The 57,671-nt window shown below is 41.1% G+C and carries 54 protein-coding genes, 4 tRNA genes and 1 riboswitch (1 of these 59 running past the window's edge); of the genes, 37 read left to right on the top strand and 21 right to left on the bottom strand.

Features of this window, described 5'->3' with window-relative positions:
* Positions 1-775, bottom strand: partial view of an OprD family outer membrane porin gene (locus tag IAE20_RS14345; RefSeq protein ID WP_200461434.1) — the 5' portion only. Its footprint begins 521 nt before the window's first position; only the first 775 of its 1,296 coding nucleotides appear in the window; the start codon lies at positions 773-775; its stop codon lies off the left edge, out of view.
* A 642-nt stretch (positions 776-1,417) separates the two neighbouring features.
* Between IAE20_RS14345 and IAE20_RS14340 the strand changes: the two genes are divergently transcribed.
* Entirely contained in the window at positions 1,418-2,230 is an 813-nt protein-coding gene (locus IAE20_RS14340; protein WP_200482588.1) for a TorF family putative porin, read from the top strand.
* Between the two features lie 51 nt (positions 2,231-2,281).
* Here the strand turns inward: IAE20_RS14340 and IAE20_RS14335 are convergent, their stop codons facing one another.
* The gene (locus IAE20_RS14335; protein WP_200482589.1) at positions 2,282-3,766 is read right to left on the bottom strand and encodes a YifB family Mg chelatase-like AAA ATPase; all 1,485 of its coding nucleotides are present in this window, start codon (positions 3,764-3,766) and stop codon (positions 2,282-2,284) included.
* Positions 3,767-3,834: 68 nt separating this feature from the next.
* On the bottom strand, positions 3,835-4,062 hold the full coding sequence (locus tag IAE20_RS14330) for an accessory factor UbiK family protein (protein ID WP_200461437.1): 228 nt from the start codon (positions 4,060-4,062) through the stop codon (positions 3,835-3,837).
* Positions 4,063-4,339: 277 nt separating this feature from the next.
* Here IAE20_RS14330 and glnK point away from each other — a divergent pair, with 277 nt between their 5' ends.
* The 6 genes from glnK (at position 4,340) to IAE20_RS14300 (ending at position 9,804) form a co-directional block, all read left to right on the top strand.
* A complete protein-coding gene (gene glnK, locus IAE20_RS14325) occupies positions 4,340-4,678 on the top strand; it encodes a P-II family nitrogen regulator (RefSeq protein ID WP_004656379.1) in 339 nt (112 codons plus the stop codon).
* Between the two features lie 61 nt (positions 4,679-4,739).
* Positions 4,740-6,134, top strand: a complete 1,395-nt coding sequence (locus IAE20_RS14320; protein WP_200482590.1) for an ammonium transporter — start codon at positions 4,740-4,742, stop codon at positions 6,132-6,134.
* Between the two features lie 121 nt (positions 6,135-6,255).
* Positions 6,256-6,723 carry a transcriptional regulator NrdR gene (gene nrdR / locus IAE20_RS14315; RefSeq protein WP_200482591.1) on the top strand — a complete coding sequence of 156 codons (468 nt, stop codon included), beginning with the start codon at positions 6,256-6,258 and terminating at the stop codon, positions 6,721-6,723.
* A complete protein-coding gene (gene ribD, locus IAE20_RS14310) occupies positions 6,716-7,816 on the top strand; it encodes a bifunctional diaminohydroxyphosphoribosylaminopyrimidine deaminase/5-amino-6-(5-phosphoribosylamino)uracil reductase RibD (protein WP_200482592.1) in 1,101 nt (366 codons plus the stop codon). Before nrdR ends, ribD begins: the two co-directional genes overlap by 8 nt.
* Entirely contained in the window at positions 7,813-9,105 is a 1,293-nt protein-coding gene (locus IAE20_RS14305; RefSeq protein WP_200461441.1) for a DNA adenine methylase, read from the top strand. The genes ribD and IAE20_RS14305 overlap by 4 nt, the downstream gene beginning before the upstream one ends.
* A gap of 39 nt (positions 9,106-9,144) precedes the next feature.
* Positions 9,145-9,804, top strand: a complete 660-nt coding sequence (locus tag IAE20_RS14300; RefSeq protein WP_200482593.1) for a riboflavin synthase — start codon at positions 9,145-9,147, stop codon at positions 9,802-9,804.
* Between the two features lie 53 nt (positions 9,805-9,857).
* Here IAE20_RS14300 and IAE20_RS14295 read toward each other — a convergent pair whose 3' ends face one another.
* The 4 genes from IAE20_RS14295 to IAE20_RS14280 form a co-directional block, all read right to left on the bottom strand.
* Positions 9,858-10,076 (bottom strand): hypothetical protein, encoded by a 219-nt coding sequence (locus tag IAE20_RS14295; RefSeq protein ID WP_200482594.1) that lies wholly within the window; start codon positions 10,074-10,076, stop codon positions 9,858-9,860.
* 138 nt (positions 10,077-10,214) lie between these two features.
* Positions 10,215-10,826: a hypothetical protein gene (locus tag IAE20_RS14290; protein ID WP_200482595.1), complete on the bottom strand. Its 612-nt coding sequence runs from the start codon at positions 10,824-10,826 to the stop codon at positions 10,215-10,217.
* Positions 10,827-10,855: 29 nt separating this feature from the next.
* Entirely contained in the window at positions 10,856-11,263 is a 408-nt protein-coding gene (locus IAE20_RS14285; protein ID WP_200482596.1) for a DNA polymerase III subunit chi, read from the bottom strand.
* Entirely contained in the window at positions 11,256-12,704 is a 1,449-nt protein-coding gene (locus tag IAE20_RS14280) for a leucyl aminopeptidase (protein ID WP_200482597.1), read from the bottom strand. Before IAE20_RS14280 ends, IAE20_RS14285 begins: the two co-directional genes overlap by 8 nt.
* A 159-nt stretch (positions 12,705-12,863) precedes the next feature.
* Between IAE20_RS14280 and lptF the strand changes: the two genes are divergently transcribed.
* The 4 genes from lptF to IAE20_RS14260 all read left to right on the top strand — a co-directional run bounded on the left by lptF (position 12,864) and on the right by IAE20_RS14260 (position 17,914).
* The gene (gene lptF, locus IAE20_RS14275) at positions 12,864-13,967 is read left to right on the top strand and encodes an LPS export ABC transporter permease LptF (RefSeq protein WP_200461483.1); all 1,104 of its coding nucleotides are present in this window, start codon (positions 12,864-12,866) and stop codon (positions 13,965-13,967) included.
* The gene (lptG, locus tag IAE20_RS14270) at positions 13,967-15,037 is read left to right on the top strand and encodes an LPS export ABC transporter permease LptG (RefSeq protein WP_200482598.1); all 1,071 of its coding nucleotides are present in this window, start codon (positions 13,967-13,969) and stop codon (positions 15,035-15,037) included. The genes lptF and lptG overlap by 1 nt, the downstream gene beginning before the upstream one ends.
* A 131-nt stretch (positions 15,038-15,168) precedes the next feature.
* Positions 15,169-16,716 (top strand): 2,3-bisphosphoglycerate-independent phosphoglycerate mutase, encoded by a 1,548-nt coding sequence (gene gpmI, locus IAE20_RS14265; protein WP_200482599.1) that lies wholly within the window; start codon positions 15,169-15,171, stop codon positions 16,714-16,716.
* 19 nt (positions 16,717-16,735) lie between these two features.
* The gene (locus IAE20_RS14260) at positions 16,736-17,914 is read left to right on the top strand and encodes a S41 family peptidase (RefSeq protein WP_200482600.1); all 1,179 of its coding nucleotides are present in this window, start codon (positions 16,736-16,738) and stop codon (positions 17,912-17,914) included.
* 19 nt (positions 17,915-17,933) lie between these two features.
* Here IAE20_RS14260 and IAE20_RS14255 read toward each other — a convergent pair whose 3' ends face one another.
* Genes IAE20_RS14255 through IAE20_RS14245 form a run of 3 tightly spaced genes read right to left on the bottom strand, consistent with a single transcriptional unit; the run spans position 17,934 to position 21,616 of the window.
* Complete coding sequence (locus tag IAE20_RS14255) at positions 17,934-19,364, bottom strand: sigma-54-dependent transcriptional regulator (RefSeq protein ID WP_200482621.1); 1,431 nt, start codon at positions 19,362-19,364, stop codon at positions 17,934-17,936.
* 19 nt (positions 19,365-19,383) lie between these two features.
* Complete coding sequence (locus tag IAE20_RS14250; RefSeq protein WP_200482601.1) at positions 19,384-20,952, bottom strand: ATP-binding protein; 1,569 nt, start codon at positions 20,950-20,952, stop codon at positions 19,384-19,386.
* Between the two features lie 28 nt (positions 20,953-20,980).
* On the bottom strand, positions 20,981-21,616 hold the full coding sequence (locus IAE20_RS14245; protein ID WP_200461451.1) for a response regulator: 636 nt from the start codon (positions 21,614-21,616) through the stop codon (positions 20,981-20,983).
* Positions 21,617-21,828: 212 nt separating this feature from the next.
* Here IAE20_RS14245 and pbpG point away from each other — a divergent pair, with 212 nt between their 5' ends.
* Complete coding sequence (gene pbpG / locus IAE20_RS14240; RefSeq protein ID WP_200461452.1) at positions 21,829-22,893, top strand: D-alanyl-D-alanine endopeptidase PBP7/8; 1,065 nt, start codon at positions 21,829-21,831, stop codon at positions 22,891-22,893.
* Between the two features lie 98 nt (positions 22,894-22,991).
* On the opposite strand, the gene thrC is transcribed toward pbpG, so the two are convergent.
* From thrC to xerD, 4 genes are all read right to left on the bottom strand, one after another.
* Positions 22,992-24,131: a threonine synthase gene (gene thrC, locus IAE20_RS14235; protein WP_200482602.1), complete on the bottom strand. Its 1,140-nt coding sequence runs from the start codon at positions 24,129-24,131 to the stop codon at positions 22,992-22,994.
* A gap of 60 nt (positions 24,132-24,191) precedes the next feature.
* Positions 24,192-25,493, bottom strand: a complete 1,302-nt coding sequence (locus IAE20_RS14230; protein WP_200461454.1) for a homoserine dehydrogenase — start codon at positions 25,491-25,493, stop codon at positions 24,192-24,194.
* Positions 25,494-25,629: 136 nt separating this feature from the next.
* Positions 25,630-26,445 carry a DsbC family protein gene (locus tag IAE20_RS14225; RefSeq protein WP_200482603.1) on the bottom strand — a complete coding sequence of 272 codons (816 nt, stop codon included), beginning with the start codon at positions 26,443-26,445 and terminating at the stop codon, positions 25,630-25,632.
* A 139-nt stretch (positions 26,446-26,584) separates the two neighbouring features.
* Positions 26,585-27,505 carry a site-specific tyrosine recombinase XerD gene (gene xerD / locus IAE20_RS14220; protein WP_200461485.1) on the bottom strand — a complete coding sequence of 307 codons (921 nt, stop codon included), beginning with the start codon at positions 27,503-27,505 and terminating at the stop codon, positions 26,585-26,587.
* 148 nt (positions 27,506-27,653) lie between these two features.
* On the opposite strand from xerD, the gene IAE20_RS14215 reads away from it, so the two are divergent.
* The 5 genes from IAE20_RS14215 to ftsW all read left to right on the top strand — a co-directional run bounded on the left by IAE20_RS14215 (position 27,654) and on the right by ftsW (position 32,780).
* Positions 27,654-27,920, top strand: coding sequence for a FeoA family protein (locus IAE20_RS14215; RefSeq protein WP_120370626.1), 267 nt, complete (start codon positions 27,654-27,656; stop codon positions 27,918-27,920).
* Positions 27,917-29,773: a ferrous iron transporter B gene (gene feoB, locus IAE20_RS14210; protein ID WP_200482604.1), complete on the top strand. Its 1,857-nt coding sequence runs from the start codon at positions 27,917-27,919 to the stop codon at positions 29,771-29,773. Before IAE20_RS14215 ends, feoB begins: the two co-directional genes overlap by 4 nt.
* 26 nt (positions 29,774-29,799) lie before the next feature.
* Complete coding sequence (locus IAE20_RS14205) at positions 29,800-30,051, top strand: DUF6587 family protein (RefSeq protein ID WP_200482605.1); 252 nt, start codon at positions 29,800-29,802, stop codon at positions 30,049-30,051.
* A gap of 159 nt (positions 30,052-30,210) precedes the next feature.
* A complete protein-coding gene (gene murD, locus IAE20_RS14200) occupies positions 30,211-31,557 on the top strand; it encodes a UDP-N-acetylmuramoyl-L-alanine--D-glutamate ligase (RefSeq protein WP_200461458.1) in 1,347 nt (448 codons plus the stop codon).
* A gap of 26 nt (positions 31,558-31,583) precedes the next feature.
* Positions 31,584-32,780, top strand: a complete 1,197-nt coding sequence (gene ftsW, locus IAE20_RS14195) for a putative lipid II flippase FtsW (RefSeq protein ID WP_200461459.1) — start codon at positions 31,584-31,586, stop codon at positions 32,778-32,780.
* 54 nt (positions 32,781-32,834) lie between these two features.
* Here the strand turns inward: ftsW and gluQRS are convergent, their stop codons facing one another.
* The 5 genes from gluQRS to thiC form a co-directional block, all read right to left on the bottom strand.
* Positions 32,835-33,767 carry a tRNA glutamyl-Q(34) synthetase GluQRS gene (gene gluQRS, locus IAE20_RS14190; protein ID WP_200482606.1) on the bottom strand — a complete coding sequence of 311 codons (933 nt, stop codon included), beginning with the start codon at positions 33,765-33,767 and terminating at the stop codon, positions 32,835-32,837.
* A gap of 2 nt (positions 33,768-33,769) precedes the next feature.
* Entirely contained in the window at positions 33,770-34,303 is a 534-nt protein-coding gene (gene dksA, locus IAE20_RS14185; protein WP_200461461.1) for an RNA polymerase-binding protein DksA, read from the bottom strand.
* Between the two features lie 211 nt (positions 34,304-34,514).
* Entirely contained in the window at positions 34,515-35,327 is an 813-nt protein-coding gene (gene cpdA, locus IAE20_RS14180) for a 3',5'-cyclic-AMP phosphodiesterase (protein WP_200461462.1), read from the bottom strand.
* A 3-nt stretch (positions 35,328-35,330) separates the two neighbouring features.
* Positions 35,331-35,957, bottom strand: coding sequence for an NUDIX domain-containing protein (locus IAE20_RS14175; RefSeq protein ID WP_200482607.1), 627 nt, complete (start codon positions 35,955-35,957; stop codon positions 35,331-35,333).
* Between the two features lie 78 nt (positions 35,958-36,035).
* A complete protein-coding gene (thiC, locus tag IAE20_RS14170; RefSeq protein WP_200461464.1) occupies positions 36,036-37,952 on the bottom strand; it encodes a phosphomethylpyrimidine synthase ThiC in 1,917 nt (638 codons plus the stop codon).
* A 94-nt stretch (positions 37,953-38,046) separates the two neighbouring features.
* Positions 38,047-38,181, bottom strand: a riboswitch (TPP riboswitch).
* Between the two features lie 132 nt (positions 38,182-38,313).
* On the opposite strand from thiC, the gene IAE20_RS14165 reads away from it, so the two are divergent.
* Positions 38,314-39,660, top strand: coding sequence for a TolC family outer membrane protein (locus IAE20_RS14165; RefSeq protein ID WP_413784502.1), 1,347 nt, complete (start codon positions 38,314-38,316; stop codon positions 39,658-39,660).
* Between the two features lie 100 nt (positions 39,661-39,760).
* Positions 39,761-40,483 (top strand): phosphate signaling complex protein PhoU, encoded by a 723-nt coding sequence (gene phoU / locus IAE20_RS14160; protein ID WP_200461466.1) that lies wholly within the window; start codon positions 39,761-39,763, stop codon positions 40,481-40,483.
* A gap of 471 nt (positions 40,484-40,954) precedes the next feature.
* On the opposite strand, the gene IAE20_RS14155 is transcribed toward phoU, so the two are convergent.
* Entirely contained in the window at positions 40,955-41,230 is a 276-nt protein-coding gene (locus IAE20_RS14155) for an oxidative damage protection protein (protein ID WP_200461467.1), read from the bottom strand.
* Between the two features lie 9 nt (positions 41,231-41,239).
* Positions 41,240-42,673 carry an argininosuccinate lyase gene (gene argH, locus IAE20_RS14150; RefSeq protein ID WP_200482608.1) on the bottom strand — a complete coding sequence of 478 codons (1,434 nt, stop codon included), beginning with the start codon at positions 42,671-42,673 and terminating at the stop codon, positions 41,240-41,242.
* On the opposite strand from argH, the gene IAE20_RS14145 reads away from it, so the two are divergent.
* The 18 genes from IAE20_RS14145 to IAE20_RS14060 all read left to right on the top strand — a co-directional run bounded on the left by IAE20_RS14145 (position 42,664) and on the right by IAE20_RS14060 (position 57,462).
* Positions 42,664-43,848, top strand: a complete 1,185-nt coding sequence (locus IAE20_RS14145) for a sensor histidine kinase (protein WP_200482609.1) — start codon at positions 42,664-42,666, stop codon at positions 43,846-43,848. The two genes, argH and IAE20_RS14145, sit on opposite strands and share 10 nt — an antisense overlap.
* A gap of 36 nt (positions 43,849-43,884) precedes the next feature.
* Positions 43,885-44,625 (top strand): LytR/AlgR family response regulator transcription factor, encoded by a 741-nt coding sequence (locus tag IAE20_RS14140; RefSeq protein ID WP_200461470.1) that lies wholly within the window; start codon positions 43,885-43,887, stop codon positions 44,623-44,625.
* 107 nt (positions 44,626-44,732) lie between these two features.
* The gene (gene hemC / locus IAE20_RS14135) at positions 44,733-45,650 is read left to right on the top strand and encodes a hydroxymethylbilane synthase (RefSeq protein ID WP_200482610.1); all 918 of its coding nucleotides are present in this window, start codon (positions 44,733-44,735) and stop codon (positions 45,648-45,650) included.
* A 15-nt stretch (positions 45,651-45,665) separates the two neighbouring features.
* Entirely contained in the window at positions 45,666-46,448 is a 783-nt protein-coding gene (locus IAE20_RS14130) for a uroporphyrinogen-III synthase (protein ID WP_200482611.1), read from the top strand.
* Entirely contained in the window at positions 46,445-47,284 is an 840-nt protein-coding gene (locus IAE20_RS14125) for a hypothetical protein (protein WP_200482612.1), read from the top strand. The genes IAE20_RS14130 and IAE20_RS14125 overlap by 4 nt, the downstream gene beginning before the upstream one ends.
* Before the next feature lie 9 nt (positions 47,285-47,293).
* Entirely contained in the window at positions 47,294-48,481 is a 1,188-nt protein-coding gene (locus IAE20_RS14120; protein WP_200482613.1) for a heme biosynthesis protein HemY, read from the top strand.
* An 8-nt stretch (positions 48,482-48,489) separates the two neighbouring features.
* A complete protein-coding gene (locus IAE20_RS14115; protein WP_200482614.1) occupies positions 48,490-48,924 on the top strand; it encodes an acyl-CoA thioesterase in 435 nt (144 codons plus the stop codon).
* 572 nt (positions 48,925-49,496) lie between these two features.
* A complete protein-coding gene (locus tag IAE20_RS14110; RefSeq protein ID WP_120370647.1) occupies positions 49,497-49,823 on the top strand; it encodes an H-NS family nucleoid-associated regulatory protein in 327 nt (108 codons plus the stop codon).
* Positions 49,824-49,986: 163 nt separating this feature from the next.
* The gene (gene gspN, locus IAE20_RS14105) at positions 49,987-50,730 is read left to right on the top strand and encodes a type II secretion system protein N (RefSeq protein WP_200482615.1); all 744 of its coding nucleotides are present in this window, start codon (positions 49,987-49,989) and stop codon (positions 50,728-50,730) included.
* Complete coding sequence (locus tag IAE20_RS14100; RefSeq protein WP_200482616.1) at positions 50,730-51,566, top strand: type II secretion system protein N; 837 nt, start codon at positions 50,730-50,732, stop codon at positions 51,564-51,566. Before gspN ends, IAE20_RS14100 begins: the two co-directional genes overlap by 1 nt.
* 42 nt (positions 51,567-51,608) lie before the next feature.
* On the top strand, positions 51,609-53,849 hold the full coding sequence (gene gspD, locus IAE20_RS14095; RefSeq protein ID WP_200482617.1) for a type II secretion system secretin GspD: 2,241 nt from the start codon (positions 51,609-51,611) through the stop codon (positions 53,847-53,849).
* Positions 53,850-53,918: 69 nt separating this feature from the next.
* A complete protein-coding gene (locus tag IAE20_RS14090; RefSeq protein WP_200461479.1) occupies positions 53,919-54,572 on the top strand; it encodes an FHA domain-containing protein in 654 nt (217 codons plus the stop codon).
* Between the two features lie 83 nt (positions 54,573-54,655).
* Positions 54,656-55,324 (top strand): phosphoglycolate phosphatase, encoded by a 669-nt coding sequence (locus IAE20_RS14085; protein ID WP_200482618.1) that lies wholly within the window; start codon positions 54,656-54,658, stop codon positions 55,322-55,324.
* A 127-nt stretch (positions 55,325-55,451) separates the two neighbouring features.
* A complete protein-coding gene (gene trpE / locus IAE20_RS14080) occupies positions 55,452-56,945 on the top strand; it encodes an anthranilate synthase component I (protein WP_200482619.1) in 1,494 nt (497 codons plus the stop codon).
* Positions 56,946-57,043: 98 nt separating this feature from the next.
* A tRNA-Thr gene (locus tag IAE20_RS14075) sits at positions 57,044-57,119 on the top strand.
* 58 nt (positions 57,120-57,177) lie between these two features.
* Positions 57,178-57,261 (top strand) — tRNA-Tyr (locus IAE20_RS14070).
* Between the two features lie 37 nt (positions 57,262-57,298).
* Positions 57,299-57,374: transfer RNA gene (locus IAE20_RS14065), tRNA-Gly, on the top strand.
* A gap of 13 nt (positions 57,375-57,387) precedes the next feature.
* A tRNA-Thr gene (locus IAE20_RS14060) sits at positions 57,388-57,462 on the top strand.
* Positions 57,463-57,671: the final 209 nt, after the last annotated feature.

Here is a 57,671-nt window from a genome sequence, read left to right as displayed (position 1 = left end):
CAAACTTGGTATGGTAGCCACTGAAGTCATACGTCAATGAGTCTTTATTGGCAAGCGTTTGCTTATAATTAACATTGGCATAATGACGTTCAAGTTTGTCTTTAAGATCAGCACCATAATAAGATGCTTTTAACTGGTCATTAAATTGGTATTTTGCGCCCCAAACATAAGCACGATCCAAATGGTTTTGGTCAGATGCGATGTGCTCAGGCAATTGGTTTTTGGTAAATTTACCCGCAACCACTTCCAGATTTTTAATTTCATGGCTTGTGATTAATGTTCCTTCAAAGTATTCAGGCACGTTACGTGTCGTCATACTCGCAAGTACAGGTAAATCAAGAATTTGTGTACCATAAGTTAAGGTTGTGTTGGATGCGCGAGCTTTGACATAGCCACCACCACGAGTCCATTGATCATATGGATCGACACGACCATTGGCATCTTTTTGACCATCATTTTTTAGGGCGATCATGCTGTTACCCGCATGATAGTTATCGCCTAATTTGAAAGAAAAATCACCAACAACACCCGCTGCAAAACCGACAGGACCCTGTGTAAAACCTGACTCAAGATTCAACATAACTGATTGAAGCCATGAGTTGGTATCATGCACACCATCTTTCTTATCACGTTGAATAAAACCATTGCGCAATAGAACCGATGCACTGGCACCTTCAACAAAACCTTTTGACTCGCTTTGTTCACTTGCATACGCTGAAGAAATAAGGGCAGCGTTAATCAAAACTGCTAAAGTAAGCTTATGTGCTTTTAGCATTGAATACCTCAAAACATAAATCTAAATGGGTTTCTGAGAAAGACTCAGAAAATGAGCAAATTGTATAGATAATCTATAGAAAAGATATCATTTTCATTAAATTATTTTACTAATGTATATATCCAATTTAGAAATAGCATGTTTTTAGTTAAATTTTTTTATAGATATTGATGTTTTATTTAGTGGTATTAAACAAAAAAATCTGCACTTAAACTATGCATAATAATTACACAGTTTTCTAAAAAGACCCAAAACAGCGCTATTCCATATTTTTTGTTACATGCCGCTGCAAGGCGATATGGCTTTCAAGTTCTGAACCGCATCCCTATTTACTTATCATTAGTTATCTTAGAAACCTTTATGCAAAAATGACGACGTTCACATCAACGTAAATAGAGATTTTACGCTCCTTTTTCCCATACTTATTTGTGCGTGCTGGCTCGTAGCTTGGGATTTGCTTTTTATCTACATGAAATCTATTGAATTTTACCATTATAAAAATGGAGTCATGATCTAAAGTTTAATGATGAATTCATAAAAAAGATGGGATGTACAAAAGTTGGCATAGCATTTGCTAAATCTACACCGATGCAATTTAAAACACATATCCGTCGGAGTGATCCGATTATGGGGGAGATCAGAATGAAAAAATTTGCATGTAAAGCCGTTGCTTTAAGTGTTATCGCTGTAGGTTCAACTGCTGCAATGGCTGAAGATAAACCATCGATCGCAGGTTTTTCTGTTGCTGGTAATGTTGCGGCCACTACAGATTATCGTTTCCGTGGTGTAACTCAAAGTTCAAACAATCCAGCAATTCAAGGTGGGTTCACGATTAACCACGAATCTGGTGCTTATCTTGCGCTTTTCGGTTCAAGCGTTGACTTTGGGATTGATGGTAACTCTACTGAAACTGATGCAAGTCTAGGCTATGCCAGCTCTTTCAACGCAACCCCAAATTACAGCATTGGTTATGATGTGGGTGTGACGTATTATGGTTATATTGGTGCAAAATCTAACTTTACCAATCCTTATAATGATAAAACAGGCTTAAACTTTACTGAATTTTATGCCAAATTAATTTTCGCCGATTCATTATTTAAAGGTGACAGCATTACCACCATGGTTACTTATTCACCTGATTATTGGGGCCGCACCGACGATTTCTGGTATTTCAATCTAGGTTATAGCGCACCAATTGCTGATACAGGTTTTACCGGAATTGCTTCTGTTGGTTATAACAAACTCAAAAATAAAGACTCTTTAAATGTGGTTGCAGGTGGTCCGGGTAAAGACGACAGCTATATCGATTATAAATTTGGGGTGCAATACAATATTTTGGGAGTTACTGCTGAACTCGCAGGTGTAGGTACTGACGTAAGTACATCAGGTATGACCGATGCAGGTAAAAAGCCATATGATTTAGGTGCAGTATTGACCTTATCTAAATCTTTCTAAGCTTTCTATCTTAAAAAATGCCTCAATTTTGAGGCATTTTTTTTATCCAACTTAAATGGTTTGTCGATAAGACAAGGCTTCAGATAAATGTACACTTTGAATATTGGAGCTTTGCGATAAATCTGCAATCGTTCGCGCAACACGTAAAATACGATGATAAGAACGCGCCGATAAATTCATACGTTGTTGAGCCACTTCCATCATTTTCTGTGTAGTAGAATCTAGTGCAGCATGTTGTTCCAATTCTTGTGGTGAAAGAGAAAAATTGGCTTTTTGCTGGCGATTGATTTGAGTCTCATAAGCAGCAATTACACGGCTACGAACGGTCATGGAATCCTCAACAGCTGTTGTGTCTTGTAATTCATTGATCTGTAATGGTGGGACATCAATGTGTAAATCTATGCGATCTAGCAAGGGCCCAGAAATTCGATTTTGATAACGTTTAATGGATTCAGGCGAACATTGACAACGGCTATCCTGATTAAATGCATAGCCACAGGGGCAGGGATTCATCGCAGCAATCAGCTGAAAATTTGCCGGAAAGGTAATTTGTCTGGATGCACGCGAAATCACAATTTCCTTAGACTCTAGGGGTTGACGTAAAACTTCCAGAACTTTTCGATCAAACTCAGGTAGTTCATCTAAAAATAAAACGCCTAAATGTGCCAGTGTAATTTCTCCTGGTTTAGGATGTGAGCCGCCGCCCACCAATGCAATCGCAGAAGCAGTATGGTGCGGCGCTCTGAACGGTCGTAAGCCAAACTGATGCTGATTGTTTGCAATCGAATAAATACTGGCGACCTCAAGATTTTCCTGTGTTGATAAAGGCGGCAAAATGCTGGGTAAGCGTGAAGCTAATAAAGTTTTACCTGTGCCAGGTGGGCCTTTAAATAATAACGAATGACCACCTGCAGCTGCTATCTCAAGTGCACGTCGTGGACGTAACTGACCTTTAACATCGGCTAAATCATATTTATAAGTTTGAATATTATCGATATTTTTTGTGGTATGTGGGGCAATCGATTGGACGCCCAGAAAATGTTCACAGACTTGTTTTAAATGGCGGGCTGCATAAAGCTTAAACCCAGAAAGTTGTTCAACCTGTTTAATATTGTCTTGGGGAATAAAAAGTTGGTGGTCGGCTTGCTGACAAGCCATGGCAATCGTCAAGGCACTGGTGACAGAACGTAAATGCCCATCTAATGCTAATTCTCCAATAAATTCAAAACCATCGGTACAACCTTCGGGTAATTGTCCAGAAGCAATCAAAATTCCTAAAGCAATCGCTAAATCCAGACGTGATCCATCTTTTGGCAAATCTGCAGGAGCAAGATTAATCGTCAGACGTTTAGTTGGAAACTGAAACCCACTATTAATAATGGCAGAACGCACCCGATCTTTACTTTCACGTACAGCTGCTTCAGCAAGTCCAACAATGGTGAGAGAGGGAAGTCCCTGACTTAAATGAACCTCAACTTCAATAAATGGGGCGTGTAATCCTAATACGCCACGTGTCAAAATTTTTGCAAAAGACATTTTTATGATGTTCCATTATGGTGCTTTATTTTTAATCGTTTTAAATTGTTTATGCGCTAAATTGGTGCTTATTTTTTGTTCTGAATCATGCTCTCTAAAATATTCATCTGTTCCTGTAACTGACTTAGACGTTGGTTGGCGTGTTGAAGTGCGAGGCGCTGACGATCAATTTCTTGCTTGGAAACTAAATCCAATTTTTCTACAGCTTCATTGAGCAACGCTCTTAAGTTATTTTCAAGGTCTTTTTTAGGTTGGTCGACTTGTTCTAGGATCGCCTGTAATAATGTTTCAATCATGAGATATCCGTGTAAATAATATGATCCGCGTGCAGTTTACCACTGGTTTTGTATTGCCCCTAGTGCTCTCCGATTAATCAACGCATTTTTATAACCAAACTGCCTAAACAAAGTATAAAAATGTTTAAATCAAAGGTGGATGCTACATCTTGCGTCACAAATAGGTTATAAAGACAACTATCAGGCCAACGATTTCTTTTTCCCTCAACCTAAGAAATATTGGCATGAAAATTGAACATAAAACCTTACTGGTGAAATAAGCCGAAGGAAAACAAACATGAAGCTCGTAACTGCTATTGTAAAACCATTTAAATTGGACGATGTGCGTGAAGCACTTTCTGAAATTGGTGTTCAGGGGATTACTGTCACTGAAGTGAAAGGTTTTGGCCGTCAAAAGGGTCATACAGAACTGTATCGTGGTGCAGAGTATGTCGTTGACTTTCTTCCTAAAGTCAAAATTGAAATCGCGATCAGCGATGAAATGGTCGATGCGGTAATCGAATCGATTACTCGCGTTGCTAGCACAGGAAAAATTGGTGACGGAAAGATCTTTGTAACTAATCTGGAACAAGTGATCCGTATCCGTACAGGCGAAACTGGACCAGACGCTGTTTAAGTGTTGGCACAAAGTTTGCTGAGTATGGCATAACTCACAAAATTTAGGTTGGGGGATACAAATGAAAAAAATGCTTTTAGCACTAGGTTTATCTAGTGCGCTTCTTGGTGGAACGGCCGCATGGGCTGAAGAAGCCGCATCGACACCAGCAACTGAAACAACGACTGTTGTGACTACAACAGACACTCCTGTGGCAGAGACAACTGTCGTTGCAGTTGAACCTGCCCCTGTAGCAGAAGCTCCTAAAGCTGAACCGAAGCTTGATACAGGTGATACCGCATGGATCCTTATCTCGACAGGTTTAGTGCTCCTTATGACGATTCCAGGACTCGCCTTGTTCTATGGTGGTATGGTTCGTAAGAAAAACGTGTTAGGAACTATGGCGCATAGTTTCGTTGCGGCAGCTATTGTCAGCCTAGTCTGGGTGATTATTGGCTATACACTGGCCTTTGGTAGTGGCAATGCCTTCGTGGGTGGTCTGGATAAATTTATGTTGTCTGGGATTACCACAGAAGCGCTAAGTGGTACGATTCCAGAAATTCTCTTTGTTATATTCCAAATGACTTTTGCAATCATTACTGTGGCCATTATTAGTGGTTCGGTTGCAGAGCGTATGAAGTTTAGTGCTTTTGTTGCTTTTATTACCGTGTGGGTGATTGTGGTATATGCGCCAATTACTCACTGGGTATGGGGTGGCGGCTGGTTAGGCAGTGACGGTGCTCTTGACTTTGCGGGTGGTACAGTTGTTCATATCAACTCGGGTGTGGCAGGTCTAGTTGCAGCTTACATGTTAGGTAAACGTATAGGACTTGGAAAAGAGTCTATGGCTCCACATAACTTAACCTTAACGGTGATTGGTGCAAGCTTACTCTGGGTGGGTTGGTTCGGATTCAACGGTGGTTCTGCGTTAGGTGCAAATGGTGCTGCAGGTTATGCTTTAGTTACGACTCAAGTGGCAGCAGCGGCAGCAACAATCTCATGGCTGATTGTTGAAAAAATTGTACGTGGTAAAGCATCTGTTTTAGGTGGTGCATCTGGTGCAGTAGCTGGTTTGGTGGTAATTACTCCGGCGGCAGGTTTTGTAACCGTTGGCGGTGCGCTTGTGATGGGCTTAATTGGTGGTGTGGTTTGTTTCTGGGGTATTTCTGGCCTCAAACGTATCTTAAAAGCAGACGACTCTTTGGATGCTTTTGGCTTACATGCTGTCGGCGGTATAGTGGGTGCAATTCTAACTGCTGTGTTTGCAAGCTCATTCATTATGGGTGATAAAGCGCCTACAGATATGGTTCACCAACTTTGGATTCAAGTTGAAGGCGTGTTGGCAACAATTGCCTATAGTGCAGTGTTAACATTTATCATTCTTAAAGTTATTGATCTTATTATCGGAATTCGTGTTTCGGCTGATGATGAACGTATGGGTCTAGATTTGAGCCAACATGGCGAACGTGTTGAATAATAAAAACTGGATGAGAAAAAAACAGCCCTAAGCGGCTGTTTTTTTGTTTATGGAGAGATGATTTAGTCTTTGTCCAATATTTGCTACACTAACTATAAGAATGAATTCATTTTGAGCTGCTATGCATTGTCCTTTCTGCAACGCCGCAGACAGTAAAGTCATCGATTCACGTCTTGCTGCTGAAGGTTGTCAAATCCGTCGTAGACGTGAATGCCTGAATTGTGGTGAACGTTTTACGACTTTTGAAAGTTATGAAGTGGTCATGCCGCGTGTGATTAAATCGAATGGTAAAAATGAGCCTTTTGATGAGGCTAAATTGCGCCGCTCACTTATGCATGCCCTACAAAAACGCCCCGTGACCCAAGAGCAAATTGAAACGGTACTCAGCGATATTCAGCTACAAATCCGCCGATTAGGTGAGCGTGATGTAAAGTCTCGTATGATTGGTGAAATCGTCATGCAGGCATTATTTGCGCTGGATCATGTGGCTTATGTACGTTTTGCTTCCGTGTATCAGGACTTTCAGGATGTCGAGGCATTTCGCCGTCAAATTGAACAAATGCAATATCGTGAACAAGAACATGAATAGGGTGAATTACACAGAGCATCAGGATCATTACTGGATGATGCAGGCTTTGGCTGAGGCAAAAACTGCATTATATCGCACACGCCCAAATCCTGCTGTTGGCTGTGTCATTGTGAAAGATGAGAAGATTATAGGTCGTGGCGCAACTGCACCTGTGGGTGGTTCTCATGCAGAAGTATTTGCATTGCGTGAAGCAGGTGATCGAGCTGAAGGCGCAACTGCATATGTGACCTTGGAGCCCTGTGCTCATTTTGGTCGAACGCCGCCCTGTGCAGAAGCATTAGTACGTGCCAATGTTGCACGTGTAGTAATTGCAACGCTTGATCCAAATCCATTGGTTGTAGGAAAAGGACAAAAAATTTTAAATAATGCAGGGATTACTACGCAAGTTGGGGTGCTAGAACAGGAAGCCATTGAACTAAACCGTGGCTTTTTAAAAGTGATGGCAGGTGGTTTACCTTATGTACGGCTCAAAGTGGCCTCCAGTCTGGATGGGCGAACCGCAATGTCGTCAGGTGAGTCCAAATGGATTACAGGCGTAGATGCGCGTTTAGATGTGCAATATTGGCGCGCACGTTCAGCTGTGGTAATGACGGGTATACAAACCGTACTTGCCGATGATTGTCAGTTGAATGTGCGAGCACTTGCCGAGGTAGATGATATTACAGATATTGTTCAGCCTAAGCGTTTAGTTCTGGATCGACAAGGTCGTTTGCCATTGACTGCAAATATTTTGCATTCACCTGAAACCTTGATGGTGATGGGACCATTTCGTCAGGAACTTGCAGACCTAGGTGTGATACAATTGCCAGTCCAATCACTACGTGAACTTCTTGCTACACTGGTCAAAGAATATCATTTATATGATGTGATGGTCGAAGCCGGAACCACTCTAGCGACTGCATTTTTACAGGAAAAATTGGTCGACGAAATGATCAGCTATATTGCTCCAACATTATTGGGGCAATCGGCACGTGCCATGTTTAGCGCTGACTTATATAAAATGTCAGAGCAACTCCGCTTTAAGCTGTTTGATGTGACTCAAATTGGTCAGGACATTCGCTTAAGACTTATCCCGATTCAAGAGACAGTATGAATTCAGAGGCTTCGGTTTACCATAAACGCCGTCATGCGGCACGGACCACAGATGAATATCTATTTCACCAGTTGGTGCCTTATCTAGGCAACAAACGCAGATTATTACATCTGATTTTAGAAGCACTGGAAATTACCGGAACGTTAAATAGCAAAAAAAAGAATCCGCCAATTTTTGCTGACTTTTTTGCAGGCAGTGGCGTTGTTTCTCGTCTAGCTCGACAAAATGGTTATCGTGTTATTGGTAATGACTGGGAACCGTATAGCCATGCCTTAAACCATGCGATACTGGCTTGTGTTGAAGCTCCAGCATTTAAAGAGTTGGGTGGTTATCAGAAAGCCATTGATTATTTGAATCGTTTGCCTGAAGTAAAGGGTTGGGTTACTCATAATCTTTGTCCACGTAATGATGACATTTATGATCCAAGTCGTGACAGATTGTTTTTCAAACGTCGAAATGGTATGCGTATCGATGCTATTCGTCAGCAGATTGCGACGTGGCAGGCGCAAGGTGCCATTAATGATGTAGAAATGAGTGCATTGTTGGCGCCGTTGCTTTATTCAGCCAGTTTTGTCAGCAACACGAGTGGTGTATTTAAGAGTTTCCATCAAGGATGGGGGGGGAAAACCCAGACCGCACTTGAACGCATTGAATCTTTACTGTGGCTCACGCCCAGTCGTTTTTGTGAAATTGGCGATGTAAAACGACCTGCTGCTGAAATGTGGTGTGTTGATGCACAGCATCTCGCTAATCAAATGAGTGGCTTTGATGTCGATGTAGCGTATCTCGACCCTCCTTATAATCAGCATGCGTATAGTAGTAATTATCATGTCTTAAACGCATTAACTCTTTGGGATCAGGTAGATTTGCCTCCACCCGATACCAAAGGATATAAGAGTGGGATTGATCGAGCATGGCGTAAAGAACGACCGAGTCCTTATAATTCTTCTAAACATGCCAAAGATGCTTATGAAAAATTACTGGCAACGATCAACGCGCGTTATATCCTAACCAGTTATTCTACGGATGGTAATATTGATCCGAAAGATTTACTGACGGCAAATTTGAAACGCGGCAAAGTGACCCTATTAACACAAGATGTCCCGCGTTATCGTGTGAGCAAACAACGTCAGTCTGAACGGGCGCGCGTACTCGAGTTCATCGTGATTACAGATACACATGCCAAATCAGGGCCGCCATTGCGTCAGCTTTTAGGACAACTTTATCACTTTGCAGAGCTGGGTGGCGTAGATACTTCAGGGCCAAGCACTCAACTTGCGCTTTGGTAAGTAATGCATTTATGCAAAATTAATATTTGGAGCATCATCATGTTTACAGGCATTATTGAAAGTTTGGGCAAAGTTGAAAGTCTGCAAAATGTAGGTGGTGATGTACGTTTACGCATCCAGACCGATCTTGATATGTCTGATGTACATTTGGGCGACTCGATTGCGACCAATGGTATTTGTCTGACGGTGATTGAGTGGGGTAGCAATTGGTATGCTGCTGATGTGTCACGCGAAAGCTTAAACCGAACTACGCTTGGGCATTGGAGAGTGGGTCAGCCTGTCAATGTTGAAAAGGCGATGCTTCCAACCACACGTTTTGGTGGGCATATTGTCAGTGGTCATGTCGATGCGGTGGGGGAGATTACCGTTGTTCGTGAAGACGCACGTTCCATTTATTATGAAGTTACTGCTCCTGCTGAAATTGCTAAATATCTGGCAGAAAAAGGTTCGATTACTGTAGATGGCATTAGCCTGACTATTAATCACTTACGAGGCAATATTTTAAGTTTGAATCTCATCCCGCATACGGCTGAACGCACGAATATTTCCACATGGAACACTGGGGCAAAAGTGAATCTGGAAGTGGATGTACTAGCTCGATATATTGAACGGTTATTATTGGGAGATAAAGCGGCGGATCAAGGTCAATCTTCCGATATTAGTATGTCATTTCTTGCTGAAAATGGTTTTTTAAAATAAAAGCAACTTGTCCAATTTTGAGAAAATGCCCAGTTTAAAACTGGGCATTTTTATTAGTGTTTGGTTACCGTCAGGGAAGTTGAACCCAAGCCTGATTTTAATGTTTCGGGTATATTCACCGAAAAAGTTCCATTTTGGGATTCATTTTTCAAAAAAATTGAAAGGGAACTAAAATCATTACGACTCATATATAAATCCTGAGCAGATAAAGTCCATGTCTCGCCTGTATTTAACTGGGCAATCTGTTCGGAGATATTGCTAAGTATATTCATGAATTTTTCCAGAAATGAGTCAAATATTTAACAGTATTTTAAAGTTAAATCGCCGAAGCGATATGACTATCATGTGACAAGAATATGTCACTTTCATGACACTCTGGAAAAAATAAAGAGTTGAATAAAATATAGATTCTAAAGATCTGAGCTTTTTAGAATATATTCGATTTCCTCTTGGGCAGCGGTATATAGTTTGGCTCTAAATACTGTTACTGCTTGCTCAATCAAGCTATCTGCCTCTAGTTCCAGGCGTAAGCGTAGACTTTCCAGTTCAGATTGAATCTGGTCATCTGACATTTGATGACGGGCATGTGAATAATCAATTGCCACATGATCCGGATTTTGATGGTAACGGGCCGTATGGCTTTCAATTTCTTCCTGAATCGAGCTGCGTAGAGCTATCAGTTCATGTGTTTGTTGCTGAAACTGATGTATTTCATCGGCTTGCAATGAGGCGGCATATTGGGCTTGCTGTTCGCGTTTTTGTGCTAAAGACTGTTCTAGGGCTTGCTGTCTACGAATACGTGCTCGTTCAATCAGTTCTGCCTTTAGATCAGCATACGCTTGTTTGATTTTATCAAAAGAAGCTTCTTGAGCTTTCTGATTCTGTATTGCCCATGTTTCAATCGTAGTTTGTGGCTGTAATAAATCACAAATTCGGGCAAGATCATCCTGATAGGTTTGACGAACCATTTCTGGTGCATTTAACCAGCGTTTTTTAAAATCTTGACCGACATTGAGTGCCACTCGCCATCTCCTTACATTTTAATGGACTTTTACAGTTTAAAAGTACGGGGTTCGATTCCTAAACGACGATAAAATCTAAATTTTTCTCGACCCAGTTGCTTTGCAGCTTCATTATTTTCAATGATCTCAATAATGTGACTAAACTGGCCAATTTGTTCAAGTGCCTGATTGTTAAAATTAAACACAAACCAGTCTGATTGTTCAGGTAATTGAGCAGAGATACATACTGGCGCATGGATTTGATCTATACCATGAGCGATAAAACTATGTGGATCAAAGGACCAGAGCGCATCATCGAGCTCACGCTGTAATTGCTGATCAACACAACACCACCAGATTTTACTGTGTTTTCTCAACAATTTACGACATAAACGGCAAGCACTTTCGACTTGCCGTTCTTGACTAGTTTCAAATAAATAAAAACTAATATTAGCCATGCGCTTTAACGCGATTTGCTAGGAACTGTACTAAAAGTGGTACAGGGCGTCCTGTTGAACCTTTGTTTGGTCCAGATAACCAAGCAGTTCCAGCGACGTCCAAATGGGCCCAACGATAGTCGCGAGTAAAGCGTTGCAGGAAGCAGGCTGCAGTAATTGCCCCGCCATAAGGTCCGCCAATATTAGCGATATCGGCAAATGGCGAATCAAGTAATTCCTGATAATCGTCACTCACAGGCATACGCCACACTCGGTCAAAGGACTGTTCGCCTGCCTGCAATAACTCATTGGCGAGTTCATCATCTGGTGAAAATAAACCACTTAAGACTTTGCCCAAAGCGACCACACACGCACCTGTTAAGGTTGCAATATCAATGACCAGTTCAGGGTTGAAACGCTGAATATAAGTGAGCGTATCACATAGTACCAAACGACCTTCTGCATCGGTATTTAGGATTTCTACAGTTTGACCGCTCATAGTGGTGACAATGTCGCCTGGACGGGTGGCTTGAGCAGATGGCATATTTTCTGCAGCAGCAATCGCACCGACCACATGAATAGGTAAACGCGCCTCGCACAACGTGCGAATTGTACCTAAAACTGAAGCAGCCCCACACATATCAAACTTCATTTCATCCATCGTTTGTGCAGGTTTGATCGAAATCCCACCCGTATCAAATGTCACCCCTTTACCAACCAAAACAACAGGTGCTTGATCTAGTTTGGCATTATATTCCAGTGTGATCATACGTCCTGGGCGTGCAGAACCTTTGCTCACAGCGAGAAAAGCATTCATGCCCAAATCCGCCATTTGCTGTTCATCTAATACGGTGACTTTGAGCAAATCTGGAAATTCGTGAGCAAGAGCCTTGGCTTGATCTGCCAGATATTCTGGAAAACAAATATTTCCTGGACGATTTCCTAGATCACGAGCCAGTGCTTGGCCAGATTGTAATGCTTCAATCAATTGTAATTGTTGAGTATCTAAGCTGCTCTGTGTACTGATCAAGTTGACAGTTTCAAGGATAAATTCATTCTTTTTCGATTTAAATTCATCAAAACCATAAGTAGCTTGTGACAGGCTCAATGCAAAAATATAGTGCAACTCTACTGGGAGAGCTGAAATATCGATATGAATTTGTTTGAATTTGGTTTGTGCAGCTTTAATGATGCCTTGAGCCAGTTTTGCTATTTTTGCTGTTTTAAGCTCATTCGCATTGCCCAAACCAAAAAGAGTGGTATTAGGATTTGCGGCTAATTTTCCGATAAGAGGCAAGCTTTCATTGAAGTTGGCTTTGTAATGCGTTTGCTCAAATAATTTTTCTAATTCATTGATTTGATATGTTTTTTCAACATTTTGAATGTTGGTGTTATCGATCAAAATCACCAAAGATTCAGAAGCGGTATTTTGTGGCAATGAGGAATTAATCGTATATTTCATATGCGGTCTGGATGCCTATTTAAATATGTTCATTGATATCTACCATTGAAACACTTTCCTGACACCAGTTTCAATTGGCAAGCGCATGATAGGTTTTATATTTTTAACATTCGGGTAAACTATGACATATTCCGTTTGCCCATTTTGGAAGAATTTACTTTGATTATTCGGCGTTATCTCGTCAAGCAAGTCGTGTCAACTAGTCTGGTGGTGGTCAGTATTTTGACGCTGATTGTACTAGGTGCAAGACTAATCAAATACTTTGGAGTCGCTGCACAAGGGCGACTGGATGTCAGCGTTCTATTTAGCATTATTGGTTATCGGTTACCTGAATTTCTGATCTTGTTATTACCCCTCAGTTTTTTTATAGGTTTGATGCTGGTATTTGGTCGTTTGTACGTCGAACATGAAATGGCGGTACTCAACAGCAGTGGCGTGAGTAAACATAAACTTGCGCGCTTAATGTTGCCGATGACATTGGTCTTTGTGATCGTTGAAATGCTCTTGATGGTTTGGGTCTCACCTTGGGGATTACGCCAGTTTAATGAATTATCATCTACACAAGCCTTACGTACAGGGTTCGATTTAGTCCGTCCGAAAGAATTTATCTCTTCGGGGCCTTATACAATTTACGCGGGTTCATTGTCCGAAGATCGTAAAAATCTCAAAGATATTTTTGTTTATATCAAAGCAGAAAAAGAAGGAAAGCCTGACCAATTGGTGGTGGCTAAAGAAGCCACTCGTGTGGAAATGGCAGATGAAACTGCTAGCGTAGTCGACCTGACTCAGGGTCGCCGTTATGAAATTTATCCGGGAACAGCCAAATATGTACAGGCGGAGTTTCAGACTTGGCGCTTTCGTATCGAAAATAATAAAGAAGCCACTTACGATTCCAATGATGTTTCTGCCTTACAAATGTCAAAACTTTGGGAAAATCGTAACGATCCAGTCATTGCTAGTCAGTTAGGGTGGAGAATTTTTGCTCCATTCTCGATGTTTGTAGCATTGGCGCTTGCTGTAGCATTATCTGAAGTCACGCCACGTCAAGGACGTTATCTCAAGCTTTTCCCTGCATTAATGATTTTTGCCAGCATGATTGTATTATTAATTGCAGCTCAAACCCGTATTAGTCGTGGTGAATTTGGTATCTGGGTTTATCCTGCCATTTTAGTGACTTATTTTGTGGCAGCAATGCTGTTCTCAAGAAAGCAAAATCTTGCACCGAAGATCAAGCATAAGATCAAACAAGTGAGATCATCATAATGTTATCCCAAAAGATATTAGCCAGATATGTGACCAAAACCACTACATTAATGATGTTGGGAACTCTGTTGGTATTGGTGTTCTTGTTTGTTTTATTTTCCTACGTGGGTGAATTGGGTTCACTTAAAGCGGGTTATGGCGCGTGGGATGCTTTTAAATATGTAATGTGGGATTCGCCGCATAATATGATCAAGCTGATTCCTATCGCTGCTTTAATTGGGGCTGTATTAGGTTTGGGTTCAATGGCATCCAACAGTGAATTGATCGTTATGCGTGGTTCAGGTGTAAGCCTGTGGCGAATCGTTGGCTGGGTGATGCGACCTGCTTTTTTACTGGTAATTTTGTCTTTTTGTATTAGTGAATGGGTGATTCCATTAACTTCAGAGCAAGCAAAGGGTGTCAAAAATCAAAATACTGTTGCAGCTTTGGGTGAGGTGCGCGGTTATTGGACCAAAGAAGGTAATAATTTTTACTATATCGATTATGCCAACTCTAAAGGAAATCTAAATGGTATTCAGGTCGCTGCATTTGATCAGGATTATCGCCTAAATTCTGTAGTGAAAGCGCAAACGGGTCAGTTTATTCAAGATGGTGAATGGATTTTAAAAAATAATCAGCAACTGAATATTTTACAAAATGGTGATGCAAGCTTTCAAAATATTGCCACTAAAGATTTATCTTTAGCATTACAGCCCAAATTTGTACATATGGTCACGTTAGACCCAGAAGAGTTGGCACCTAGTGAGTTAGTCGGCTTTATGCGCTATATGCGCGAATATAGTCAGATACCTAAAACTTATCAGTTAGCATTTTGGAAAAAAGTGGGCTCACCATTTTCACTTATTGCTCTGACGTTAATCGCCTGTTCCTTTATTTTTGGCCCACTACGTCAGCAATCGATGGGTTTCCGTTTGGTGATTGCATTGTTTGTTGGCCTCAGTATTTTCTATTTACAGGACTTTTTAGGCTATGCCAGTTTGGTATATTCGCCCTCTCCTGCATGGTTTATTTTTATTCCAATCTTACTAATGTTTGGAGCAGGCAGTTATTTATTATATCGGGCACGTTAATGTTTAAATGCAAGCCGAATCGTTTAAATGAATCATGCCAAATGAGTAAAGTTATCATCTGTGCGTAGAGTCTTGGACTAAAATTCGGTAAGATAGTGCGACGAAATTGTAGACAAAAAAGAGTATCAATCATGACGGATGCAACTGCTGGCAAAATCCCTCACGTTCTTGTGATTATGGATGGTGTGGGTCATCGTGAAGCGGTCGAAGATAATGCTTTCTTAGCAGCAAAAACGCCTAATCTCACCATGATGAAACAAAAGCATCCGCATGGTTTAATTTCTGGTTCTGGCGAAGATGTTGGTTTGCCTGACGGTCAAATGGGTAATTCAGAAGTCGGACACATGAATTTGGGTGCAGGTCGTGTTCTATATCAAGACTTTACCCGAATTACTAAAGAAATTCGTGATGGCGCATTTTTTGAACATGAAGTGTTAGTCGATGCTGTTGAAACAGCCAAAGCCGCAGGCGGAGCTGTTCATATTATGGGTCTATTGTCCGAAGGTGGCGTACATTCACATCAAGATCACATTATTGCGATGTGCGAACTCGCGCTGAAACGTGGGGCCAAAGTTTATTTACATGCTTTTTTAGATGGTCGTGATACGCCACCGAAGAGCGCCCAACCTTCTTTAGAGAAGCTTGATCAAGTATTTGTGAAGTATCCAGCTCAAGGTCGTATTGCAACGATAATTGGCCGTTATTTTGCTATGGATCGTGACAATCGTTGGGATCGTGTTGAACAAGCTTATCGTTTATTGACTGAAGGTGAGGCAATCCGTGTTGCCAATAGTGCGGTTGAAGGTCTTGAACAGGCTTATGCTGCGGGTGAAAGTGACGAGTTTGTCAAAGCAACGCGCATTGGTGAGATGGCTAAAGTTCAGGATGGCGATAGTGTGGTCTTTATGAATTTCCGTGCTGACCGGGCCCGCGAAATTACCCGTGCCTTCGTTGAAAAAGATTTTACAGGATTTGAGCGTAAGGTTGTTCCTGCATTATCTAAATTTGTCATGTTGACTCGTTATCAGGCGACGATTGATGCGCCTGTAGCATATATGCCAGAAGCATTGAAAAACTCAATTGGTGAGTATCTGTCTGATTTAGGCAAAACCCAATTGCGTATCGCGGAAACTGAAAAATATGCGCATGTGACTTTTTTCTTTAGTGGTGGTCGCGAAGATGAATATCCAGGTGAAAAACGGATTCTCATCCCATCTCCAAATGTCGCAACATATGATTTAAAGCCCGAAATGAGTGCTTATGAAGTTACAGATGAATTGGTCAACGCCATTAATTCAGGTGAATATGATCTATTGGTCGTAAATTATGCCAACGGCGATATGGTAGGACACACGGGTGTGTTTGATGCCGCAGTAAAAGCGGTGGAGGCCGTGGATACCTGTCTGGGCCGTGTCTATGAAGCAGTCATGGCAAACAAAGGCCATATGCTGATCACTGCGGATCATGGTAATGTAGAGCAAATGCAAGATTATCAAAGTGGTCAGGTTCATACTCAGCATACCACTGAAGCGGTTCCGTTTATTTATGTGGGACCAACTCAGGCAGTTATCGCAGAAGGTGGTATTTTGGCAGATGTTGCTCCAACATTATTGCATCTGATGCACCTTCCGGTACCTGCTGATATGCAGGGACGCAATTTATTGACCCTGACAAACTAATATAATAAAAGGTGACTGAATGACGCAACACATGAAATTGGGTGCAATCTTTGCAGGTATTTTAATGTGTTGCAGTGGCTTTTCTACATTTGCAGCACCTATTGAGGCGGCAAGTGGATTGGATTTTGATGAAGATACTGAACAGCATTACGTTGAAATTCCAGTAGATTCCATTCAGCAATTTGTTCAAATTTATGGCATCGTCAAAGATAATTATGTCGATGTCAAACCTGATGATGCGTTATTTCAACAAGCCATTAAAGGGCTTGTGGGTGGATTAGACCGCTATTCAAGATATTTATCTCCTGAAGACTATAAGCAACTGGTTCAATATACTGAAGGCGATCTGGCATCAGTTGATTTTGTACTAGTGTTTGAACCGCATACTAAACAATGGCAAATTCGGGACTTAAAAGAGGGTTCGGATTCTTATAAGCTAGGGTTAAGAAGCGGTCAGAGCGTGGTCAAAATTGATGATCAAAGTATCCAAAATCTGAGTCATGAACAAGTACATGCACTTTTATATGGGACGATCGGTTCCACCGTACAAATCCAAACATCGTTGATGAATACGCCTCAGACATTGGTGCGTAATAAAAAAATGGAAGCTGATATCCAGCCGATATTGCTACATAATCAGGTTTTAGTTTTAAAAGTTAAAGTCTTTCAGCAAGATACCGCAAATGAAATTAAGCGATTTCTGGAAGAATATGATGTATCCAAACTAAAAGCGGTATTGATTGATTTACGTAATAACCCAGGTGGGCTACTTTCTGCGGCAGTAGAAACAGCCGATTTATTTCTCAATCAAGGTGTTATTGTTTCAACCAAAAGCCGTTCGGAAGGAAATCAACAATTTCAAGCGTTACCTAGCAGTGAATTTCAGAAAGTAAAATTAGGCATTCTGATTAATCACCGTTCTGCTTCTGCTGCCGAAGTTTTTACAGCTGCCATGAAAGAACATAAACGTGCATGGGTGGTGGGTGAAAAAAGTTATGGTAAAGGCGTGGTACAAAAGTTATTTCCATTGCCCGATGGCGCAGCTTTACAAATGACGGTATCACATTATTACACTCCGAATGGTTCCATGATTGAAGGTAAAGGTATACAACCTGATCTGGTGTATCCTTTACCCAATGAAATGCGTGATGAAACCTATCTGGATAATGTAGCCGACTTGCTACTGAAGCAAAAATAATCAGTAGCTTTTCTGCTATTTAAATTTCCTCTGTATCAAGCCCAAATTTTTTCAGGCGATAACGCAAAGATCGGAAAGTCATCCCCAATTTTTTAGCTGCCAAAGTGCGATTCCAATGCGTTAGATTCAGCGCATTTAATAAAATTTCCTTCTCAATTTTTTCCAAGTATTGTTCAAGGCCTTCATGTGGCAACTTATTGACTGATAAGCTAGTCGGTATTGGGTTGGGGGCGTCATTACTTGAGAGATAGTTGGAATTGCTATTTGAGGGAGAGGTCACTTGAGCATAACGAAAAGGCGCAGTTTGTAAATGTGGTAAATCAATACTCTGATCGTCACTCAAAGTAATCGCACGTTCCATCATATTGCGTAATTCACGAACATTTCCTGGAAAGTATTGCTCTAATAAAAATGCCTGAGCACGTTCAGACAGAATTTTGACAGGAATGGCCCATTCTGAACAGACTTTTTGAATGAAGTGATTGGCCAGTAATAAAATATCCTGCCCACGCTCACGCAGGGGGGGTAATTCAAGATCCATGACATGAATACGGAAAAATAAATCCTGACGGAATTTACCTTGTTGTACTAAAGCATCCAGATCCTGATGGCTGGCACTAATCACGCGGAAATCGACATCAATTTCATGTTCAGACCCTATTGGACGAACCTTTTTTTCTTGTACAGCACGTAACAGTTTGACCTGCATATTTAACGGTAATTCAGCAATTTCATCCAGAAATAAGCTACCACCATGTGCCGATAAAATCAGACCCTGTTTGTCTTGGCTTGCGCCGCTAAAACTTCCCTTTTTATGACCAAATAACTCACTTTCCAGTAGTTCACTGGGAATTGCACCACAGTTAATGGCAATAAAAGGACCTTCACTACGGTTACTTAAACGATGTACTAGATTGGCTACGACTTCTTTGCCTGTGCCAGATTCTCCCGTCACAAAAACAGGCGCTTGCGAGCGAGCAATTTTTTTCAACGTAGTACGTAAGTGCTGAATAGGTGCGGAACGCCCAATTAACAGTTTGTTTTCGAGACTGTCTTCATCATTGATTGCTTGTCTGTGAGGTTGATTAAATGCCTTTTGTAGTAATTGTTCTAAATGAATCTGATTGACAGGTTTGCTGACAAAATCAAAAGCACCCGCCTTAAGTGCAGTAATCGCAATATCCATATTGCCATACGCGGTTAACACTGCGATAGGCAAATGACTGAACTGCTTTGTTACATAATCAACCAAATCAAGCCCATTACCGTCAGGTAAATTTAAATCCGTCAAACAGGCATCATAACTGTTGTTTTGCAGTAGTTCTTTGGCCTGTGCAATCCGATAGGCGCAATGCGTTGCAATCCCCATACGTGCTAGCGTCATTTGCATTAGTGCACAGAGATCTTCTTCATCATCAACCAGTAAAACTAGCGGTTGTTTATTCACCATAACCCCATGAAACCCAATATTATTTATCTTTTGTTGAGCATTGAATTCTAAAGCATGCCCCTTTTTCTTGTTCCACATAACTGAGCTTGGCATGATTCGCTTCACACAGGCTATGGGACAAATATAATCCTAAACCAGTTCCTTTGATTTCGGTACTAAAAAATGGTTTAAATAGTTGCGATATATCACGTTTTTCAACGCCATTACCGAAATCAATCACATCAATAAACACAAATGGGCGCATTAATTTAACCGACAAAATAATATGATTTACAGACGGGTCATTGTGACGCAGCGCATTGCGAATTAGATTGATTAAAACTTGAGTTAATTGTTTAGGGTCAAACAGAATTGCAATATTCTCAACTAGGTCTAACTGGATTTGATGCTGAACATCTGACAAATCCTCAGTCATCAAATGATGTAAGAAACTATCTAGTTCGATTAGTAGTGGATGTGTAGTGTCATTGCGCGCCGTACGCAAAGTATCTTCAATAATGTCATTAATCCGCTGAGATTGTTTATTGATCATTTTTTGCAGCAAATGTTGCTGTTCAGATTCGCTGCCTATATATAATTCATTCGCTTGTACTATCGCTGCCAATGGGTTACGAATTTCATGTGCGATACTGGCAGAAAGTTGACCTAAAGCTGCAAGCTTGAGTTGTTGTACTTGTTGGTTAAGCTCTTGAACGTCTTGTAACCTTAATAGAATCAACGCTTGTTGCGGAACGATTAAACGTTGCACTTTGATATGTACATTGTAAGTAGAAAGTTGGGACTCAAAAATAAATTGCTCGCCGTCATCTAATGGGGCAAAGCGTAATAACTCAAATAGATCAGGCTGAGCTTTTGCCAAAGGAAGGTGTTCATAGGCAAATAATGGAGGAATCCCCAGCAAAGTGCAGGCGGCTGGATTACTCAGAACCACATGGTAATTTTCATCCACTACCAGATAGCCATCATCAATTTGCTCCAAAATATAACGATTAATATTTTGAAGTTGATAAAGTGCCTGTGATTGACGAAAGCTGATATTTTCCAGAATTTTGAAGTGTTGTACGGCAATTTGTCCGATGCCATAAATCACAAAGAATATAAAGGCCAATAAGGCGCTATTACCAATCGTATTTAAATTATTGTAGTCAAAAAAGCTTGAAAAAAATTGTTGGTAAATAAGAGAAATGACTGCAAATAACGTGATGACTAAAGATGCTTTACGTGGCAGTAAAATCGTAGCAGAAAAGACAGTGATCACGTAGAGTAAACTGATGTTTAAATTTGGTGCACCCAAAGAAAAAGTCAATAACCCCAGAGCAATTACATCAACGACAAATAATACAACCAACTGTCGATTGATGTATTGCGGATAAAACTTAAAGATCAAAAACTGGATTAGATTAATAACACAGTATCCAATCAGCGTATAAAAATATAAAACGGGTTGATTATAGTCGTTATTGAGTTGCTCAGAAATGAGCTGAGAAATAATAATTAAACCTGTGACAATAAGCAGGCGATAGAGGGTATACCACAAACCTAAACGGTAAATCGTATAGGCGAGTGGCGTAGAAGTTTGCGCCTGCATTGTCGTATTGAACTCTTGTGAATAATAATTAAGGTTTAATTAATCCATAACGAATGGCAAGGTGAGTGAGTTTAACGTCACTATCAATATCTAATTTTTCAAATATACGATAGCGATAGGTATTTACGGTTTTGACACTCACAAAAAGTTTATCGGCAATTTCCTGTGCGCTAATACAATTTACCACCATCATAGCAACTTGCATTTCACGTTCTGAAAGTGCATCAAAAGGCGATTGTTGAGTGTCGGATAAATAAGAGCTCGCCAGTTGTTCAGCAATATCAGCACTAAAATATTTACCGCCTTGCATAACTTTATTAATCGCTCTAACCATCTCCGTAATGGGAGCCCCCTTCGTGATATACCCTTTGGCTCCTGCTTTTAATAACAAAGAAGGATAGGGTTCTTCTGCCAGACCACTCACCGCGATGACTTTGGTCTCAGGTGCGGTCTGTAATAAGCGTCGTGTAGTTTCTACTCCACCTATGCCGGGCATATTGACATCCAATAACACCACTTGTGGATGTTGCTGGCGTACAATGGCGATTGCTTCTTCGCCAGATTCTGCCTGTCCAATCACTTCAACACCAGTTTGATCTTCAAGCATACGACAGATCCCTGTACGTACTAATTCATGATCATCAACCACTAATACTGTGATCACGCTGGCCTCCTTGGACTAAAAAAGATGTTTTTTGTTACATAAAGCAAAATTTACTTGCATTGTAATGACAAAATTAGCAATCCTATTCACATAAGTTGAGAGAATAGTTGTACACACTGCTGCCGTCATTATCTGCATGCCGTTATCTCAAATGTAAGGCATAATGTAGGTAATAAGCAAATCTGTGTATACCCTGAGTTGAGTAATTGATCGTGAAAAATTCTAAAAAATCATTAATGCATGTCTTGAGCATGTCTGTTTTATTTGCACTAAGCTCGGCAGGCCATGCTGAGATTATTGTTAATCCTTCAACGGGTAACGGATCTGCATCATTAAATTGGTCATCTGATCAAGCCAGCCAACTTCTAAATGATGATGGCGAGCTTGAACCCAGTCCGCAAGGTTCAACCAGTATCAGTACAACCGTGCGTAGTGGTAGTGCTGCTGCCACTGCACCAAGCACGAATGCGTCAATTTCGTCTACACCGAAAGTCGTTATTCGTGATACAGGAGGCTATGGTTCGCAGCCGTCTGTAAATGCTCGTGCGGCTCTAGTCATGGATGCCCAGACAGGTGAAGTGCTATACAGTAAAAATACCAATACTGCTTTTCCGATTGCGTCTTTGACTAAGCTTATGACAGCGGTTGTGACCTCCGATGCGCGTTTGGATATGTCTGAAGAAATCACCTTACAGCAGATTGATTTCGCTGGAGCAGGGGGCAAAAATTCAAGCTCGACGTTACGTGCTGGCGACACAATGAATCGTGCTGAGGTGCTGTTATTTGCGCTGATGAAATCAGAAAACCCGGCAGCAGCTGCATTAGCGCGAACTTATCCAGGTGGGCGCAGTGCATTTGTGGCGGCTATGAATGCTAAAGCACGTCAATTAGGAATGAACTCTACACATTATGTGGAATCTACAGGCTTAGATCCGCACAATGTTGCCTCTGCGCGTGATCTTGGAATTTTAGTCAGTGCAGCCTCACAGTATGGTTTGATTCGTCAGTTTTCAACCACACCGACGTATGACTTTAATTTAGGCTATCGCGTTTTAAAATCAAACAATACCAATGCCTTGGTACGAAACGGTGGCTGGAATATCAATCTGTCAAAAACAGGTTATATTAATGAAGCAGGGCGTTGTGTGGTGATGCATACTACAGTGAATTCACGTCCCGCAGTTGTCGTTTTATTGGGAGCTTCTAGTTCACAGGCGCGTACGAATGATGCGACTAATTTATTGACATGGTTATCTCAGCAGCCAAAACGTCTTTAAATATTTTTAAAAATTGCAGTATTGGATTAGATTTACGATCAATATTTCAATAAAAAAACCAGTTGCAAGCAACTGGTTTTTTTATGTGAGTTCTAGACTTACATATTTGACAGAATAGAATCTTTGACTTGAGTCATGGTTGCATCGATCGAAAGCATAACTGCATCGGCACATTGTTTGATTGCAGTATCAGGATCTTTTAAGCCATTGCCTGTTACAGTACATACAATCACTGAACCTTCTGCAATTTTACCCGCTTTGATATCACGGATGGCACCACCAATCGATGCAGCAGAAGCAGGTTCTACAAATACACCTTCATACATAGAAAGCAAACGTTGAGCTTCCAGGATCTCAGCATCAGCAAGTTCATCAAACCAACCCTTAGAATCTCGAACGACTGCTTTAGCATGGTTCCAGCTTTGTGGATTCCCAATACGAATCGCAGTTGCTATGGTTTCAGGTTGTTCAACAGGTGCACCACGCAAGAAAGGAGCAGCACCAGACGCTTGATACCCGACCATTGTCGGTAAGCCTTCTGGTTTAGGGCCCGTAAATTGATCTGTTGCAGCATCATAAATGACCTGTTCAAATTGATCAGCTGCTTGATTGGCAACAGCTTCCGTATAACCCATCCAGTGTGCAGTAATATTTCCAGCATTACCTACTGGTAAGCAATGATAATCTGGTGCATGGCCTAAAGCTTCTACAATTTCATAAGCAATAGTTTTTTGACCTTGCAAACGATAAGGGTTGATAGAGTTAACAATGGTTACAGGCGCTTGATCTGCTACTTCTTTAACTAGACGCATGCCATCATCAAAGTTGCCGCGGATTTGCATGGTAATTGCTCCATACATCATGGCTTGTGCCATTTTACCCATCGCAATTTTGCCTTCTGGAATTAAAACAAAAGCTTTAATTCCTGCACGTGCCGCATACGCAGCAGCAGCAGCAGAGGTATTACCTGTAGATGCACAGATAATGGCTTTAGAGCCTTCTTCAACCGCTTTCGTTACGGCCATAGTCATGCCGCGGTCTTTGAATGAACCTGTTGGGTTTAAACCTTCGTACTTCACATAGATTTCAACATTTTTGCCAATCAGACGTGGAATATTCTCTAGTTTAATTAGTGGGGTGTTCCCTTCTCCTAAAGAAATAGCACGCGTCGTTGCTGAAACTGGCAAACGGTCACGATAACGATCAACTAGACCGGTATAACGATTGGCATTAGACATGAGATGATGTTCCAAGTGTGAGGTAGAGCTGGCGAGAGGGCAGTAACCCTCTCCACCCGATTAACTATCCAGCGATTCTAAACGAATTCGTACGATTTCGCCACGAATTGCAGGCAAAGCCTGAATTTTAGCAATGGCTTCGTCCATTTTTGACTCCACCACTGGATCAGTTAAGATTACGATCGGAATTAAGTCTTTCAAACGAGATTGTTGCATGATGGCATCAATACTGATTCCTGCACGGCTCAGAATTGTAGTGATATCTGCAAGTACACCTGTCTGGTCTTCGGCATCGACACGCAGATAGTAACCTGTTGTCATTTCTTCGCGTTTCAAAATAGGTAAGTCGGTTAATGCTTCAAACGCGAGTTGAGGAATTGTTCCTGCGCCATCTTCAGTATAGGAAATGTCACGTACGATATCGACGATATCTGCCACTACAGCAGAAGCGGTTGGACCCGCACCCGCACCCGCACCATAATACAATGTTGGGCCAACTGCATGTGCCTGTACCAGCACTGCATTTTTGACTCCATTCACATTTGCAATCAATTCTTCTTCGGGAATAAGCGTTGGATGGACACGAAGCTCAATGCCGTGTTCAGCACGACGTGCAATGCCCAGATGTTTGATACGGAAGCCAAGTTCTTCTGCGTATTTAACATCCTGAGCGGTAATTTTACTAATTCCTTCGGTATAGACTTTGTCAAACTGTAGAGGAATACCAAATGCGCAAGAGGCCAAAATCGTCAGTTTGTGTGCGGCATCAATGCCTTCTACATCAAAGGTAGGATCTGCTTCAGCATAGCCTAATTCCTGTGCTTCTTTTAGGACATCAATAAAGGTACGACCTTTATCGCGCATTTCGGTGAGGATAAAGTTGCCTGTGCCATTGATAATGCCTGCAAGCCATTCAATTCGATTGGCTGCCAAACCTTCACGAATGACTTTAATAATTGGAATCCCACCTGCAACTGCTGCTTCATAAGCGATTTGAACCGCGTTATCTTCAGCAGCTTTAAAGAGCTCGTTGCCATGCTCAGCTAGAAGTGCTTTATTGGCAGTAACCACTTGTTTGCCATGTTTGATGGCTTCCATAATCACTTCATATGCAGGGTGGATGCCACCCATTACTTCAACCACAATATCGACATCAGGCTGACGCACGATTTCCAGTAGGTCGGCACTTTGTTTAATGCCTTCTAACTCAAGATCAGGACGGAGACGGCGGGTACCAACGTAGGTAATTTGAATTTCACGACCGGTGCGACGTTTAATTTCAGCAGCGTTTTCTTGTAATAGTTTAAGGGCTCCACCACCAACGGTTCCAAGACCGAGTATTGCCAGACGAACTGGTTTCACGTCACACTCCATACATGCGTTAAAAAGTAAACAAGATTAGATCATAGCTAAAAAAAGCGTCAGACTCTAGGGCGAAGTGTGCTTTATCTTCGCCTAGTGTCAAATTTTTATAAATTATGAGGATGGAGCGAAATATTTATTTTTCCAGTCGTTTTACTAACTCATCAGGAGTGAGATATCCACCTAGATATTGACCTTCACTATTATATATTGCAGGTGTTCCATTGACTCCAATATTTAGACCAAGTTGATATTGTTCATGAACGGGATTTTTACATTGGGGTGCCTGTACCGGTAAACCTTGAACAGATTGGTCAAATGCGGCTTTACGGTCTTCACTACACCAGATTGCCTGCATCGTCGGCATAAACTGTTCACCACGTGGCCAAGCGATATAACGGACTTCAATGCCTTTGCTGGTAATTTCACTGATATGTTCATGTAATTTATGACAATACGGACAACTTGAGTCAGTAAATACATAAATCACATGTTTAGCTTTACCCTTGCTTGCAGGGTATACAATCAAATCTTCCGTTTTAAGGGCAGCAAATAACTTTTTATTTTCTGCCGATTGCAGGGCATCACCGACATTCGTCAGTTCTTTATCGCCCAAACGGATCACTTCACCCTGAATGATATATTTGCCATCGCTAGTGGCATAGACCGAACTCATGCCTTCCAGATTCACCCAATATAAATTTGGAACTTCAGTTGGTTTAATATCTATTACTTTGGCATTGATATTGGACTTTTGAAACTGTTGTTGTAGGGTGATTGCTAAACGCTGCTGGGCATTTCGTTCAGTTAGGGTAGATGCTTCCCCAGTCGCAGGCGCACTGGCCGTTAATGTATCTTGTTTTTGTGCTGAGTTTTCTTTTGAGCAGGCGGAAAGGGCGAGACTCGTTGCCACAGTACATGCTAAAAAAAGATGAGATCGGGTAAACAACATAGACAACCCTTAATTAAAATTCTATGTGGAAAGGGCTAAGAATAACAAAAAAAAGAATGGGCTATGTGTGTTATTCAAGATGAACTGTAAAAAATAATCAGTATTTTTGTAGAGTTGATCACATTATTTTGGTTATTGTCTAGCCACGTGGGTGATGCTGGGCATGTAATTGTTGCATACGAACTTGTGCTACATGAGTATAGATTTGAGTGGTAGATAAATCACTGTGCCCTAGCAACATTTGTACTACACGTAGGTCGGCACCATGATTGAGTAAATGTGTAGCAAAGGCATGGCGTAGGGTATGAGGTGATAAATCTGCTTGAATATTAGCCTGTAACGCATAGCGCTTAATGGCATACCAAAAGTTTTGTCGACTCATAATTCCGCCATGTTGAGTAAGAAATAGATAGTCGGTACTACTTTTATATAAATCAGGACGAGATTGTTCCAGATAACGCTCAATCCAATCTGTCGCAAACTGTCCCATCGGAACTAAACGCTCTTTATTGCCTTTACCTGTAATGCGTAAATAACCCTGTTTTAAATTAATTAAATCCAGTCGTAGATTAAGTAACTCAGATACACGTAAACCACAAGCATACAAAACTTCTAGCATGGCACGGTCACGTAAACCCAATGCAGCGCGGGTATCTGGTGCATTAAGCAGGGCCTCTACATCTTGTTCGGATAAATCTTTCGGTAAAGCTCGCCCAAGTTTTGGGCTTTTATGATTTGCCATGGGGTTATCGGTTCTAAGCTTTTGTTCGCGCATAAATTTATAAAATTGACGTAAGGCAGACAGACAACGTGCAATAGAACGCGGGCTTTTACCGAGCTTAGTCAATTCAATCATGACATCCGAAACGTCATTACTTGACCAGTCGGTCAAATTAACAGCAGATAAATCGCCACATTGGATTAAATCACTCAAATACGCATTACGGGTATGTGGGCTCACACTCTGAGCCACCAGATAATCACGAAAACCTTGTAAAAAACTAAATTGTTCAGGGATGTGTACGGCCGCAGGAATACGTGGTTTCTTGGTGATGGTCATTTTTTTTATCTCTTGCATGATCAGCACTTTAGGTGAAAATCAAGGAGCTGTCGAGACCAGTTAGGTGATGAGAATTGTAATTCTTCCTTATTTGTTAATTATTCTCATTTGACGTTATACTATATAAAAGAGTTCAGGATCAGATGCGGTGCGTTTATCACAGTTAAAAGTTAAGCAAACTGCCATCATCACCAAGGTCAATCGTACCGTAGATGGCAATGCAGATCAGCAAGACCTTGTCGCAAGTCGCTTGGAAACCCTCGGTTTTGTTCCCGGTGAGAAAGTTGAAGTCATTACCAAAGGCGTATTTGGAGGGGATCCTATTCTCGTTCAGTTGGGTTTTACGCGCTTTGCGCTGCGTAAAATTGAAGCCGAAAAAATTGAAATTAGCCAGAACGATGGAGTTCCAGCATGAGTGAAGCTCTTCGTATAGCCCTTGTTGGAAATCCGAACTGTGGTAAGACTTCTTTATTCAACCAGTTGACAGGCACTCGTCAAAAAGTGGCCAACTACGCAGGAGTGACGGTTGAGCGCAAAGTTGGTTTCTTTGAGTTGCCTTCTAAAAGATCAGTACGTGTACTTGATTTGCCTGGAACTTATAGTTTAAATGCCACCAGTCCTGATGAAGCCATTACCCGTGATGTCTGCTTGGGTAAAATCGAGGGTGAAGAACAACAGGACGCATTTTTATGTGTAGTCGATGCAACTAACCTAAAACTTCATTTGGGTTTGGTGCTTGAAGTTTTGGAACTTGGTCGTCCAGTGCTAGTCGTACTGAACATGATGGACGAAGCACGTCGTCGCGGGATTCAGGTCAATGCCCAAAAACTCTCTGAGCGTTTAGGTGTCCCTGTAGTTGAAACCGTTGCTGTACGAAATGCTGGAGTTGAAACGCTCAAAATTGCACTGGATCAGAATAAATTTAGTGTACCGCACACCGAGTTAAGCGGACTAAAAGGCAGTCATCATCAGAAAATTGAAACCATTTTGAATGATGTTGTACATTATGTTGAACAAGAAGATAAACGTTCAGATTTTCTGGACAAAATCTTTTTACATCCTGTACTTGGTTTACTCAGTCTTGCCATTTTAATGTTTGTGGTATTTCAAGCTGTATTTGCTTGGGCTGCACCATTTATGGATGGTATCGAAACTTTCTTTGGTTGGTTGGGTGAAGCATTAGGGGGCTTTATTTCACAGCCCTTACTACATAGTCTGGTGGTAGATGGAATTATTGCAGGGGCAGGCGCGGTTGCAGTGTTCTTGCCGCAAATTCTAATTCTGTTCTTTTTTATTCTGGTGTTGGAAGAGTCTGGATATTTGCCTCGTGCTGCTTTCTTGCTGGATAAACTTATGTTTAAAGCCGGCTTAAGTGGACGAGCTTTTATTCCACTCTTATCAAGTTTTGCCTGCGCTATTCCTGGCATTATGGCGACACGTAGTATTAGTGATCCGCGTGATCGGTTTACCACAATTATGGTTGCGCCACTGATGACTTGTTCGGCACGGTTGCCTGTTTATGCCTTATTGATTGGAGCATTTATTCCAAGTCAGACGGTGTGGGGCATTTTTAACCTGCAGGGGCTGGTATTGTTTGGTCTCTATATGGCGGGAATCTTGAGTGCATTGGTGGTTTCTTTTGTGATGAAATTCCTACAGAAAGACAAGTCACAGCATGCTTTACTGATGGAATTACCAAGTTATCGTTTCCCAAACTTTAAGAGTGTGGGTATTGGCTTGCTGGATCGAGCCAAGATTTTCCTGAAACGTGTTGGTGGTATTATTTTCGCGTTATCAGTGTTGTTATGGTTCTTGTGTACTTTTCCACAACCGCCAGAAGGTGCAACTCTACCAGACATTGACTACAGTTTTGCAGGAATGTTGGGCCATCTGATTCAACCAATTTTCGCTCCGATAGGCTTTAGTTGGCAAATCTGTATCGCTCTAATTCCAGCGATGGCGGCACGTGAAGTCGTGGTTGCGGCATTAGGAACAGTTTATGCGCTGTCTGCGACAGGTGGAGATGATGCGGTAGCGCAAAGCCTGACTCAGCTAATCAGTGCGCCTGATACAGGTTGGTCATTGGCAACAGGTTTGTCTTTACTGGTTTGGTTTATTTATGCACCTCACTGTTTAGCAACGCTTGCAACTGTACGTCGTGAAACGGGTTCATGGAAAAGTGTAGCGGTTATGACGGCATATCTGTTTGGATTAGCGTATTTAATGTCGTTCTTCACGTATCAGTTAGCATCCCGTATTTTCGTTTAAGCTCTTAAAAGCTTAAGGAGGCTGAAATGATTGAATATTTGATTATTGCGGTGTTAGTAATTTGGAGTGCCGTAGTTGTATTCAAAAAAGTATTTCCAAAAACTGCCAATGCGACATTTGTTGCCTTGTCGGCCTTTTGCGAACGGCAGGGCTGGCGAGCATTGGCAAAATGGCTAAAACCAAAAATGTCAGTGGGTTGTGCAGGAGGCTGTGGCTGTTCAGTAGATGACAAACCGACAGCAAAAAATAATGAAGTAAAACCGGTAAAATGGCATTAAATTTATTTTAGTTGTTTTGTCTAAAAAGCCATCAATTTGATGGCTTTTTTACGCGCTGACACAAAAAACGATGAATAAGGTGCAAACAGAAAAAGTATTCAAAACCCGAAAGTGCTAACATTTTGCCATTCGATTCAGGCAGTAAAATGCGGGGCAAATATGCTAATACAACGGGGTGGTTTAAAAGTCGTGGCAGGACTTGGAGTTTCAGGTGTTTCTGCTGTGAATTTTCTACATGAACAGGGTTATCGGGTTGCGGTAACTGATTCACGTGAAACTCCTCCGGGCTGTGACCAGATTCCATCAGATGTCAAAACAAGTTTTGGTCAATTGGATCAGGATTTGCTTTTACAAGCTGAAGAAATCATCCTCAGTCCGGGATTAGCTCCACAACTTTCCGAGATTCAACAAGCTATTGATAAAGGGATTCCCGTTGTCAGTGATATTCAACTGCTTCGCCGTGCTACGGATGTACCGATTGTTGCAATTACGGGTTCAAATGCAAAAAGTACTGTAACGACATTGATTGGACAAATGGCACAAGATGCTGGTCGAAAAGTCGCTGTTGGGGGAAATTTAGGTCGTCCTGCCTTGGATTTACTGAAAGATCAGCCTGAATTAATTGTATTGGAATTATCCAGTTTTCAGCTTGAAACTACATCTAATCTGAATGCAGCCGTAGCCGTTGTGTTGAATATGAGTGAAGATCATTTGGATCGTCATGGCGATATGTTTGGTTATCATAAAGCCAAGCATCGTATTTTTCAGGGTGTAAAAAAAGTCGTTTATAACCGTGATGATAGTTTGACCCGACCATTGGTTCCTGATCAAACACCGATGCAAAGTTTTGGCTTAAGTGCACCTGATCTCAATCAGTATGGTATTTTGCGTGAAGACAATGGAACTTTGTGGTTAGCACGAGGTCGTGAACGCTTAATCAAAAGTTCAGAGCTTTATATTCAAGGCACACATAATGTTGCTAATGCTTTGGCTTGTCTGGCGTTAGGCGAAGCCCTTGGTTTGCCACGAGATTCAATGTTAGAGACTTTAAAACAATTTAAGGGGCTGGAACATCGTTGCGAATATGTCAAAACCGTGCATGGAGTGCGTTATTATAATGATTCCAAAGGTACAAATGTAGGTGCTACGCTAGCCGCGATTGATGGCTTAGGCGCAGCAATTGAGCCACAACACGCTAAGGTCGTGGTGATTTTAGGTGGGCAGGGTAAAGGTCAGGATTTCAGTTTACTTAAAGATTCAGTTGCTAAATATGTCAAAGCCGCAATCCTGATTGGTGAAGATGCGCCGATACTGGATACTGCTTTGCAAGGGGCTACAGAACTGATCCACGCACAAAGCTTGAAACAGGCGGTCGAACTCGCTCAGGAAAAAACCACTGAACATGACGTGGTATTATTATCTCCAGCATGTGCGAGTTTTGATATGTTTAAAGGCTATCCAGATCGCGGGCATCAGTTTGTTGCTTGTGTTAATGCACTGGTTTAATCAGAACAAAAAATAAGGAATATGCGATGGCTGGCTTTGCTCAGACAACTATAACAAAAATTAACCAGCTCTATGAGCGCTGGATACCCAAGTTCCCTGCTGAAATGACGGCAAGAAATCTGCTAATTTTCTGTGTGGTTTGTTTGCTGTGTATTGGTTCGGTCATGGTGGCCTCAGCTTCCATGCCTTATGCTGAATATATGCATGAAAATCCATTTCACTATGTGGTGCGTCATGCGATTTCGATTGCCAGTGCGGCTGTGATCGCCTATCTGGTGTACAAAGTTCCGTTGAATCTTTGGTTTAGAAATACCTTTCCTTTATGGCTAATTACCATTGTACTGTTACTAGCTGTACTGGTCATTGGTGCAGAGGTAAATGGTTCTAAGCGCTGGATTCGACTGGCAGGATTTACCTTGCAGCCGACCGAAGTAGCGAAAGTGATGATGGCGATTTTTACCGCAGATTATGTGGTACGTCGTGCCAAAGAAGTTCGTACACACTGGAAAGGTTTATTACGTCTAAGTGGTGTTATGGCGATTACTGTGGGATTGATTATTGCCGAGCCTGATTTAGGGGCGACCGTAGTGATTGTTCTCATGATGGTCGGAATTTTCTTTTTGGCAGGTGCGCCGCCAACCCAGTTTGCGATTATGCTGGGTGCAGTGCTCATGGGTATTGGTTTCCTGATTGTATTTGAACCTTATCGAATGGCACGGGCCTTATCATTCACTAATCCATGGGCAGATCCATTGGGAACGGGTTATCAGCTTTCTAATGCATTGATGGCTTTTGGGCGTGGTGAATGGTTTGGAACCGGTCTTGGCCATAGTGTACAAAAACTTTCGTATTTACCTGAAGCACACACCGACTTCATGCTGGCTGTGTTGGGTGAGGAATTTGGTTTTGTTGGAATTTCTTTAGTTTTGATTTTGTCTTTTGGTATGTTGGCGTGTTGTATCAAGATCGGTCATCGTGCTTTAAAACATAACTTTTTGCGTGCAGGCTATCTGGCTTACGGCATTAGTATTATTTTTCTGCTTCAAATTCTGGTAAATGCAGGCATGAACATGGGTTTGATGCCGACCAAAGGTTTAACCTTACCTTTTATTAGTTATGGAGGAACATCGTTAATGATGTGCGCCGCCATGATTAGTTTAGTGCTTAAGATTGACTCTTCTACTCAAGAAGTTAACCCAGATCGAGAAGAATCAAATTTCTAAACATCTAAGATCGATATGAATCAACCCAGATGAAAACCCTGGGTTTTTTATTGATTAGAAAAAAGAGCCGTTTAATTCGGTTTGATGTGGAATTTTATTGATATCCCATTGGGCAATTGCTTGTTTTAACATGTTCTGTGGTAGATCAAGTTCAACGGAAGTTTGATGTAACGCAGTGAGTGCATTGGCCAATAACAGTGGGGCTTGTTTTAAATCCAATGCGTGTGCCAGATTTTGTTTGGAAAGCTTTTGACCATTTGCGTTCATTGCTAAAGGCAAATGCATATAACTTAAAGGCGGATAGCCAAGCAAATGGCCTAACCAAATTTGACGCTCAGTATTATCGAGTAAATCTGAACCACGTACTACATGCGTAATGCCTTGCAAATAGTCGTCTACCACAACCGCAAGCTGATAATTGATAATGCCATCACGACGTTTTAGAACAAAATCACCTAAATCTTGCTGGAGGTGACTACAATGTTGGCCCTGTAAACGGTCTTCAAAGCAAATAAGTTCATTGCTGACTTTTACCCGAATTGCTTGACCTTTAAAGTCTAGATCGAGATTACGACAAGTTCCTTGATAAATAGCATTGGAGCCCAGCATTTTTCGGGTGCATTGGCAGGCATAAACCAGATGTTTTTGTCTGAGTTCTTCAATTACATCTTCATAAATAGATAAACGTTGACGTTGGAAAATGATTTCATCATCTACTTCAAAACCAAATGCAGCAATGCTATTTAAAATATGCGCTTCACTGTCTGGATAGATGCGAGGAATATCAGTATCTTCGATACGAACCCGCCAGCTTCCCTGTTGTGATTTTGCATCACAATAACTGGCGACAGCAGTAATTAGTGAGCCAAAATGCAATGGGCCTGTAGGAGAGGGCGCAAAACGACCTGAATAACGAGACAGCGAAACATCGCTTCGCTGCTGCGTAACAGCCAAGCAATTCTTGGCTGATAAGTGCTTAACAGTCACAATTAACCGTTGTTTTGCTTCTCTTTGATTTCAGCAAGTGTTTTGCAGTCAATACATTGAGTTGCAGTTGGACGTGCTTCTAGACGACGCAAGCCAATTTCAATACCGCAGGTTTCACAGTAACCGTAATCACCTGATTTGATGTCTTCTAGCGATTGCTCGATTTTACGAATCAATTTACGTTCGCGGTCACGGGTACGCAGTTCGATTGCAAACTCTTCTTCCTGTGTCGCACGATCATTTACGTCTGGTAAAGCTGTAGATTCATCCTGCATAGTGTTGAGGGTGCGATCTACTTCAGACATCAATTCAGCTTTCCATGCCTGTAGAATTTTACGGAAGTGCTCAAGTTGGCCATCCGACATATATTCTTCGTTTTTCTTTGGCTGATAAGGCTCAATACCAAATAAACTTGCAGTAGTGCCCCCGTCAGCAGCCTTTGGCTTTGCTTTACGCGCACGTTTTACTGCGGTTTTATCACCGTCTAAAACATCGGTGTTTTCGTCCAAGACCTGGTTTTGGTTGTCATTCGCCATATAGGGCATTCCTCATCATACACGTACTATCTATACGCAAAAAATATGGTGGTATGCAAGTGTTTTTTATTCCATCCCGTCGGCGTATTTTCGATCGGGGTCGTCATCATATAGATTTTTTTTGCAAGATGATAGTCATCTTTGACGGCTTTTCGTTGCAAAGATTTTCTAAAGGAGGATGAGCATAAAGAAAAACCCAAAAAAGAGACAGTTAGTATCCTGATATTTCAGTATTTATGTGGTGAGTCATATGTTCCAGACGTTGCACTTGAGTTTCAAACTCACCATTTATTTTAAGCTTGAGAACTCGATACCCAGGTGCGACTGCATCGAGTGCAAATTGATCACTACAGGGTTTAAATTGCACACTTGTGGATGGCGTAGATAGACATTCAACATGCTGCCAAAAATTACTCGAATTTTGGTGAACATGACCATACAAAATGGCTTTAACCTGTTTAAAGCGTTCTAGTAGTTCAAAGATCGCTTGACTGTTTTTAAGTTTATGTTGATCGATCCATTTAGAATGCATTTCAAATGGGTGATGGTGACAAGCCAAAATAGTGGGATAAGCTTGATGTTGTTCAAGCAAATGCGCTAATTGTTCAAGTTGCTGTGCCGATATAAAGCCGTCGACTCGATTGCTGACGGCACTATTAAGTAAAATAATACGCCAATTGCCTAGCTCAATTAGAACCGGTTGCTGGGGATGTTCTTCGTGGAAAGGGAAGTATTTTTCATCATCATGATTTCCCGGTGTCTGAAAAAAAGGTATCCCGAACTGCTGCATAAATTGCAGGTAACGTTGATAGGTTTTAGTTTTAGGCGCTTGTGCCAGATCACCAGTATGAATAATCGTATCGACATGCGGATAGTGTTTTTGGATATGAGCCATGACCTGATGAAAGCTTTGCTCAGGATTCATCCCAACAAACTCTTGTTCAGGCTGTTCGAGCAAGTGCGTGTCCGTGATTTGAATCAGAACATATTCTTGAGATGAAGATGGCACAACCTGAAAACTCACGGATTACCCCTTGGCGGTTTTTGTCATTTTAATTTTCTGACTCAGCCATTGCAGTGCCATAATTACAGGTGCATTTTTTAAGCGCCTATTCTTAAAAAGCAGTTCTAACTGAGAATAATTAAAAATATGCAATTGAATATTCTCTCCTTCATCTGCAACACCATGTACTCCACCATGTTTAGGCAAATCAGCCTGTGCAGCATAAAGATGAAAGACTTCAGAACATGCGCCAGCTGATGGGTAGAAGCTAAACAGATGTTCTAGTTCATCAATTTGGCAGCCAGACTCTTCCAGACTTTCACGGCGAATGCAGGTCTCAGGCGATTCATCACCATCTAAAACACCTGCAATAATTTCAAGTTGCCACGGAGAATCTGGATCATCCATTGCACCCACTCGAAACTGTTCGATCAAAGCAAATCGTTGTTGTGCATCATTATAAAGCAGAACCCCTGCGGCTGTCTTGCGCTGGATGAGTTCTCTTTGTATTTCAGGAATATAATTATTTTGATTAAACATGCGATGTCGCAGGCTGACTTTTTCAACCTGCATAAACCCACGGAACACGTATTCGCGTGAATGAATCTCGACATCATTGTGAGAAAAAGTAGCGTGTTCAACTATGTTCATAGGTCAAAATTAGGATGAAATACAATAATTTCATCCTAACCGAGATCAAATTAAACACAAAAGCTTTTTTTGGACTACTTAGACTTTTTGGTATAATTTTTGACCGTTTTCGTGGTAGGCATTTTTCATCGCTTTGAGACCTGATTCAACTTCTAAATCATTGGCTGTCGAAGATGCCGCATGGTTTAGGTTTTGAGCATAATCACGCACATTTTGAGTGATCTTCATTGAACAGAATTTTGGACCACACATTGAACAAAAGTGTGCTGATTTATGCGCCTCTTTAGGCATGGTTTCATCATGCATGCTGCGTGCAGTATCTGGATCAAGCGCCAGATTAAACTGGTCTTCCCAACGGAACTCAAAACGTGCCTTAGACAGGGCATTATCGCGAGCCTGTGCACCCGGATGACCTTTGGCAAGATCCGCTGCATGAGCTGCAATTTTGTAAGTAATAATACCGTCTTTGACGTCTTTTTTATTAGGTAAACCTAAATGTTCTTTGGGTGTTACATAACAGAGCATCGCAGTGCCATACCAGCCGATCATGGCTGCACCGATTGCAGAAGTAATGTGGTCATAACCTGGTGCAATGTCGGTGGTTAAAGGGCCAAGTGTGTAAAATGGCGCTTCTTTACAAACTTCGAGCTGTAAGTCCATATTCTCCTTGACCATATGCATAGGCACATGCCCAGGACCTTCAATCATGACTTGTACATCATGCTCCCATGCACGATGCGTTAATTCACCTAAAGTTTTGAGTTCACTAAACTGCGCTTCGTCATTGGCATCTTGGATACACCCTGGACGTAAACCATCGCCTAGACTAAAGGACACATCATAGGCTTTCATGATTTCACAGATTTCATCAAAGTGGGTGTACAGGAAATTTTCTTCGTGATGTGCCAAACACCACTGAGCCATAATAGAACCGCCGCGGGATACAATACCGGTTAAACGGTTTGCGGTCATTGGGACATAACGGAGCAATACGCCTGCATGAATCGTGAAATAATCTACACCCTGTTCAGCTTGCTCAATCAATGTATCTTTAAAAATTTCCCAGTTTAGGTCTTCTGCAACTCCATCTACTTTTTCTAAAGCTTGATAGATTGGAACTGTGCCGATGGGTACTGGCGAGTTACGAATAATCCATTCACGGGTTTCATGGATGTTTTTACCCGTAGATAAATCCATGATGGTATCCGCACCCCAGCGCGTTGCCCATGTCATTTTTGCGACTTCTTCATCAATGGATGAGCCCAGCGCAGAGTTGCCGATATTGGCATTGATTTTTACCAGAAAGTTACGACCAATAATCATCGGTTCACATTCAGGGTGATTAATATTTGCTGGAATAATGGCACGTCCTTCGGCGACTTCCTGACGTACAAATTCTGGAGTAATTTCAGTTAAATTCTTGGCGCCAAAGTTTTGCCCAGCATGCTGGCGCATATCCACACCTTCACGTTGACGCTGGTTTTCACGAATCGCGATATATTCCATTTCGGGAGTAATAATGCCTTGCTTGGCATAATGCATTTGCGTGACATTTTTACCTGACTTAGCACGACGTGGGTTCTGAATATGAGCAAAGCGAATATTTGCGGTGCGAATGTCTTTTAAACGTTCCTGACCAAATTTTGAAGTTAGGCCTGAGAGCACATCAGTATCTTGACGTTCCTCAATCCAAGTCTGACGTACGTAAGGTAAACCCTGATTTAGATCAATCTGGAGATCGGGATCAGTATAAACGCCAGAAGTGTCATAAACCATGAGTGGTGGGTTATGTTCACCGCCTAAACCTGTTGGGGTGTCGGTGAGAGAAATTTCACGAAAAGGCACTTGGATATCTGGACGAGAACCCTGAATATAAACTTTGCGGGAAGCAGGTAAAATGCGGGTTAAATCTTTGGCATCTTGTTCGTGTTGTGCTGAAGCCTGTGCATATTGGGTGGGTGCATCAGCAGGGGAAAGATTCGTTAACTGGTTCATGGCATGATCCTTATGAAAAACACTAACGAATCAAGCAACCAAAAAAACGCAAATACAGTTATCTTTAAAAAAATAGATAAATTGAGCGATATAGTTTTTTAGATGGCTTGATTCCTACGCAGGTCTTAACCTGATCAGGTTCAACGGTACTTGGGATCAAATATATTCAAAGAGAAGAATAGATTTACCCAATCTCAGCGAGTCATTACTCGCGCTCCGTCAAGCATGGCCCAATACTAACATGGATTTACTACAATTCCCCACATCCTGCCGATTGTATTTTTAATTCATTTTTCTTAGTCTTAGTGAGCAACTTTTCAGGATTGATATAAGTTTCATGACCATAAAAAAAATACTGCTCATGACCAGTTTATGTGGTGTTTCCATTTCTAGTTTTGCCCTTGACTTAGTGGAAGCGTATGATCGCGCCAAAAAAAATGATCCCGCATGGCAGGCGAATGTTTATCAATTTGAAGCAGATAAACTGAATTTGGGGCTGGCAACGGGTAATTTGTTGCCGACTGTCACATTGACAGGAAATATCACACGGAACCATCAAACTACCAAACGTGGAGATTTTGGTGATTTAGGCGGAATAGAAGGTTCGGAAGAGTTTTCCAATGCCTTGATTAGCAATACTTCAACTCAAAAACAAATTGCTTTAAATGCACGTCAACCTTTATTTCGTGTTGATGCATGGGAAGGCTATAAGCAGGTAAAAACATCGGTTTTATTGAGTGAAATTACCTTAAAATTGCAAAAACAGGAACACGTATTAAACGTTGCACAGGCATACTTTGAGGTGTTACGTCAACAATCCTTGACGGCTGCTTATTTGCAGGAAGAAAAAGCCTTGCTTGAGCAACTCAATATGATGAATGCCAAACTTAAAGAGGGTTTAATAGCGCGAAGTGATGTCAGTGAAGCTGATGCGCAATATCAAAATGCACGTGCCAATCGGATTGGTGGACAAGTTCAGGTGATGGTGGCACAAGAAAAATTAAGCCAGTTTATTGGGCCGTATCAGAATGAAAAACTAGCAGTATTACCGGATGATTTTGAGTTTCAAAAGCCGTATCCAGCACAACTTGATGCATGGCTTGATCTCGCACAGACGCAAAATTTATCTATTCAACAAGCTCGTTTGCAACAACAATATGCTGATGATGCTCGCCGTGTGGAAAAAGCTGCAATTTATCCACAGATAGATGCTGTTGCGAGTTATGGTTATACCAAACAAACGCCTGAAACCCTGATTTCCAATGATGGTAAGTTTGATCAGATTGGGGTAGAAATGAACTGGAATATCTTTAATGGGGGACGTACTCGCACTTCTATTAAAAAAGCAACCGTGGAATTGAGTAAAGCACAATATCAGCTTGATTCAGCCAAACGCAATGCTTCGGTTGAGGTCAAACAGGCTTTTATGCAGGTACAAACGGATCAGGCTAAATTACAAGCGCGTAAAGCGGCGATGGATTCGGCCGATCTAGTCTCACATGCTTCGAGGGCTAGCTATAATGAAGGTTTAAAAACTATGGTGGATGTACTGTTAGCACAGCGTAATGCATTTAATGCCAGACAAGATTATTTGAATGCTCAATATGACTATGTTTTGAATGTTTTAAAATTAAAGGCATCGGTTGGTCAACTCAATGAAACTGATCTGTTAGAGTTAAATCATTGGTTGGTCTATAAGTCTCAATAAAATGCCAAAATTGCGGTTTTTGTCATAAAACTTTCATGCTGGATATGTTTTAATCACGGTCTATCCTTGTTTGTTCATTCGATCCTGATGGGAGGCTCCCTTGAGTCCAAGTAATCCTGTGTTAAGTCATCATATTTCTTCGCAATTCAATGAAGATTTGCAAGATGTAAACACGAAATTCATGACCATGGGCGGCTTGGTCGAACAACAAGTAGCCAATGCTATTCATGCCCTATTGGATACCGATGTCAACATGGCACTTGATGTTCAGTTTAAAGATAATACCGTGAATCAACTTGAACGAGATATTGATGAAGGTTTGACTTTGATTTTGGCGCGTCGTCATCCTGCTGCCATTGATTTGCGTATGGTATTGGCTATGAGTAAAGCCAATACAGATTTGGAACGAATTGGTGATGAAGCGGCCAAAATTGCCCGTATTGCTCAGAACTTGTGTGAAGAAGGCGGCTCACCACGTGGTTATATGGAAACACGTCATATTGGTAATCAAGTTCGAGTCATGATTCATGACGCGCTAGATGCCTTTGCGCGTTTGGATGCAGAACAGGCGTTGCAGGTATTGCTTGCAGATGCCGACATTGATCGTGAATACCAGTCAGCAACACGTACATTAATGACGTATATGATTGAAGATCCTCGTCATATTTCACGGGTAATTAATGTAATGTGGGTATTGCGCTCACTGGAACGTATTGGTGATCATTCTCGTAATCTTGCTGAACAAGTCATTTATATCGCCAAAGGTCTAGATGTCCGACATACTCGCATAGAAGAAATCGAAGAAAAAGTGCATCGCGGATAAAAATATTCTGAAGCTTATGCCCATAAAAAAAGACCTTGAATTATTTCAAGGTCTTTTTTTATCGATGAGATGTGTGCCTAAATAGTATCCGATATCCTTTCGGTGATGCTTCACAGCAAATATGATAATAATTCGTCTGCTTCCTGCTGACGTCAACTTTAGAATATTAAAATGATTGAAATTATGCGAGGGATAAAAGTAGATAGATTGCGTAAGAAAAGACGGACAAAAAAATCCCAGATTTCTTGGGGGGAGAAATCTGGGAAGAAAACATCGTAAGGCTGCATTGGGGGATGCTTAATGCCTTGCTATGGAATCATTATAGGAAGAAAAATTGAAAGAATCATGCAGAGTCTTGTGAGGCTATGTAATATTATATGTTTCTATGTAATAAACGTAAAAAGTAGTCACTAAGACTACTTTTTAAAGAAAATTTTTTGCAGATATCGTGAAGAAAGCTAAAACGATGCTTTAATTTTCCTCAGGCTTCCAGCCCTCAGCTTTTTCGACACTTTCATCATTATTGAAAAACTTCTCGCGTTGTTCTTCCAAAAACTTTTTAGCTTCTGGTTCAAATACATTTAAGCGTTTTTCGTTAATTAATGTGGTTTGGTGCTGTAACCATTCTTGCCAAGCCTGCTTAGAAACATGCTCAAATAATTCCTGACCTTTCGCTCCAGGAAATGGTGCAAAATCGAGGCCTTCCATTTCCTTTTGATATTTAACACAAAATACTTGGCGACTCATGAGTTTTCCTTAAGCGTAAAGTTGTTCAAGACGTTTTTCAGCACGTACAATCGCGGCCGTCACCTGTTTTGGAGAAGTTCCTCCAATATGGTCACGCGCATTGACAGAAGCTTCTAGCGTTAATGCTTTATCAAATACATCGGCGCTAATTAAATCTGAAAATTGCTGAAGTTGTTCAAGAGTTAATTCAGATAAATCTTTATCTTCCTGCACGCCTAGTGCCACAGCTTTACCCACAATTTCATGAGCATCACGGAATGCCACACCTTTTTTCACCAGATAATCTGCAAGATCTGTAGCCGTTGAAAAACCACGAAGTGCAGCCTCTCGCATAATTTCGATATTTGGCACTAGGGCAGGAATCATGTCTGCAAAAGCCATAAGCGAACCGCGAACTGTATCAATCGCATCGAAAAGTGGTTCTTTATCTTCTTGATTGTCTTTGTTGTAAGCCAAAGGTTGACCTTTCATCAGCGTCAAAAGGCTGATTAAATCACCAAAAACCCGACCAGATTTGCCACGAATTAACTCAGGTACATCTGGATTTTTCTTCTGCGGCATAATCGATGACCCTGTACAAAAGCGGTCAGGAATATTTACAAATTTAAATTGAGCAGATGTCCATAAAATTAATTCTTCAGACATACGCGACAAGTGCATCATGATTAAAGCTGCTGCAGCGTTGAACTCAATAGCAAAATCACGGTCAGAAACAGCATCCAGTGAATTTTCAGATACTGCTTCAAAACCTAAAAGTTCCGCAGTATAAGCACGATCGATCGGATAGGTCGTGCCTGCCAATGCAGCAGAGCCCAGTGGCATACGATTGACACGTTTACGACAATCTTGCAGACGTTCAGTATCACGAATGAACATTTCAAACCAAGCCAATAAATGATGTCCAAAAGTCACAGGTTGTGCTGTTTGTAAATGAGTGAAACCAGGCATGATGGTATTGGCATTTTTTGCAGCTAAGCCCAGTAAACCTTTTTGTAAACGCAGTAGAATCGATAAAATATCATCAATTTCATCACGTAAATACAAACGAATATCGGTCGCGACCTGATCGTTACGGCTACGACCTGTATGTAGTTTTTTGCCTGTAATACCGATGCGTTGAGTCAAACGAGACTCGATGTTCATATGTACATCTTCTAAATCGATACGCCATTCAAACTGGCCCGCCTCAATTTCAGACTTAATTGCTGTTAAGCCCTGAATAATGTCATCACGTTCAGCATCCGTGAGGACGCCTACTTTTGCCAACATAGTGGCATGGGCAATCGAACCGGCGATATCTTGTTTATAAAAGCGTTGGTCAAATTGTACAGATGCGGTAAATTCAGCAACAAAAGCATCTGTCGCTTCACTAAAGCGACCGCCCCACATACCAGATGTCTGGTTCTGGGCAGATGAATGAGGGGAATTCGAAGATGTGGTCATGTTGGCTCGGTAAAAAAAAGCGAAAAATAAAAAAGAGTATAACAAATTCCTCAAGGCTTGCCGATGCCCAGAGTTCGATGGATTTAAATCAACAGATTCGACTTTCAGGTAACTCTTACTTTTTTACCAAAATAGGTCAGTGGCAACATTTGTTGGAATTGATAGTGGCCAGTAACGTATTAGCGATCGTGTTGGCACTGGCAGAAGCAGGGTCGTGGCAGACATTGCAGGGCTTAAGGCTTATGCAATATGTGTTTTTTATTAACTGGGTGGTATTGTCATTTTCAGCGATTTTAGATCATTTCCACATTTTTTTTAATCGCACTAATCAAGTCACCGCTTTGGTTATTGGTTTTATCTTGTTGCAAATCATCGTGTTTTTAACCACTTGTATTGGCAATATTTTGCAACACTGGGGTAGTTATTTCACTCTACACCATTTCAATCGCGATCTTTTATTTGCTGGTGTGGACATGCATTTAAGCTATGGCATTTTGCTCGGAGCATTTTGTCTGCGCTACATGTATGTGCGTGATCAATGGTTGACCCAGCAATACAGTGAGTTGAATGCACGCATACAAGCCATGCAAGCGCGCATTCATCCACATTTTTTATTTAATAGCTTAAATAGTGTAGTTAGCTTGATTAGTCTTGATCCAGATAAAGCAGAAACCATGCTGATCAGTTTATCTAAGCTATTTCGTGCCAGTTTCCAGCAACTTAAATTAGTCACCTTGAATGATGAAATTGAACTTTGTCGACAATATTTATTTATCGAACAAATTCGATTAGGTGATAGATTTCATATTGAATGGAAAATTCCGTATACTGTTCAACAACTTAAAATGATACAAATTCCGTTGTTGACCTTGCAGCCTTTACTTGAAAATAGTATTTTTCATGGAGTAGAAAAAATTGGTGGGGCATGTCAAATTGGTGTATTGGTTGAAATATTGCAAAATCAAGTCAGTATAGTCATTACCAATCCATACAGTCACGATACAATAAAAACCAGAGAAGGACACGGTATTGCTATAGATAATGTGAAACAGCGTCTCAGAGCGTATTATGGAAATACGGTCAAGTTTCAAACCTATAGTGCGCGTGGGTTGTATACCACAGTGGTAAGTTACCAATATCAGGCAAACAATAATAAGTCAGGGTTAACCGATTAAAACGAAACAAACCAGTTAACGCGACAAGGAGGAGAAATGAGGATCTTAATCTGTGATGACGAACCTCTGGCGGTTGAACGATTGTCACGTTTAGTTACGCAATTGGGGCATCAAGTGGTCGCGACTGCTAATAATGGACAGGATGCGCTTGATCTGGCTGAGCAGTATGAACCAGATGTTGTTCTGCTCGATATTCAAATGCCTGGCATGGACGGCCTGTTTTGTGCAGAACAAATCAGTCATTTTGATCCCATGCCTGCGATTGTATTCTGCACGGCTTATGATGATCATGCACTTGAGGCGTTTAAATCTCAAGCCAAAGGATATTTACTAAAGCCGATTTCCCAACAAGATTTGCAGCAAGTTTTAGATCATTTAACCAAATTAACTCAAGCTCAGCTGAGTACGATAAAACAAAAAGAAGATATGGACGACGTGAAAATACAAAGACATCAAATTACAGCCAAAACCTATCGTGGCGTAGAACTAATTCCGATTGAAAATATCTATTATTTTCTGGCAGATCAAAAATATGTCACGGTACGTCACAAAAATGGCAGTGTACTCATCGACGAAACGTTAAAAGAACTTGAGCAAGAGTTTCCTGAGCGTTTTATACGTATTCATCGTAATGCTCTGGTTTCAATTGATTATCTTGAAGGTCTTGAATTAGTTACTTCGGGTCAGTATCAAGTCCGTTGTCGTGAGGTAAGTGAGCGTCTTTCCGTAAGTCGTCGTCATTTACCACAACTACGCGAACGTATGCAAAAACTCTAACAAGATATCGCCATTCGTTGGTTTTGAGCTTGTTTAACTTAGATTTTACTTGCAATTTTAAGAGATCGGGTTAAGTTTAGAGTTTGTTTTTAACTGATCCAAGATTTATGCAGACCTTGAAAATTGCGACTCGTCAAAGCCCGCTTGCTCTTTGGCAGGCAGAACATATTCGTGCTCGATTGCAGGAACTTTATCCTGACTTAAAGGTGGAATTAGTTAAATTTGTAACGCAAGGCGATAAAATCTTGGATACACCGCTGGCAAAGATTGGTGGTAAGGGTTTATTTGTAAAAGAATTAGAGGCCGCTTTATTGGATGGTCGTGCTGATTTGGCTGTACATTCCATGAAAGATGTACCGATGCATTTGCCTGAGGGTTTATGCTTGCCAGTGATTTGTGAACGTGAAGATCCTTTCGATGCTTTTGTATCTAACAGCTTTGCCCATTTTGATGATTTGCCACGCGGTGCACGAGTAGGTACATCTAGTTTACGCCGTAAATGTCAAATTTTAAAACAACGACCAGATTTAACCATTATTGATTTACGTGGCAATGTGGGGACTCGTTTGTCTAAACTGGATGCTGATCAATATGATGCGATTATTCTAGCCAGTGCGGGACTTAAGCGTTTAGGATTGGAAAGTCGTATTCGTCATACCCTTGGGGTTGAGGTGAGTCTGCCGGCGGTTGGTCAGGGTGCGCTGGGACTAGAATGCCGTACAGATGATCAAAATGTTCTGGGTCTCATTCAACCTTTATTACATGAACAAACTTGGCACTGTGTTCGTGCAGAGCGAGCTTTTAATGCGTATCTTGAAGGTGGTTGCCAAGTACCTATTGCAGGCTATGCGACTTTAAATGGGACTAAAATTTCGATTGAAGGTCGAGTGGGCAGCATAGATGGACAAACTTTACTTTGTGCACAGCAGTCTGACCAAATTAAAAACGCTGAACAACTTGGTGTTCGTCTGGCGCAGCAACTCTTACAGCAGGGCGCAGGTGAGTTACTAAGTGCATTACACTAAGCAATTGTACTCGCTATGTTATTTATCAATACCCGACCTACAGTTCGAGCTGAACAGTTAAATCAATCCCTACAGGCAAAGGGATATGAGGTGATTGATTATCCTTTATTGGAATTGATTGAATCACCTTATTCAGATGAGTTGGTTAGACTTTATCAGCAGCTTGCACAGACTCAGGTGGTTGTGGTGGTGAGTCCTACCGCAGCGGAAATTGGTTTGCGCTATCTGCATCGCTCAGGAATAGACATTCAACAGCTCAAACATATTCAATGGGTTGCAGTTGGAAAAAGTACGGCGGATTATCTTGCGCGATACCAGCTTAATGCTGAAGTACCTGCGATTGAAACATCAGAAGGCATGCTACAGCTTGAGATGTTTAAACAACCTTCACGCTTAAAACAGATTGCATTCTGGCGCGGTGAAGGTGGGCGTCAGTTCATGATGCAGCATTTAGCCTCACAAGGTATTGAGGTTTTAAATTTTGTGTTATATAGCAGGCACTGCCCTTTGGAAACCGTTGAATATCTACCGATATTGACATCTCGAATTTTGGCAGAGCAGGAAAAAGTATGGGTTTTGATGAGTAGTGAGGCAAGTTGGTTAAATTGGCTGAAATTAGTTGAAGCCTTGCCATCAGTATGTCATCGATGTTGTTATATGGTATTGGGTGAGCGTTTATTTCACATATTAATGACATATAAAAATCAGCAAAATGCGTATTATTCGGTTTGCCGTGTAGATGACTTAAAGCCTAACACTGTGTTGGCCCAGTTAGAGAAAGATGAAGGACGTTTATGAGGAAATTTATCGGGTTTATGGTGATTTTGGCTTTGCTGTGGCTAGCGAAGTTAAGTTATGACTCATATCAACTTTCTCAACGTTTTGATCTCCTTGAACAAAATATCACGCAGATTGAGCAGAATAATGCCAATTTGAATGATCATCTGGTTGCTTTGCAACGACAGTTGGCGAACCCTTCCACTACAGCGTCTAATTCACCAAGTGAGCACACTTCCTCGGCATCTCTTCATGCGACATTAAACCCTGTTGCGGTGATCAAACAACAATTAGAGTTAGTACAATTTGCATTGCAACAACATCAGTATATTTATGCAGTCGATAAACTCAACCAGCTTAATCAGCTATTGCCTAGTTATACGCTCGCGCCTGCGTTAGAACGCAGCTTGCATGAGAGTATCAATAAAGATAAACAAGCAATTCAGCAATTTATTATTTCTAAAAACCAGCAACAACAAAGCTTCGATGATCTGATTCAATTAATAGATAAAGATTTACAAACAGCGCAAGAAAATAGCCATGTAGAGTTAAAGCGACAGCAACAACAGCATTTTTGGGAAGGATGGTTTCAATTGCAGCGAGTTGATCGCGCCCCTGCGGAGTTAATTAATCGACGTATTATTTTAAAAGAAGTGCAACTGCGCCTATTGTTGGCTCGCCAGGCCATCAACGATGGACATTTAACTGAATATCAGCATGTTTTGACCATGGCGACTCAACAGTTAGCACAACTTCCAGATAAAGCAAGTCAAGATTTAAAAATGCGGTTGGAAAAGCTGAAACAACTTCCAACGCTTCCTGTACCTAAACTCATTACGCTTGAGCTATTGGGATAAGGAGAATACATGCGCGCATTACTCCAAACTTATGCCGTGGTGGCTTTGTGCCTATTGGCCTTACTCAGCGTGTTGAGTTATGGCTATGGTGCGGGTTATGTTTATATCTATTGGCGCGACTGGCAATTACAGACCAATGTGTGGATATTATTACTGTTAATTGGAGTGTTGACTTTATCAGTACAACTGATCTGGATGACAGTCCGAAGATATTTACATCGTGAACAGCGTAAATTGGAAACGGTTTTTAATCTTTCACATTTGCATCCCTATGAACAATTGGGAGTAATTTGGTTGTTGGAAGCTGCAAAAGATCAGCAAAATTTTGTTAATCAGGTCTTTGAGAAATCGGGTCTGCTAAAAGGAATTGTTGAGGCAAAGCTTTTATTTCAGAAAGAAGAATACGATCAAGCTTTAAATGCATTGAATCATACTTCGCCTATGGCATTTGAACTGGCTGAATTACAACGTATTGAGCTTTTTTTGGCTAAAGGTCAAACTGAACAAGCTTTAACGCATTTAGAATTTTTGCAACAACATCAATTATCGCCATGGCTCAAACAAATTGAACAAGCCTATCAACAACGCATCACGGTGCTTTGGGGACAATTGGCATTGCAACAACCTTGGGTGTATTTACGTTCTCTGAAATATGGTCATCTTGATCCCCACAGCCGTGATATGTGGTTGCAGCAATTACTGACACAGTTTGACCAAGCCTCTTTAGATGATTTACATGCCATCCAACAGCGTTATTTAGATCTAGAGCAAGAAATTAAAACGCGACCTTATACGAGCAAGGTGTTGTGGCTTAAATTGCTTGCACGGTTGCCAGAAATGAGCTTACAGCATGAAATGTTGGCTTTACATTTGCTGAATGAACAGTTTGATCGAGATGTATTTTATTTATGGTTTCAACAACAATTATTAAAACAGAATCCAGATTATCGAGATATTGAGAAAAAAATAGAACAGTTTGAGCAGCGTTATTTGAGTATGCCTATCCTGACTTTTGCAAAATGGCATGTCTATATGGCAACAAAACGGCAAACTGAAGCCGATGAATTGTTGCAATTGTATCCAGATGATGTGCTGATGAGTTATTTAAGGATTAAGTCGCAATTGAATGAAAGTCAGATTCAGCAATTAAACTTAGTCTTTGAAAATGATGCTAATTTTCTACAATTTAAAATATGAGTTAGATTATGAATGAGCTTACACACTATCCGGTGATTCATGAGCAGGTCGTAGCATGGGGGGATATGGATGCCTTTGGTCATGTGAATAATGTTTTATATTATCGTTATATTGAAAGTGCCCGAATTCGTTATTTAGACTGTTTGAATATTTTTGATGAGAAAATATATACCGTAGTTGCATCAAATCAGTGCAAATATTTAAGTCCGGTATTTTATCCAGATACTTTAAAAATAGGCGCAAGAATCGAAGAAATTCGTAATAGTGCGTTTAGAATGAATTATATATTATGGAGTACAACTCAGGAAAAAGTTGTAGCCACTGGTGAGGCGGTGATGGTGGTGGTTGATCCAGTTCACCTAACTAAGCAGGCAATTCCAGCACATGTGAAGCAGAAAATTATCATGCTGGAACAACAAGCAGGTCATCAACTTGATGCTTAATCTGCCTTTAAGCTTAGCGTGTATTACAACTAATTTTACAGATATAAGGGTTAGAAGAAATATTAATCTGAGTTAAAATATGACTGTTCTAAATCCATTTTTTTGTTTCATAACTTGAATATGAATTTAAAGTAGTTAAGGGTGTCATTCGAGAATGATACCTTTTTTTTATTTATTATGATTTAAAAATATATCTGTGGTAGTTTGATTTTTCTGAATATTTTTATATCACCTTGCAAAATACAAAACTTTTAAATAAGTAGACAGAAATGTCTATTTTTAAGTGATATTGAATTTTATTGAGATTGAAAATTGATCTCGATTATTGAGTCCTAATTAATGCTATTGATGATTTATTATAAGATGAGTCATTGATCAATTAAATCTCTCGATATAATACAATCCTCGACCTAGTAATCTGAATGATCATATTTGTAGTTTGTTGTTTAAAATTTGGTTTTAATACTTGATTAAGGGACTAGAACTAAAATAGTATTAGTTTGAATTTAATTCAAAGAATTAATTTTAAATTTTTGTCTGAATAATATTTTGTTTATTGGAGTAGGTTTTTAATGAAACCAGATATTAGCGATCTTTCGGTTGATGAATTAAAACGTTTGCAAGAAGAAGCGGAAGCTTTAATTGCATCTAAAAAAGATCAAGCAATCGAAGATGCATATAATCAAATTTTGGCAGTTGCTGAGGCGGTTGGTTTTACAGTTGAAGAATTACTTGAGTACGGCGAGCAAAAGCGTAAAAAAACTACGCGTAAATCAGTAGAACCGCGCTACCGTAATAAAAACAATTCAGAAGAAACCTGGACAGGTCGTGGTAAACAACCACGCTGGTTAGTGGCTGAATTGGAAAAAGGTGCCAAACTTGAAGATTTCTTAATCTAGTTTTCATCTTTTTGTCACTCAATCACCTTAAAGTGAGAAAAACCAAGCAAGAATGCTTGGTTTTTTTATAGAGTTGAATTGGCGATGTTGAAAAAGTATGCATAATGTCTAAAAGAGAAAAATCTCAACAGGGAAAGGCAGTTTGCATAGTGGTAATGGCTGAATGAAAAAAAAATCGAAGCAAGTGGCGTGGTGGGTGTTTGCCGTTATTGCGTTTTTAGTCTTTGTGGTTTTACAAATTCCTGCGAATTGGTTAATTTCAAAATTCTCTAAAAATAATCAGACCCTCAGTAATGTCAGTGGCAATATTTGGCAGGGGCAAGCCGATTGGCATCGGGGTAATCTGCGAGGTTCTTTGCACTGGAATACGCGTCCGCTGGATTTAATTCTGTTGCGGGCAGCTGCTAATGTTGAAATTCATAGTGGTAATACTCAGTTGCAAGGTATTTTGGGCTATGGCTTTGGTAAAAAAATTATTATTCGTCAACTTAATGGTCAGATTGCACCCGAAACATTAAAATCAATTGTAAACTGGCAGTGGCCAGCAAATAGTATTCAATTGAGTGATGTGAAATTTAACTATCAAAAAGAACAGGGATTTACACAGAGCGAAGGGCAGTTGCATTGGGGTGGTGGAGAATTGGTATATACCTTTGGGCAGCGTCAAGAGCGTATGAACATGCCATCATTACAAGGACAAATACAAGATAAAGATGGACGTCTGCAACTTGATATTCGTGATCAACGTAGTCAAAAAATGGCGAATCTGGCCTTTGACCAAAACTTGATGCTGGATGTCCAGCTTACCCAGCGGTTACTGTTGAATGTTCCTTCTTATGAAGGTAAAGCAGGGCTAGATACGTTTGTCATTAGTACTCGTCAACCATTGTTCTCAGGTGGATTTTAATGAAAACAGTGTTTGAGCGTATACAACGGATGCCATGGCAGAAAGTTGATCAATTATCAGCTGTGGTGCTGATCTTTTTAATTGTATGGTTATGCTGGAAATTGGCTTCACTATTCTGGTGGGTGGTCGCTCCCCCCCAAGCTATGCAGTTTGATCGTGTTGAACTGGGATCCATGCAGGCACGGATTCCCAATATCACTAGCTTTTCATTATTTAACGAACCCACTGCAACCGCGGCGAACGATAATCAAACTTTTGAATTACAAGGTGTGATGATTGGCTACCCCAATCGTTTTTCTTCCGCTGTAATTAAAGTCAATGATAAAGCCGAGCGTTATCGGGTTGGTGATAGCATTGATAATAGCGCTTATCAGTTGTCAGAAGTGTATTGGGATCATGTGATATTGCGTCAAAGTGGTGGTGCGACTCGTGAAATTCGTTTTAAGGGGCTTGAAAATGGTCTATATCAGCCAATTGTACCTCCAACCACAACTGCTCCTGCAACGCCTGCGGTTCCCCCTGCTGCTGCACAAAATTCCAACGCCGTGATTGGGCAAGCTATTCAACAAATGCAGCAAAATCGCGATCAATATTTACAGAATATGGGAGTGAGTGCTGCCAATGGATCGGGATATGAAGTAACAGATCGTACCCCTGCGGCACTTCGTAATACTTTAGGTTTAAGATCTGGGGATCGCATTCTTTCCGTCAATGGACAGTCAGTTGGTCAAGGACAGAATGACGTACAACTGTTAGAACAAGTGAAGCGAGAAGGTCAGGTCAAAATAGAAATAAAACGTGGTGATCAAGTGATGACCATACAACAAAGTTTTTAAGTGATGTTGATCATCATAACGAGTTAGGAAAAAGAGCAGGCTATGGCTTTATTGAATCATCGTCCACTTTGGGCTTTACTGGCAGCCGCTCCAGTGATGGCAGCTACTAGTACAAGTGCCTTTGCACAAACATGGAAGATTAATTTACGCGATGCTGATTTAACTGCATTTATTAATGAAGTAGCGGATATTACAGGTAAAAACTTTGCGGTCGATCCGCGTGTTCGTGGCAATGTTACGGTGATCTCCAATAAGCCTTTAAATAAAAATGAAGTATATGATCTATTTTTAGGGGTTTTGAATGTCAATGGTGTAGTGGCCATTCCTTCAGGTAATACCGTCAAACTGGTTCCAGACAGTAATGTCAAGAACTCAGGTGTTCCGTATGATGCACGCAATAATGCACGAGGGGACCAAGTGGTGACGCGCGTTATTTGGGTGGAAAATACTAATCCAAATGATTTGATTCCTGCATTACGTCCGCTTATGCCACAATTTGCCAATTTGGCTGCTGTGCCAGGGACCAATGCATTGATTGTTTCGGATCGTGCGACGAATATTGCCCAGCTTGAAACGATTATCCGTAATCTGGATGGCACTGGGCAAAATGACGTCGAATCGGTCGCTTTACAGAATAGTCAGGCAGAAGAAGTTATTGGCTTGCTTGAATCGATGAGTTCGACAGGTTCCTCTAAAGACCTCAATGGTTCGCGTGTACGCATAATCGCAGATACGCGAACTAATCGGATTTTGGTCAAGGGAGATACAGGCAGTCGTAAGCGCATTCGTAATTTGATTGAAACTTTAGACGTTCCTTCTGCTGACCGTTTAGGAGGGCTAAAAGTATTTCGTCTGAAATATGCAAGTGCTAAAAATCTCGCAGAAATTCTACAGGGTTTAGTAACAGGGCAATCTGTCTCATCCTCAAATAATAATAGCCGTAATAATTCGACTTCAAATTCAACTAATAATATTAATAATCTCATTGGTAATCAAAATAACAGTTCCAGTACTGGAAGCAGTTCTATTTCAACGCCGTCGATTAATCTGAATAATAATTCCAGTTCAAGTCAGAACCAGAATGCGATTACCAGTTTTAACAATAACGGTGTCAGTATTATTGCAGACAGTTCACAAAACGCATTGGTGGTCAAAGCAGATCCACAACTTATGCGTGAAATAGAGTCTTCTATTCAACAGTTGGATATTCGCCGTGAGCAGGTATTGATCGAAGCTGCGATTATTGAAGTATCGGGTGATGATTCGGATCAATTGGGTATTCAATGGGCTTTGGGCGATTTAAGTAGTGGTGTTGGATTAATCAGCTTTGGAAATGTGGGGGCGAGTTTGGCTTCCATTGCCGCAGGCTATGCTAGTGGCGGAACCTCTGGTGCTGCGGCTGCTATTGCGGGTGGTGCCAATAAAGGGAATGGCGCAACCATTGGGCTAGGGAATTTTGATTCACGTAAAGCGTATGGTGCATTGATTCAAGCTCTGAAAACCAATACTAAATCTAATCTACTTTCGACCCCTTCTATTGTAACCATGGACAATGAAGAAGCTTATATTGTAGTGGGTCAGAATGTACCTTTTGTCACAGGGTCGGTGACGACGAATAGCACGGGTGTTAATCCTTATACGACTGTGGAGCGTAAAGATGTTGGTATTACCCTAAAAGTGGTGCCGCATATTGGTGATAATGGAACGGTGCGTCTGGAAGTGGAACAGGAAGTGTCTGCTGTTCAAGATAAAGGTGAGGCTACAGACTTAATTACCAGTAAACGTGCAATTAAAACGTCTGTGTTGGCTGAACATGGGCAAACTGTAGTATTAGGTGGTTTGATTTCGGATAATACCTTATTGTCACGTCAGGGTATTCCAGGGTTAAGCAGTATTCCTTATGTTGGTCGTTTATTTCGCTCAGATTCGCGCAGTAATGAAAAACGTAATTTGCTAGTATTTATTCATCCAACTATTGTGGGGGATGCAAATGATGTACGTCGTATTTCCCAGCAGCGCTATAATCAACTTTATAGTCTTCAGCTGTCGATGGATCGGGATGGTAACTTCGCTAAGCTTCCTGATAATGTTGATAATATTTATCAACCCACTTCTGCGGCACTTGCAACGCAAATTTCAAATTATCAAAAAGTTCCAACAGCAGGGCAGAATCAGGTCATGACTACGCCTGTTGCAGTTGAGCCTACCGTGCAGTTACCTGCCAAAGAGGTTGAGCGCACAAAAAATACAGTAACCACGACGACAGTACGACCAGCATCTTAACAGGATCGGCACGAAATCGTATTTTGAGCATGTTATGATATTACTAAATCAAAATTAGAGAGTTTAATTATGACTTGGAAGTTACAAGCGATTACGGGCGAGTTTACGGGGCAGGAAATAAGTATTGATCATGATTTGCTGGTTGGCCGTGGGCAGGATGCCGATTTGGTTTTACAAGCTGCAGAAGTTTCACGTAAGCATGCGGCGCTTCTTTTAAAAGATGATCAGCTCTGGGTGCAAGATCTAAATTCTTCAAATGGTACTTTTGTCAATGATTTGCGTATTGAGCAAGACGTTCAATTGCATGAAGGAGATATTGTACAATTTGCAGGACTCAAATTTTCAGTTTTGGCACCTGCACAGCAAAATCAGGACTTACCAGAAATTGAAGTTGAACCTGTAACAGAAATACCCGTACAACAAGTGTTAAAAACTCCGGCTCAGGAGATGAATGATGCGGGTATGCCAAGTCTAAATGAGCGGGCAGTTGCGACCCCAGTCAGTCGTGAGGGTATGCCAGAATCTGTCGTAGTACCAAAACCTGCTCCTATTCCAGAGGGTGTTGATGTCAAGGTTCAAGCTGAACCTGAACTTACACCCATCGAGCAGCCTGTTTCCCGAGTTGAACAAGAAAAAGAACAACAAAAAAATGCATCTGTTGGTTTGATGACTGTGATCATCATTATTATTCTGGCAGTATTGGCTTGGGTGTTCTTTAAATAGTGCCTTGATTGAGAAATTAAAGGCATGCATGGGCATGCCTTTATTTATTTCGTATTTTTTAAAAATTGAAAACAGGGTGTCAAATGTCATTGTTACAGCTTGAACAGCGTAAATTAATTTTATTTGATCTGGATGGGACGTTAGTCGATACCGCATCAGATATGTATCGTTCTATGAATTTGAGTTTACAACAGCTCGACTGGGCCGAGGTTACTGAAGCTCAAGTTCGGCAGTGGGTTGGGCAGGGCACAGGCAAACTTTGTGATGCAGTTTTACAGTTTTTATTCGGTCAAATTGAACCAGAAAAACATCAACAATTATTAGAAAAATATTTAGAAGTCTATGCGCAGGAGTTATGTGTTCACAGTCGTTTGTTTGAGGGGGTCCAATCATTTTTGGATGTCTGTAAAAAACGTCATATTGATATGGCTTGTGTGACCAATAAACCTGAACATCTGGCAAAAGAATTATTGCAAAAGCTTGAGGTAGATCATTATTTTGAGCTTGTAGTCGGTGGAGATAGTCTTCCTTTACGAAAACCGGATCCATTGCCGTTATTACATAGTATGCAAGTATTTAAGACCACGCAGTTGCAAACATTAATGGTAGGTGATTCAAAAAATGATATAGAAGCTGCTCGCCGTGCAGGTATCGATTGTATTGTAGTCAGCTATGGCTATAATCATGGTGAGAATATTTACGATAGTGATCCGCAACAAGTGGTCGATCGTCTGGATCAATTATTGGTTTAAATGAAAGTCTTTTATTAGAGTGTGCATTAAGGAGTTTGGGATGAATTTGGGTCAGGTTTTTCGATGGCGATAATCGCGTCTTTTATCAACATTATCGTGCTTTACTAAAAACCATTGAGAGAAATTCATGACTACACTTGCACAATTTGAACAATTAAAGGCTGCTGGCTATAACACTATTCCAGTTTATCGACAGCGTTTAGCGGATACTGAAACCCCGCTTTCTGTTTTTGCGCGTTTAAAAGATCATACACAAGCCTATTTATTTGAATCGGTTGAAGGTGGTGAAAACTGGGCGCGCTACTCAATCATTGGATTGGGTGAATCGACGGTTTTTTCTTGCAATGCAGGTGTGTTGACCATTAAAAATGCGCAGGGGCAAATTGAAACGCAAAATTGTGCCGATCCTTTTCAATACATTCGTGATTATCAAACCCAGTTTAAAGTTCCTCCCCATGCGTTAATTCCAGCTCTACCCCAATTTACTGGTGGTTTGGTGGGGTATTTTGGTTATGATGCAGTGCGTTATATTGAGTCTCGTTTAAATAATGTCCCTGAAGCTGATCCAGTGGGTTTGCCAGATATCTGGATGATGTTGTCTAAGACCGTCATTATTTTCGATAATTTAAAAGATACGCTTTTTTTTATCGTTCATGCCAACACGAATGACGAAGAAGCTTATCAATCTGCACAAAACCAACTAGATTCTCTAGAGCGTTTGTTGGCTACCCCTATTAGTTTGCAAGCCAAAACTCACACAGCGCCGCATTTTGAATCTCTAACCGGTAAGGCTAAGTTTCTCGAATCAATTGAAACTGTAAAAGAATATATTCGAGCGGGTGATGTCATGCAGGTGGTGCCGGGTCATCGCATGGTTTCAGATTTTGATGGAGATGCTTTGCAGGTTTATCGCGCGTTACGTCATTTGAATCCTTCTCCCTATTTATTTTTAGTCCAAGGAAGAACTCTGACGGATGATCAACCTTTTCATATCGTAGGGTCATCGCCAGAAATTTTATCCAGACTTGAAGATGGAATTGCTACTGTGCGTCCATTGGCTGGTACACGTCCTCGAGGCAAAACCAAAGAAGAAGATCTGGCATTGGAACATGAACTATTGGCAGATGAAAAAGAAATTGCTGAACATTTGATGTTAATAGATCTGGGGCGCAATGATATAGGGCGTGTATCCAAAATTGGCAAGGTGCAAGTGACCGACCGCATGGTGATCGAGCGTTATTCACATGTCATGCATATTGTGTCTAATGTGCAGGGTGAAGTACGAGATGATATTGATGCTTTGGATGTCTTTAAGGCAACATTCCCTGCGGGAACGTTATCGGGAGCACCCAAAATTCGTGCTATGGAAATTATCGACGAGGTTGAACCGGTAAAACGTGGAGTTTTTGGTGGTGCTGTTGGGTATTTGGGCTGGCATGGTGAAATGGATATGTCGATCGCCATTCGGACCTGTGTTATCCGCAATGGAAAAGTCTATGTGCAGGCTGGAGCGGGGCTGGTTGCAGACTCAAATCCTGAGTCAGAATGGAATGAAACTCAAATAAAAGCACGCGCAGTGATCAAAGCGGTTGAATTATCGTCAAACGGATTGATTTTATGAGTTTTTAGCAGTTTTTTTAAAAAAACTGCTTGCATCGTTTCTGAGTTTTGCTAAACTGCACACCGTTCCGATACGAAACGTACGAAACACTAAGAAGCGCCGGCATAGCTCAGTTGGTAGAGCAACTGACTTGTAATCAGTAGGTCCACAGTTCGAATCCGTGTGCCGGCACCATCTTAAGGTTGATCGTTGTTGAGGTAAAGAACATGCACTGAAAGTTAAGTGTGATATTGGTGAGATTCCCGAGCGGTCAAAGGGAACAGACTGTAACTCTGTCGCGTAAGCTTCGAAGGTTCGAATCCTTCTCTCACCACCATTAACTTCGATTGAAGTGGTAAATGTACCAACGCTGTGCGGGAGTAACTCAGTTGGTAGAGTGGCAGCCTTCCAAGCTGCATGTCGCGAGTTCGATCCTCGTCTCCCGCTCCATCGAAGGATTATCGCTCTTATAGCTCAGTGGTAGAGCACTCCCTTGGTAAGGGAGAGGTCTCGAGTTCAAATCTCGATAAGAGCTCCAGATACAGTTTGGTGAATGAAAATTCACAACAATTTCAAAAGCAGGCTTATTAGTCTGCTTTTAAAGTATTGGGCGTCTGTTTTTTTAGACTAATGTCGATGTGCTGTGTAGCTTCGGTGCCTTTTGTAGCCTCTTGTAGCTTGCTTTCGACGTAAATGAGGAAGATCATCATGGCTAAAGCCAAGTTTGAACGTAATAAGCCGCACGTA

Origin of the sequence: Acinetobacter sp. S54, assembly GCF_016624945.1 — a bacterium.
In the GTDB taxonomy this organism is placed as follows: Bacteria; Pseudomonadota; Gammaproteobacteria; order Pseudomonadales; family Moraxellaceae; genus Acinetobacter.
The sequence above is the reverse complement of the archived record's forward strand: the minus strand, read 5'-3'. Positions and strand labels throughout refer to the sequence as shown.

Excerpts from the sequence above, each read along its gene's own strand:
- dksA (WP_200461461.1), bottom strand. The coding sequence starts at position 34,303 with ATGGCGAATGACAACCAAAACCAGGTCTTGGACGAAAACACCGATGTT.
- IAE20_RS14250 (WP_200482601.1), bottom strand. The coding sequence starts at position 20,952 with ATGCAGGCGCAAACTTCTACGCCACTCGCCTATACGATTTACCGTTTA.
- murD (WP_200461458.1), top strand. The coding sequence starts at position 30,211 with ATGCTAATACAACGGGGTGGTTTAAAAGTCGTGGCAGGACTTGGAGTT.
- IAE20_RS14085 (WP_200482618.1), top strand. The coding sequence starts at position 54,656 with ATGTCATTGTTACAGCTTGAACAGCGTAAATTAATTTTATTTGATCTG.
- IAE20_RS14100 (WP_200482616.1), top strand. The coding sequence starts at position 50,730 with ATGAAAACAGTGTTTGAGCGTATACAACGGATGCCATGGCAGAAAGTT.
- IAE20_RS14140 (WP_200461470.1), top strand. The coding sequence starts at position 43,885 with ATGAGGATCTTAATCTGTGATGACGAACCTCTGGCGGTTGAACGATTG.
- IAE20_RS14280 (WP_200482597.1), bottom strand. The coding sequence starts at position 12,704 with ATGAAATATACGATTAATTCCTCATTGCCACAAAATACCGCTTCTGAA.
- IAE20_RS14130 (WP_200482611.1), top strand. The coding sequence starts at position 45,666 with ATGTTATTTATCAATACCCGACCTACAGTTCGAGCTGAACAGTTAAAT.
- IAE20_RS14335 (WP_200482589.1), bottom strand. The coding sequence starts at position 3,766 with ATGTCTTTTGCAAAAATTTTGACACGTGGCGTATTAGGATTACACGCC.
- glnK (WP_004656379.1), top strand. The coding sequence starts at position 4,340 with ATGAAGCTCGTAACTGCTATTGTAAAACCATTTAAATTGGACGATGTG.
- IAE20_RS14295 (WP_200482594.1), bottom strand. The coding sequence starts at position 10,076 with ATGAATATACTTAGCAATATCTCCGAACAGATTGCCCAGTTAAATACA.
- IAE20_RS14155 (WP_200461467.1), bottom strand. The coding sequence starts at position 41,230 with ATGAGTCGCCAAGTATTTTGTGTTAAATATCAAAAGGAAATGGAAGGC.
- hemC (WP_200482610.1), top strand. The coding sequence starts at position 44,733 with ATGCAGACCTTGAAAATTGCGACTCGTCAAAGCCCGCTTGCTCTTTGG.
- IAE20_RS14125 (WP_200482612.1), top strand. The coding sequence starts at position 46,445 with ATGAGGAAATTTATCGGGTTTATGGTGATTTTGGCTTTGCTGTGGCTA.
- IAE20_RS14175 (WP_200482607.1), bottom strand. The coding sequence starts at position 35,957 with ATGAACATAGTTGAACACGCTACTTTTTCTCACAATGATGTCGAGATT.
- IAE20_RS14115 (WP_200482614.1), top strand. The coding sequence starts at position 48,490 with ATGAATGAGCTTACACACTATCCGGTGATTCATGAGCAGGTCGTAGCA.
- IAE20_RS14340 (WP_200482588.1), top strand. The coding sequence starts at position 1,418 with ATGAAAAAATTTGCATGTAAAGCCGTTGCTTTAAGTGTTATCGCTGTA.
- IAE20_RS14320 (WP_200482590.1), top strand. The coding sequence starts at position 4,740 with ATGAAAAAAATGCTTTTAGCACTAGGTTTATCTAGTGCGCTTCTTGGT.
- IAE20_RS14205 (WP_200482605.1), top strand. The coding sequence starts at position 29,800 with ATGATTGAATATTTGATTATTGCGGTGTTAGTAATTTGGAGTGCCGTA.
- IAE20_RS14110 (WP_120370647.1), top strand. The coding sequence starts at position 49,497 with ATGAAACCAGATATTAGCGATCTTTCGGTTGATGAATTAAAACGTTTG.
- nrdR (WP_200482591.1), top strand. The coding sequence starts at position 6,256 with ATGCATTGTCCTTTCTGCAACGCCGCAGACAGTAAAGTCATCGATTCA.
- ribD (WP_200482592.1), top strand. The coding sequence starts at position 6,716 with ATGAATAGGGTGAATTACACAGAGCATCAGGATCATTACTGGATGATG.
- ftsW (WP_200461459.1), top strand. The coding sequence starts at position 31,584 with ATGGCTGGCTTTGCTCAGACAACTATAACAAAAATTAACCAGCTCTAT.
- trpE (WP_200482619.1), top strand. The coding sequence starts at position 55,452 with ATGACTACACTTGCACAATTTGAACAATTAAAGGCTGCTGGCTATAAC.
- gspN (WP_200482615.1), top strand. The coding sequence starts at position 49,987 with ATGAAAAAAAAATCGAAGCAAGTGGCGTGGTGGGTGTTTGCCGTTATT.
- IAE20_RS14330 (WP_200461437.1), bottom strand. The coding sequence starts at position 4,062 with ATGATTGAAACATTATTACAGGCGATCCTAGAACAAGTCGACCAACCT.
- IAE20_RS14145 (WP_200482609.1), top strand. The coding sequence starts at position 42,664 with ATGTGGTCATGTTGGCTCGGTAAAAAAAAGCGAAAAATAAAAAAGAGT.
- IAE20_RS14305 (WP_200461441.1), top strand. The coding sequence starts at position 7,813 with ATGAATTCAGAGGCTTCGGTTTACCATAAACGCCGTCATGCGGCACGG.
- IAE20_RS14300 (WP_200482593.1), top strand. The coding sequence starts at position 9,145 with ATGTTTACAGGCATTATTGAAAGTTTGGGCAAAGTTGAAAGTCTGCAA.
- IAE20_RS14260 (WP_200482600.1), top strand. The coding sequence starts at position 16,736 with ATGACGCAACACATGAAATTGGGTGCAATCTTTGCAGGTATTTTAATG.
- xerD (WP_200461485.1), bottom strand. The coding sequence starts at position 27,505 with ATGACCATCACCAAGAAACCACGTATTCCTGCGGCCGTACACATCCCT.
- IAE20_RS14255 (WP_200482621.1), bottom strand. The coding sequence starts at position 19,364 with ATGGTGAATAAACAACCGCTAGTTTTACTGGTTGATGATGAAGAAGAT.
- thrC (WP_200482602.1), bottom strand. The coding sequence starts at position 24,131 with ATGTCTAATGCCAATCGTTATACCGGTCTAGTTGATCGTTATCGTGAC.
- IAE20_RS14165 (WP_413784502.1), top strand. The coding sequence starts at position 38,314 with ATGACCAGTTTATGTGGTGTTTCCATTTCTAGTTTTGCCCTTGACTTA.
- thiC (WP_200461464.1), bottom strand. The coding sequence starts at position 37,952 with ATGAACCAGTTAACGAATCTTTCCCCTGCTGATGCACCCACCCAATAT.
- IAE20_RS14120 (WP_200482613.1), top strand. The coding sequence starts at position 47,294 with ATGCGCGCATTACTCCAAACTTATGCCGTGGTGGCTTTGTGCCTATTG.
- argH (WP_200482608.1), bottom strand. The coding sequence starts at position 42,673 with ATGACCACATCTTCGAATTCCCCTCATTCATCTGCCCAGAACCAGACA.
- gpmI (WP_200482599.1), top strand. The coding sequence starts at position 15,169 with ATGACGGATGCAACTGCTGGCAAAATCCCTCACGTTCTTGTGATTATG.
- lptG (WP_200482598.1), top strand. The coding sequence starts at position 13,967 with ATGTTATCCCAAAAGATATTAGCCAGATATGTGACCAAAACCACTACA.
- IAE20_RS14090 (WP_200461479.1), top strand. The coding sequence starts at position 53,919 with ATGACTTGGAAGTTACAAGCGATTACGGGCGAGTTTACGGGGCAGGAA.
- IAE20_RS14225 (WP_200482603.1), bottom strand. The coding sequence starts at position 26,445 with ATGTTGTTTACCCGATCTCATCTTTTTTTAGCATGTACTGTGGCAACG.
- IAE20_RS14285 (WP_200482596.1), bottom strand. The coding sequence starts at position 11,263 with ATGGCTAATATTAGTTTTTATTTATTTGAAACTAGTCAAGAACGGCAA.
- feoB (WP_200482604.1), top strand. The coding sequence starts at position 27,917 with ATGAGTGAAGCTCTTCGTATAGCCCTTGTTGGAAATCCGAACTGTGGT.
- gspD (WP_200482617.1), top strand. The coding sequence starts at position 51,609 with ATGGCTTTATTGAATCATCGTCCACTTTGGGCTTTACTGGCAGCCGCT.